The sequence below is a fragment of the Nostoc sp. genome (genome assembly GCF_036917675.1).
GTDB lineage: Bacteria > Cyanobacteriota > Cyanobacteriia > Cyanobacteriales > Nostocaceae > Nostoc.
In genome coordinates this window covers 1-57,671 of record NZ_JBALCT010000017.1, presented here as the reverse complement: position 1 = coordinate 57,671, position 57,671 = coordinate 1, and the positions used below count along the sequence as shown (strand labels likewise).

Genomic DNA, 57,671 nt, shown 5'->3' with positions numbered 1-57,671 from the left:
GATCGGATCATTATTCTCGACTTCCTCTGCACCCAAGTGGCGATTTGTCTAGAAAATGCCCGACTTTACAATCAAGCCCAGCAGACCCTCATCGACCTGCAAAATGCTCAATTACAAATAGTTCAAAGTGAAAAAATGTCGGCGCTAGGTAACTTAGTCGCCGGAGTTGCCCACGAAATCAACAATCCCGTTGGCTGTATTATTGGCAACGTTGGCGCTGTCCAAGATTCCATCAATGACCTATTTGGGCTGATTGACCTCTACAAGGAGCAATTCCCCCAACCTGGGACGGAAATTGAAGAAGAATTAGAGACAATCGACCTAGAATATTTACGGGATGATTTACCCAAGTTAATCAGAGCCATGAAAGATGGTGGCGATCGTATCACGTCTATCAGTAAGAGTCTCCGTACTTTCTCCCGTGCCGATAGCGACCAAAAACAAGCCTTCAATCTCCACGAAGGCATTGATAGCACCATCTTGATTTTACGCCATCGCCTCAAAGCTTCGGAGACTCGTCCAGCCATTGAAGTTGTCACCAACTACGGTAATATCCCGGCGATTAATTGCTTTCCCGGTCAATTAAATCAGGTATTTATGAATCTGATTGCTAATGCTATTGATGCATTAGATGAATCTAATCATGGCCGTAGCTTTGAAAAAATAAAAGCCAATCCTAACTGGATTACAATTACAACTTCAGTCGAAAATAATCTAGTTAAAATTGCTATTCTGGATAATGGTAAGGGAATGAACGAAGAAGTGAAACACAAGATTTTTGACCATTTATTTACTACGAAAGCTGTTGGGAAAGGGACGGGGTTGGGACTTGCGATCGCCCGTCAAATTATTGTGGAAAAACATGGCGGAGCGATCGAGGTTAACTCTCAACTTGGCGAAGGAACTGAATTTGTGATTCAGCTACCGTTGTCGGCATAAACGAGAAAATGGCAGTTGTTGTAGGATAAAAATAAATTCTCGCTGCCCTAATTATGCCTCATTCCTCGCTTTGGCGTTTGACAGTTCCCCCGTTGGAAAACGGCGATCGCCTCACCCGCTTTGAATTTGAGCGGCGCTACAATGCCATGCCCAAATTAAAAAAAGCCGAATTGATTGAAGGAACTGTCTACATGGCTTCCCCGTTGCGTTTTGAACCACACGCTGAACCTCATGCTAGAGTCATAACCTGGCTAGGAGTGTATTGGCGAAGGAACTGAATTTCTGATTCAGCTACCGTTGTCGGCATAAGCGAGAAAATCGCAGTTGTTGTCAGATAAAAATAATTTGTCGCTAGCCCGATCAATGGAAGTTACCCACTTTGCAAGCAGCGCTTTGAAATTGCAGCAGGGGTGAAATTGCTAGGCTCTGTACTTGCTGATCAATACCATCTCCCTGAATAATCACCTGGGAACGTGACTGAATTAATTCCCGTATCTGCGGACAACCTAGAACAGGAGTCAGTTCTGTTAAAGAAAAGACAAGTTCTGTGTTTAATTTATCTAACGATGGTCGCAATGTCTGGTTTAAGTCTGGCACGTTAGGAAAAGATTTAATGCCTTGTTTTTGCCAGTTTTGAAAATCAACTGTTTGGATGAGTTTTCCTGCTTCTATTTGCGCTTTAAAAAATCCTGCAACTCTATCGGGTTCTAAACTATGGGTTGTTGCTTGTTGCCTAACCTTTAATAGTAACTCTTGTTCGCGCTTTAGATCCTCAATAGGACGTTTGTGATTCCATTTCCACCGGGCTACATCATGTGCAATTATTAATCGCTGCTGGATCAATTTTAGTAATTTATCTACAGGTAGTTGTTGATCTGCGATCGTAATAGCTTGAGGATTTGCTGATTGTACTGACCCAGAGTTCTGAGCAGCAAAATATAATTTTAAGTTGGCAGCAACTACTGTACTACTAAAAAAAAGTCCAAAGAAAATTATTATGACAAACAACAGTGGATGCTTTCTGAAAAAACTTAAATTCATGTCAAAAAGTTTATACACTCTGCTACTTAGCAGTATTTTCCATTAATTCCACAGGAATACAGTATTTTCAATCCCAGACAAAATATCTCATAGTTACTGACAAAAAGCAAGTTCAGCAGCTATCCGCTCACAATTTATTCGGTTATTCCCAGTCAGAGACTGGGAATAAGTCGAACTGCTGTACAGATGCGATTAATCGCGTCTCCTAACTTTTTACGCCTTTGGCACCATCACTGAGTTTTTAATCAAAAGTTCCACTGCTGCTTGATATTGCAGATCCACTTCGCTGCCAATCTGTTCGCGGTCAATGGCTGCTTGGGAAATCACTGTATCCGGCTTAATACCTAGTTTATTAATATCGCGGTGCTGAGGAGTTTCATACTTAGCAATTGTGACTGCCAAGCCCGAACCATCTGATAATTCAAATAATGATTGAATTAAACCCTTTCCAAAGGTGGTTTCGCCTACCAACTGGGCACGACGATTATCTTGGAGTGCGCCAGCGAGAATCTCACTCGCACTAGCAGTTCCTTGATTCACCAAAATCACCAGAGGATCGTTCGTCAAGGCTGGCCCTTGGGCTTCAAAACTACCCTGAATGCCTTGTCGGTTAACAGTGTAGACTATGATGCCGGAGTCTAGCCACAGACGGGCGATTTCAATTCCTGATTGCAATAGCCCCCCAGGATTATTTCGCAAATCCAGAATGTAGGCAGCAGCGCCTTTTTTTTCTAGACTAGAAATAGCGTGTGCCAATTCCGTTGAGGCGTTGGCATTGAATTGAGTCAGGCGAAGGTAGCCAATGGGTGTACCCTCAGTGGAAACACGTAATTCGGAAACCACAGGATTAAGAGCAATGCGATCGCGTGTCAATCTAATTTCTGTTTCTGTATCTCCGTCTCGTTCGATTAAAAGAGTCACAAGGCTACCACTGGGACCGCGCATTCTGGTCGCAGCTTCATCAAGGGTGAGATTTTCTGTAGAGATGCCTTCAATTTTGAGAATGCGATCGCGTGGTCTAATCCCCGCTTTCTCTGCCGGTGAACCGGCGATTGGAGCCACTACTTCCAACTTCCCAGTCTCAGGATTCAAGGCAATTTGCAATCCTACCCCAGTCAGTTCCCCAGAAGTATTGACCTGTAAGCTGCGGTACTGTTCTGGATCTAAAAAGCGGGTAAAAGGATCATCGAGGCTCTTGAGCATCTTCCCAATTGCCGTATAACTGGCATTGGAGTCTGTGAGGGGCTTTTCCAGAGCCTTTTGCCGGACAGTCGCCCAGTTTTGATGATTAAACGTCTCATCTAGATAAGTGCGATTAACAATTCGCCAAACTTCCGAAACCAGCTTTTGTTCCGATGTCAAAGCCACCGCCGGCTGAGTGAGCGTACCAAACGCCAACCAAAACGCCATTAACAATGAAAATCCAACCCGAAAAACTTGTTTATTCATGAACCCCATTATCAATTCCACCTCAACCCAAATTGCCTAGATAATGCCTACTTGCCCTGTTGTTGATGAAATCTATCTCTCGATTATGTTACTTTTTTTATAGAAGTGGTGCATTTTTCTCATCAAGTTGTTCAGTCAACTGATGCATCGTATCCACTCACCAAAGGATAAAATCTACTTTGTGTCCACCATTTTCTGTGTAGGGGCGTAAAGAGATCGCAATATATTCCGTCTTTACGGGGCTTGATGCGTAAAGCTCCCGGCTAGAAACCGGGGGGATATAAGCTCCCGAATTTAGCGTCCCTTGCGCGTGCCGTCAGGCAAGCTGATTCGGGAGAGTATCTCAAAAAGTGTAAAGTTTCTGAAGTCTTTTATCACACTGAAAGCTGACAAGCAAAAAACTCCCCTTTACTAAAATCCCAAAATTGCTAATTGGGAGAGAAGTCTGAGCCAAGGCTTGTGCCGATTCAGAACTTCGGGATTTATCAACCGCAACCGACTTTTAGGAACTTGAGATTGTATGGCTAACGTTTACGACTGGTTTGAGGAACGCCTAGAAATTGAGGCGCTCGCTGAAGATGTCACTAGCAAGTACGTCCCTCCCCACGTCAATATATTTTACTGCTTGGGTGGAATTACCCTGGTTTGCTTTCTTATCCAGTTTGCCACTGGATTTGCCATGACGTTCTACTACAGACCAACAGTAGCTGAAGCTTTCTCCTCAGTGCAGTACATCATGACTGAAGTAAGCTTCGGTTGGCTAATTCGCTCCATCCATCGCTGGTCTGCCAGCATGATGGTATTGATGATGATTTTGCACACCTTCCGGGTTTACCTGACTGGTGGTTTCAAAAAGCCCCGCGAATTGACCTGGATAAGTGGTGTCATTCTAGCTGTGATTACCGTTTCCTTTGGAGTTACCGGCTATTCCCTACCTTGGGATCAAATTGGCTACTGGGCTGTAAAAATCGTTAGCGGCGTACCAGAAGCAATTCCCGTGGTTGGCGTTCTCATCTCCGACTTGCTGCGCGGCGGTTCGAGCGTTGGTCAAGCAACACTAACTCGTTACTACAGCGCCCACACCTTTGTGCTGCCTTGGTTGATTGCAGTCTTCATGCTGTTTCACTTCTTAATGATCCGCAAACAAGGCATTTCGGGTCCTTTGTAATCTTAGCTATTAGCGAAAGGCAACATTTATCAGTTTTCAGATGAAGTTGTTTGTTTTAAACTTATGAAACACAAGAAATTAATTGTACATAAGTTCCAAAAAACAAACACTTAATATAAGAAGCCGAAAGCTGTAAGTAAAGACGCTCCAGGCAGCTGATTGTAAATAGACAAACGCTATTTGCCGCTTTTGCTAGGGTTGCCTAGTAGCTGATAGCTTTCACAAATGCTTTAATTTAACTTAAGCAGGAGAACACATTTCAAAATGTCAACACAAAAAAAACCTGACCTGAGCGATCCTCAGTTAAGAGCCAAACTCGCTAAAGGCATGGGTCACAACTACTATGGTGAACCCGCTTGGCCTAATGATCTACTTTACGTATTTCCAATCGTAATCATGGGTTCCTTCGCTGCGATTGTGGCTCTAGCTGTGTTAGATCCCGCGATGAACGGTGAACCAGCAAATCCTTTCGCCACACCATTGGAAATTTTGCCGGAGTGGTACTTATATCCAGTCTTCCAGATTTTGCGATCGCTTCCTAACAAACTTTTAGGAGTGTTAGCAATGGGTTCAGTACCAGTCGGGCTGATTCTCATTCCCTTTATTGAGAACGTCAATAAATTCCAAAACCCTTTCCGCCGTCCAGTTGCAACCACAGTATTCCTCTTTGGTACCCTTGTCACCCTGTGGCTGGGTATTGGTGCTGCCTTGCCATTGGATAAATCTTTGACCTTGGGACTATTCTAAATTAGTCACCACAAAGTGCTTTGACGCCTGTGAGTTTCAAGAGCAGATGCAGATGTGCTTTTGAAAAAAATTAACAGGCGTCAATTTTAACAGGAAAGAATTCAGGAATCAGGAGCCAGAATTCCCCAATTAAATTCTGAACGAAAAAGCGGATAGCGCAGCAGTTGCGAGTCCGCGAGCATCTGAATAAACGGGTTTAAGTCCCCACTAGATATGCTTTCTTTAGTGGTTAACAAGACAGTGGTGGTAACAGAGCAGTTCGACAAGTTCACTGTGTCACTTTTTTGAAGTGTGGGTCTCTCTATACAAAGTTGCTCCTCTTGGGGAGACCCCAAGACCGCAGGCGCTGAATCCCCCATTGATTGCATTCTGAATTCTTCTTGAAGTTTTGGATTGAAAAGCTATTCCAAAATCTCAAATTACCAAAAGTCAACAAATACAAACATTTTTCACTTACTTAACTTAAGTTGCTAGTTACAACCCTCGAAATCCCAAAATGGTTCATGTTTTGTATTTTGGTACACAGAATATGTCAATTTAGATTTTTCTATGTCAGAGAGATTTTGCGAATAGTGCAAAATTTTATAACTAGTAACTTGGGTTTATTTATATTCAAGTCACAGTTAATTCTTAGCATAGTGCAGGAAGATCATCTGAGGGTTAAGAGCGAACTCAGTCTCCTAAATCAGGTGCAAGAATGGTTCGAGCAATTTTGTCTGCAACATTTGTCTCAACTTGGCTGGTCAAAAACCCAACTTGATCGCCTCAATTTAGCATTAGCAGAAGGCTTTACCAACGCTGTTCGTCATGCTCATCATGCTTTACCCCCGGAAACAATCATTGAGATTAACGTTTATCTCTGGATTGACCGACTAGAGATTAGAATTTGGGATTATGGAAAACCTTTCAATCCTGATGCGATCGCAGAACCAGCCCCAGGTACTCTACAAGTAGGCGGCTATGGATGGTTTCTCCTGCGGCGGTTGGCTGACCGTGTTGTATACGAACGTGGTGCGGATGGTAGAAATTGCCTGCTCATCGTCAAATACTCTGTAGAAACACAAAAATAAAATGGTCGCCGCTACGCGTAGCAAGATCCCCGTAGGGATACGGATATTTTTCCCAAAGTTGAGCTATTCACTTCAAAACAGAAGGACGAGCGTAAGGAGTCTCTGATTAAATATATAGTTATTTGATTGATAAGAGTATACTCTTTTTTCAATATTATTTTGATTGGAGTAATATGTTTTTTACGTAAAATTGCTTATTTATTATGATTTTTTTGTAAAGCACCAAAGAAGATTTTAAGAATATTTTTGTATAAAAAGAATTAATGAATATAGTAAAGATATAGCGGTTCTCGACAAGGGTGAGGTAAAATTTTGACCTCACTTCCATTCCTCTCTCCTAAAAGGAGAGAGGAATGGAATTTTTCCCCCTTCCCGCTTCGGGAAGGGGGTTAGGGGATTAGGTCTGTTTGCATACCTGTACCTCAGCGGATTGAAAATGGCTATAACATTCGAGTTATACTAGCTCCCTAGCCTTTGAGTTTGTCGGATTGGACGCAGTATGTAGTCCTAAATACCAGTCTATTGCGAGAAGATGAGCATTTTCAAGTAGTAGCTAACCCCCATAAAGCTAAAAGAAACCTCGGATGGGAACCCCAAGTGAGCTTTGAGGAACTTCTAGAAGAAATGGTAAAAGCAGATTTAGAACGGTTACAAAACGCTGCGTAGGCGTAGCCCGTTGTAGACATCGCGCCCTGACTGCGAGTGTAAATAATCTAATATGCACATCACTACAGTGACAGAAAACCTGAAGTTAGGTGATAAAGTTAACAAAAAAACGAATCATGTCTTCGTGTTTTTAGAAATTTTTGCCCACGAAGGTGGTATTCAATCATATATAAAAGATATTTTTCGCGCCTATCTGGGATTAAGCCAACCCTATAAGGCAGAAGTCTTTTTGCTGCGAGATAGTCCTGAAAGCTTAAATCCGTTTGAAGACGAAAACTTAAAATTTCATCACTTTAAAAATCAGTCTCCCTATTTGGGAAGACTGCAAATGGCAGCAGCTTTACTTAAGTGTTTGTTGCAAAGCCGTCCGCAGCAAGTTTTCTGTGGTCATATTAACTTAGCAGTATTAATCCAAACTCTTTGCCAGCCCTTGGGGATTCCTTACACTGTGCTAACTTACGGTAAAGAAGTCTGGGAACCGCTCAAAAATCAAGAACGTCGCGCCCTGACATCAGCAGCTGGAATTTGGGCAATTAGTCGCTACAGCCGCGATCGCGCTTGTGTTGCCAATGGTATAAACCCCAAAATGGTACAGATGATGCCTTGTGCAATTGATGGGGATAAATTTACTCCTGGTTGCAAGCAGCCAGAATTAGGAAAGAAGTATGGCTTAACTGGTGCTAAGGTGTTAATGACCGTAGCGCGGTTATGGTCAGGGGATATTTACAAGGGTGTAGATATCACGATTCGGGCATTATCACAAATCGCTCAGGTTTTCCCAGAAGTGAAATATTTGGTAATTGGTCGCGGTGATGACCAACCGCGATTAGCGCAGCTAGCTGCATATTTAGGTGTGAGCGATCGCGTCGTGTTTGCTGGTTTCGTTGCCACAGAAGAATTAATCGAACATTACCGCCTTGCTGATGCCTATATTATGCCTTCGCAAGAAGGCTTTGGCATTGTTTATCTGGAAGCAATGGCTTGTGGAGTGCCTGTATTATCCGGTGACGACGATGGCTCTGCTGATCCCTTGCAGGATGGTAAACTGGGATGGCGAGTCCCACATCGCAGTTCTGATGCTGTAGCAGCCGCTTGTATAGAAATGCTTCAAGGGGATGACCAGCGATGTGATGGAGAGTGGCTGCGAGAACAAGCGATCGCACTATTTGGCATAGATGCCTTCCAACAGCACTTACAAAAAATGCTTGTATCCTCAGTAATCAAGTCCAAATGACAAATGACCAATGACTAAAATCGCTATCCTAGAAGGAGAGCAGGACGACATTTAAAAAATGAGCTTTAAGTCATTTCAATTGAATCTTTTAAATCTCCGCCCTTGGCTCACCCTGCTGGCAGTTATTTGGTTACTGGCATCACTGGGCTTGGGTTGGTTAGTTAATTCGTTGCTAATTATTTTCGGGTTGTTGTTGCTGGCACCCATTGTGGCTTTTTTTGGCTTTCGTTGGTGGCTGCGACGCAACTTGGTTGCGGATCAGTGTCCCGTCTGTGAATATGAATTTACAGGTTTAAATAACAGTCAGTTGCAGTGTCCTAACTGTGGGGAGTCACTGTTAGTACAAAATAGTCATTTTCAGCGCTTCACACCAGAAGGCACAATTGATATCACTGCTATCGAAGTTCCAGCCCAATCACTGGAAGATTAGTCATTGGTCATTAGTCATTAGTAAATAACAAAGGACAAATGACTATTTATTTTTTTGCGAGATTGAGAGGGTGTAGCTATACTCTCGTTTGGATAGTTCGCCCACATATAGCGAGTATTTTCCTGCCTGCCAGTAACCAGACTGTTCCGACTTACCTCCAGAGTAACTATCTGCTAGTACACAAAAGCGACCCCCAGGCCCGTCGATCAATAGCGTTGACTTGCCTTGACTCTCTACTGTTAATCGCAAATAAGGTAGTGACTCTGTAACCTGAATAACTTGATTAGGTTCAGTGGTAATATTGCCACAATTACTTTTGACAGTTCCCCCAGACTTTCCGTTCAAAATCAATGGATCTGGTTGGAAATTCCGATTAATTTTGATCTCTGGTGTCTGTGCCAAATTAGCCTCAGTGAAAACCAAACTCATTGCCAAAGCTGTGGGAACAATTGCAAGTAGCCTAAGCGTCTTCATTTTAATTAATGCTCTAGATTTTTTAGAGCAATATTGTTATACAGTAGTGATTTAATTGACGACAGCAATCCATCTTGGTTCCAAAAGCTGTTGTATAAGCTAATACCATTGACTTAATGATTGTTTGTGAAGATTTCAGGTGTGTAGAAACCATCAATCGTCCAGATTAGCTATGTTTTGTGGCACTTTTGCACCAAAATATTTCACCGTATATTCCGCACTTCAATCCTGAACACGCTAGTAATCTAAAAATCATCATAATAAATTTTATCTGTCCAGAAAGTTATTGCACATACAGACATTAGCTAAAATCACTAAGACAACCACCAAAAATAGAATTTGGTTGGTCTGTTATTGAATAAGTGACTTAGCTGAGGTAGAAAAGATTGATGAATCCTCAACCAGAAGAAGACTTACAGCGTCGCCTCGATAAGTTAGAGGCAGAGATTAATTTCCCACCTGGGGTGGTTCCCCAATCACAGGAACAAAAACAAAAACAAACACCTCAGTCTGTTTTTGCCAACTTGAACTTGCAACTGGAGCGATTTCAGATTTGGTTCAACAGCTTATCTGGGGTAAAAAAGCTGGTAGTTTCGGGTGTGACGGTGCTAGTGGGCTTGGCGATGCTGCAAACAGTGTTTAAACTGGTTGCATCTGTAATCAGTCTGGCACTTTTGGCAGTGTTAGTGTATGTTGGATACAAATTTTTTGTGTCTAGTAGCTTTCAACGTAAGCAATAAGTTGATATGCCTTTAGTTTGCACTCTGCCCGGAGTTATGAGAGTCAGGAGCCACAAAACAAAAGGCTCCTGGCCTCTGTCTCCTAAATTCTATTTCAAGATGCTTTCTTTTTGCCGATTAGCTTAGTCTATTTTAATTGTGCCGATCGCGGCGTAGAAATAATATCAAAGGGAATTATGTTATGACGTCACCAATTGTCAGGAGAAGTACTAATCAATCTCATCAGTCAAAAGAACCGGAAAGAGCCAAGTCGCTGTTGCTAGCAAGTAGGCGTTTTGCAGCTTGGGCGGCTGAAATCACACTAGTGGTTACTAGTGGGTTGATTCCCTTCGGCATTGGTGTCTATGCCAATTCGAGAAGCGATCTGAACCGAGTACCGCTTAACCCCGTGCTGATAGTAACAGAAAGAGCGATCGCCAGACCCCTGGCTCTGCCTGTGAGCTATGGCATCCCTAACGTCGCATGGCCGACTAATATTTTATGGACAATTGCCCTGTTAGCGCCTGTAACTCTCTCGTGGTGGCAATTGTATTTACTGGCTAAGACGGGTAGTACAATTCCTAAACGTTGGTTAAAACTCCGGGTTGTCAACGAGCAAGGGACACCGCCCGGTTTGGGGGCAGTTGTGATGAGAGAAGGAGTTGGGCGTTGGACTGTACCCATTTCCATCGCTTATCTGCTGTGGCGCTACAGCTTTGCTTTTCCGAATTTAGGATTATTCACATTTTTGTCTTTGTTAATGATTGTGGGTGAAGGCATCGGCTTACCGTCGCGCCGAGGACGTCGCGCACTGCATGATCAACTTGCAGGCACTTATACAATAGATGGACTCTTAGCTAGCAACAGACAAGCTGAGTTTGCTGACGGTAATGATCAAGCAGAAGAATGGCAGGAGGGAAATGAAGAATTAGCAGTACCTCAAACCAACAACTCGCCTAATCTGTGGCGGCGGATACAGCAAAATCCTAATCTTATCTTGTTTGGGGTAGGGCTTACGAGTATGACTGCTGTGCTGGCAACTTTAATTGGCACTCAAGTTTATATCCAAATTCAACAATCCCAGCGAGCAACTAAGCAAATCAACAGCCAACAGTTTCTTGAACTCGTAAAACAAGCGACTTCCAACTCTGGGGCGACTAATAAGGAGCGTGAAACTGCAATTTTAGCTATGGGTGGTCTTGATGACCCACAGTCGATTAAATTTCTGGCGGATCTGTTGGTTAGCGAAACCAACCCTAGCCTCTTGGATACGATTCAACAAGCTTTGACAACTATCGGGCCGAAAGCCATCCCCGAATTAAAAAATAAGAATCAGTTTTTGGTGGGTGAACTGGAGACTGTGGGTAGCACTACAACCCAAGAGCGAGAATTGCAGCAAGGGCGGCTACAAAGAAACCAGAGGACGATCAACAAGATTCTCTCTGTTTACAGTGGTAAAATTGAGGGCGTTGATCTTAGTCGCACCCAATTAGGTCAAAGCGGTACTCCAGGAAATTCCTTCTTCAACTTGGTATTAGACAACGTTGATTTATCAGGAGTTAAGTTAAAATCTGCAAATCTTAACCAAGCCAGTTTGAAGGGTAGCCGCTTTCGGGGCGTGGGTGAAGATGGACGCTGGGATACCTACGACGATGCGATCGCTGATTTAAGTCAAGCTCAGTTACAGCAAGCCAATCTTACTGATGCTAATCTCAGTCGCGTCTTGATGAACCGTATCGATTTGAGCCGCGCCACTCTCAACAGAGCTAACTTATCAAACGCGCGTCTATTTGACGCTAAACTCAACAGCACTCAACTAGTAGGAGCCGATCTCCGAAACGCAGTCTTGGAAAGAGCCAGCTTGACTGGAGCCGATTTAGGCGATGCCAACTTGAACGAAGCTAATCTATACGCCGCGCGTTTAGGTCGCGTCAGTGCTATAGGAACGCAATTATCCTTTGCCAACTTAACTAATACTGATTGGCAAGGGGCAGATTTATCAGGAGCCTATTTGGATCGTGCTAATCTCAGCAATGCTAATCTTAGCGCTACTCGTCTAACTGGTGCTGTTTTGCGTTCTGCCCAGATGGAAAACGTTAATTTGCAAAATGCCGACCTGAGTCTTGCAGATTTACGAGGGGCAAATGTCGCCGGAGCCGATTTCAAGGGGGCAATTATCGCCCCTACTAAACAAGATCCAGCAGATCAATTTGTCCAAACCCCAGATTTAGGGTCAGTATCTGCCGTAGTCCAAGGGGTTGATTTTTCTCAAGCCAAAAATTTAGATTCCAAACAATTAGCATACATTTGTACTCAAGGAGGCATTCATCCGCGTTGTCCGTAGAATGAGAGGGTGAGCAGAGGGGCAGGAAATAACCAATGCCCCATGACAAATAACAAATGACTAATGACTAATGACTAATGACTAATGACTAATGACAAAATGGTGTGAGGAGTCGGTTATGAAGTATATTCCATATTTGGTTTCAGTTTTGGGGGCTGGTTTGGTCTTGAGTCTGGCGAGTACTAAACCAGTGCAAGCTCAAGTAGCCTATGGCAGTTATATCGGTATAGGCCCTGCTATTGGTATTACCGATGGTATCCAACTCGGAGGGGTTATAGCGGGACGCTACAAGCTTTTGGAAGCACCAATTTCACTCCGCGCCCAAGTGTTAATTGGTAATAATACGGCAGTTGTACCAACGGTTTCCTACGATTTCCCCCTCAACTGGCAAGCTGATGTCTACCTGGGTGCTGGGTTAGTGTTGGCTGGTGGTGGTGGATCTTCTCCTGTGGGTGACAAGATTAGTTTTGCTTTACAACCGGGCATTGATTATATGATCCCAAATAGCAATACTGTCCTTTTTGGCAACGCCATCATCGCTTTTGATGCCTACCGTGATAGCAGTGGTACAGCCGTCTCCGTACAAGGTGGTATTGGTTTGAGATTTTAATGGGCAGATGAAAACCTGACAGCGATCGCTATCCCGAAAAAGCGTTAAACTTCATTGCAAATTCAGAAGTTAGTCCAAACAACGTGATATTTTTTGGTCATGAAGAGAAACAGCACAGGATTAACACAGGAGAACACAGTGGCAATGGAATCAAATTTATTAACAGATGCGATCGCAGATGAAGTGAATCAAGATTTCAGTGAATATGTCGCCAATCTGCAACTTCACATGACTCTGCAAGCTCGCAATCTTGTTCCAACACTGAAACAAACACTGGTAGATAGTCGCCACCAATTACTCCATCAAACCCAAGCCCACTTTGAAAAGCTAGTTTCTCGACAAGGGCTATAAAAAATATATCCAAATTTTAATCAAAATTCCAATAAAATAGAGGCAGATGTTGTTGGGTCAATGCCAATAGTCTTCTCACAAGGTCTGCTTTTTCAAGAAGCAGCAATAAGTCCAAGTCGCGCACTCTAGATAATTATAGTTAACTACGATCAAGTTTCTAAGAGCAGCAAAAACTAGTTAAGATAATTGCAGCAGTCCCTTTGAAGAGCAGTTAGTTAAGGCTAAATGGCGGCTCGAATTAAAATGACTTCATTACTTCCCCGAAACCTCAGCGTTGTTATCCGACCAGTCCAATACCGGGATCTGGACGGTATTGAGCGCATAACTCAAGAGTCATTCGCAGCCCTCACTCCCAAGGGAGCAGGTTTTGCCATCAGCCAGATGCTCATGTTGCGTCGCTGGTATGGATTACTCAAATTTTTGAGTTGGTTTCCTAACCCGCTACAGTATCGCCTTTGTGCCTACGTTGCAGAGCAAGGGCGAATGCTTCTAGGAATGATTCAAGTGTCACCGTTTAACCGGACACGCAGTACTTGGCGGATTGATCAAGTGCTCTTGGAGCGTGGTGTCGATAAACAAGGAATTGGCTCGCAACTTTTGCGTCATTGCTTTGAATCGATTTTGGAAGCTCGCACTTGGCTACTGGAAGTTAACATCAACGACATTGAGGCGCTGGCACTATATCGACAAAATGGATTCCAGCGTCTGGCAGAAATGACATACTGGGAAATTGGCCCAGAATTACTGGTTGAATTGGCACAAGCAGAGCCAGATTTGCCCAACCTCTTGCCAGTGAGCAATGCTGATGCCCAGTTACTATATCAGCTAGATACAGCATCAATGCCACCTTTGGTACGCCAGGTTTTTGACCGCAACACCCGCGACTTTAAAACCAGTTTGTTCGGCGCTTTAACTGATGCAGTTACGCAATGGCTGACGAAAACAGAAGTGGTGAGTGGTTACGTATTTGAACCGCAACGCAAAGCTGCGATCGGCTATTTTCAGGTGCAACTTGACCGTAAGGGTGAAGTCCCCCACGCTGCAACGCTGACGGTTCATCCTGCTTACACCTGGCTGTATCCAGAATTACTATCTCAACTGGCTCGAATTGCTCAAGATTTTCCCCAGCAAGGGTTGCAACTAGCTTCCTCAGACTACCAGGCAGAGCGAGAAGAGTATTTGGAGCGAATTGGAGCAAAACGCATAGAACATACATTAGTTATGTCTCGCTCTGTGTGGCACAAGCTACGGGAGTCTAAATTCGTCTCCTTAGAAGGAATTCAGTGGACTGATATGCTGCAAGGTTTACAACCGGCACGTAAACCTATACCAGGTGGAATGTCATGGATACAACCACCAAAGTTGCCATCGTCAGATAAACCGTTGCAAAGCTTGTCAGAACCGATTAACTTTTCGGGAAAAAACCCGAGCATAGAACCATCGCCGATTCCGGAATCAGCAGATGCACAGCAGGAGAATTAGTGTGATATCCCCAGAGCAACCAAAACCGTTTATTTCAGCGTTGGGACTAGATTTTGGTGGCAAGCGTATTGGGATTGCAGGGTGCGATCGCACGGGGTTAATTGCCACGGGGATCACCACAATTGAGCGCACATATTTTGAGCGGGATGTCGAGCAAATCCGACAAATAGTTAATGAACGCGAGGTGCAAATTCTAGTTATGGGCTTACCTTATTCAATGGATGGCTCACTAGGATTTCAGGCGCGTCAAGTTCAAAAATTTACTATAAGACTTGCTAAAGCACTGAAACTGCCTGTGGAATATATGGACGAGCGATTAACTTCATTTCAAGCAGAGCAACTGCTGATAGCTGAGAACCGCTCCCCGTCACGCCATAAAGGTTTGATTGACCGCAAGGCAGCCGCTTTGATTTTGCAACAATGGCTGGATGTTAAGCGTGCCAGTTCCCGCAGTTCAGTGGCGGCTATTGAATATTGATACCTTTTAACATGATATTCTGAAAACGATTAGCCAGCAGTTGGATCTACGTGTAAAGCTATTTAATTAACATAATATGTGATTAAGTAGTTAAGCGATTTTGAAACTTGCTGGTATTTATTAAATTTCTACATTTCGGCTATGTTTCCCTCCCCATTTCCTGAAGAAAATGATAACGATCATGCGGGTTCCATCACTTTAACCGATGACAAAGGGCGATCGCTCGAATGTTACATAGAGCATTCCCTGGAGGTAGATGGGCAAGAATATGTTTTACTTCTTCCTGTAGACTCACCTGTAGAAATTTTTTCTTGGGAAGGTGAGGGTGAGGAAGAAGAGGCGGTTCTGGTAGAAGATGACAGCACTATTGAGCAAATTTTTGCCACTGCTCAAGCGGTACTATCTGAGCAGAACCTGATATTGAAGAACACAGCCTATGCTTTGACAGTCGCAGGTGATTTACCGCCAGTTGAAGAATCAGAACTCTTTACCTTAGAAATTGAAGATGAAGAGGCAGATTTAGAGCCAGAGCAATTACAGCTACTCGCTAGCTTCTATGATGAAGATCAGGAGTATGCAATTTATACACCCCTCGATCCCTTGTTGTTTTTTGCACGGATATCAAAAACAGGTGAACCGGAATTACTCTCTCCAGAGGAGTTTCGCAAAGTGCAACCTCTGTTAGAGGAACATCTTTTTAATGAAGTCGAATAAGATTAAAAATTCAAAATGTTAAATTTTCATTTTGAATTTTTTAATCGGGAATTTTCATTGTAATCAAAATCTACTTAAACCTTTTACCATGTCCCTTTAAATGTGGAAGCAATGAAACATTGACACTAAATTGGGATAATTTATGTTGTTTAAGATTATGAAAAAAGCATTTTTGCAAGGATTTTCAATCTAAAATCCAAGTTGCGCTCTTAGCGCACCAAAAGTGTAACCTAAAATCCAAAATTGGCATGAGGTGCTGAAAATGGCTTATAGTGACTTTACATTAAGTAAATTTAAAAAATCATTCAGCATCCGCATTGATGAAGAAACTGATTTATGTGCTGACATAGAACCTTTAGAGGCAAGTGAGAAACTCAAAAATTCTTTAGAAGAAACTACAGAACTAGCTTTAGCAATTAATACTGAAAAAGCTCGTTCAGAAATGATTATCACTCCGATATTGTTGGAGGTAAGACGCAGGGCTAATTATCCAATTAGTTTATTTTCGGGAACAGATTTTAATGTAGATGCAGAAAACGGTCTGAATGGATATTGTGACTTTATCATCAGTCGTTCTAAAGAGCAACTAATAATTAATGTGCCTGTGGTGGTTATTATTGAAGCAAAAAATGAAAATATTAAAGGTGGATTAGGTCAATGTGCGGCGGCAATGTTGGCAGCACAATTGTTTAATCAACAAGAAGGAAATGAAATTAGGATAATTTACGGCGCGGTAACAACGGGGGATATTTGGAAGTTTTTGAAGTTAGAAGAAAACGATATATTTATTGATTTAAGTAATTATTACATCAAAGAAATAGATAAGATTTTAGGAATTTTATCTCAAAGTGTTCAGGGAGATATCCCAGGATGGAGTTCGACTAACTAAACTATATTGGGTTATGCTCATTTGTCTGAGCTATCTATATTTGACTGTTGACTATGACCTGGAACAATCTTTTACAGCCTGACTTGATTTTAGAAGGTTCAGTGTTGAACCTAACACCAGATATTATCCAAAAATACGGGCTTAAAGGGCTGGTATTGGATGTAGATGAAACTTTGGTACCCTTTAGAGTCGGGGTGGCTTCCCCAGAACTACGAGAGTGGGTGGAGCAAATTCGCACCTGTACTGCATTGTGCTTGGTAAGTAACAACCTGAGTGAAGCGCGAATTGGTGGAATTGCGCGATCGCTCAATCTACCTTACTATTTGGGTGCAGCCAAGCCTTCCCGACGCAAAATTAGGGCTGCACTTAGGGGAATGGATCTACCAGTGCATCAAGTGGGGATGGTAGGCGATCGCTTATTTACTGATGTTTTAGCAGGTAATCGCCTGGGGATGTTTACCATTTTAGTCGAACCGATTGTTCATGCAGATGCGGCTCTGCGATCGCATCCCATCCGCAACTTTGAAGTTTGGATATCAGAAATCTTAGGAGCCTCTATTACCCCCAAGAAAACTAAGATTCACAAAAGTTGATAAATCGTCAGGAAAGTAAATCTAAAGAAATGATTAAGGAATCTTATTGTTAGCCAAAAATCGGGGATCATAAGTATTAATAACATGGGATCAGCCAAAAAAGACCCTAAGCCATACTAAGTAAATATACATCCGTAGAGCGTCAACCTTCACTATAGAGGGATTGGCGCTTTACAAATTGAGTTAGGAGTTAGAAGTTATGAGTTATGAATTAAATTCAATTCCTAACTCCTCACTCCTAACTCCTCACTATTTAAATGCCACTAACAATTGTTGTCAAAATCGGCACTTCTAGCCTAACCCAACCAGAAACGGGACAATTAGCACTTTCTACCATCGCTACTTTGGCGGAAACACTTTGCCATTTAAGACGCCAAGGACATCGGGTAATTTTGGTTTCTTCTGGTGCTGTGGGGGTAGGTTGTGCGCGGTTGGGCTTAACTGAACGTCCCAAAGCGATCGCACTGAAACAGGCTGTAGCAGCAGTTGGACAAGGTAGGTTAATCCGGGTGTACGATGATTTATTTAGTATACTGCAACAGCCAATTGCCCAAGTATTACTGACTCGTAGTGATTTGGTACAGCGTAGCCGCTATCTGAACGTCTACAACACTTTTCAGGAACTACTGAGACTAGCAGTGATTCCCATAGTAAATGAAAATGATACCGTAGCAATAGACGAACTAAAATTTGGTGATAATGACACCCTTTCGGCATTGGTTGCCAGCTTAGTAGAAGCAGATTGGTTATTTTTGCTCACCGATGTCGATCGGCTGTACTCAGCTGATCCGCGTTCCGTACCAGATGCGCGACCGATCGCTTTAGTTAGTAGCATTAAAGAATTAGCTCAATTACAAATACAAACAGGTTCCCAAGGTTCTCAGTGGGGTACTGGTGGTATGGTGACAAAAATTTCGGCTGCGAGGATTGCGATCGCGGCGGGAGTGCGTACCGTAATTACCCAAGGGCGATTTCCCCGGAATATCGAAAAAATTATCCAAGGTGAACTGATTGGGACGCATTTTGAACCGCAACCTGAACCAACTTCAGCGCGTAAACGTTGGATAGCTTACGGACTTGTACCTGCGGGTAAATTGTATTTAGATGAAGGTGCGATCGCGGCAATTTCTCTAGCAGGAAAATCGTTATTAGCAGCTGGAATTAAGCTAGTAGAAGGAGAATTTGACACACAGGATGCTGTGCAATTGTGTGACAGCAACGGTAACGAAATTGCTAGAGGACTTGTGAATTACAACAGTGATGAACTGCAAAAGATTCGGGGGTTACATTCACGCGAAATTCCCACAATTTTAGGTTATGCGGGTGTAGAAACAGTTATTCATCGGGATAATTTGGTTTTGACATAAGATGGAAATGAGATAAATTTCGTTACTACTAACTGGGAGAGTAAAAAATATTATGACTCAAACGTTAGAAAATGCTGTTAACTTACCAGAAGAACAACGCTTCTATCGACGCGGGTTAAGTTGGGAACAATTCAAAGCGATTCAAGCCAGCTTTAAAAATGTACCGGGGGTGCGGTTGTTTTATTGTGATGGAGTCTTAGAAATAGTGACTATTGGTAAACCTCATGAGGTGATTAAGTGTTTAATTGCTGGACTACTGATTACTTATTTTGAAGTCAAAGGTATTGAATTTTTCCCAAGTGGGAGTTTTAGCCAGATTATTCCCAATATAGTAGAATATCAAGCTGACTTATCTTATTGCTTTGGAACCGACAAACCTGTATCAGACCTCTGCATTGAAGTAGTCATAACTAGCGGCAGTCCTATAAAGTTACAGAAGTACCAATTAATGGGAGTCCCTGAAGTTTGGTTTTGGGAAGATGGCACAATTGAAGTTTACTGCTTACGAGAACAAGAATATGAGAAAGTTGTTAAAAGTGAGTTTTTACCAGAATTAGATTTATCACTGCTCAATAGTTGTCTATTGTTATCCTCTCCCTTGGAAGCGATTAAGGAGTTTCGCCAGGGCATTCAGCAGTAATAGTCAGGTGAAACCATTAGCAATTCTTAAATCTCATCACATTCTTAGCCAGTTTTTCATAGACGAGCTTGTTTCGTGAAGACTCCATAAACTATCCTTACCGTGCGGTAGTATAAGTATGTTTAGAATTTAACTTTGCTAATCAATACACATCCGCATCTGCTAACTATATGGATCTGAGTAATATACCGAAACCTATTTGGTACGCCCTTACTGGATTTCTCTTGTTGACTATAGGCTATGGCGCCGCAACTCACGTTCCAGGGCTGAATGGCTCAGATAAAGAAAGCGCTGAAAATAAACCTTCTACAGTACTAGACTCAAGCAGTGTAAAAGTTAGCGTTTTTGATGAAGCAACTCAAGTTCCTATAGTTGGAGCAAAAGTAATAATGGAATCTGAAGGTGGGTCTGATACAGATACAACTGATAATTTAGGTGCTTTCCGAGTTCAAATACCAACTACAGATTACGTTAAAGTTCGCATATATAAAAATTATTGTGAGCCTTATAAACAGGACTTAAATTTGAAAAGTAACCCTGATAGACCTAAATCTATTTTATTGAAATGCTCAGTACCTCAAAAGAAATCTACGCCTAATAGTTAACTTTTTCAGTATCCTTAAATGTTATCACTGCGCCAGCATTTTCAGCGGATTAAAGAAATAGTTGACTGGAGTTGGACACTAGCCATATTGTGTATGGTCGGTTATATAACTCTTGGACAACTCGCTCAATTATACTGGGCTATGGTGGTGTTTGGAGGATTAGCCGGTAGCTTCGGTCTATTTTATGAATTTTCTTGTGAAAAACTAGCAGATTTAAATGCTATTGAGGATACATACAAACTTCAAAAGATAATTGCGACCTCAGCTTTGGCTCAAGATTTACTTGGGAAATTCGCTCACAGAAACCCTGAGATTAAAAATCAGTTTCCTGCTTTTGATCAACTAAGATATCAAGTCAGCAACATCAGAGCTACTTCTGCCGCTAAATTCAAACAACGGGTTCATCAACAAACAAAGACATCTTCTCAAAGCTCAACTCAACCACCCTATCAAAAACCAGTACAACCAACTCCCCCATACGCGCCACCAATAAGGGAAGCACAACCTCCTCTAAAAAAGGCAACTCAGCCGCAGCCTCAAAAACCAGCAGAGTCAACTCCCCCATACACGCCGCCGAAAAGGGAAGCACAACCTCCTCTAAAAAAGACAACTCAGCCACAGTCTCAAAAACCAGCAGAGTCAACTCCCCCATACGCGCCACCAAAAAGGGAAGCACAACCTCCTCTAAAAAAGGCAACTCAGCCAAAGATTAGTCTAGAAGAGTATAAGAGAATTTTAAATAAAAGTGATTATGTACCTGTCAAGCCTCATTTGAGAAACGGTCATTGGGTGAGGGGACATTACAGGCGGAAACCAAAAAGGTAATCATTTCTCCAGAGCTTACTATGTATGTTATGGATAAGAGCTTCGCTTGATAGCTTTTAGTCAAAGAATCTAATAACTAACGCAAAAAAAAACTACAAAAAAGCGATCGCCTTCTTACCTTTCAAGCCATCTCCATTTCTGCTAAAGCCACACCACCCCACAATGGCGCATCATCACCCAGCACCGCCGGCACAATTTCAAAATCAACCTCCGGTAAAGCCGTCTCCCGCGCCACCCGTTGCAGCACCTGCCAAAAATCCGCCCCCGCCTTTGTCACACCACCTCCTAAAACAAAGCGCTGCGGATTCATCAAGTTCGCCACATTGCCAATACCCACACCCAGCGCCCAAGCAGCTTTATACAAAACTTCCTTAGCCAAATCATCACCAGCCGCCGCCGCTTCACTTACCAACTGCCCCGTCAGCAACATTAAATTATCCCCCACCAAACCTCTTAAAACCTCTCCATCTCTGAGTCCTCCGCGCCTCTGCGGTTCGTTTTCCAAAATTTCCCTAACATTTTGCGCCATATAAGGCCCCGACGCCAAACGTTCCACACATCCCCGCTTACCACACAAACACACTGGACCAGCAGGATCTACAACGATATGTCCGATTTCGCCAGCCATCCCACCAGCACCCCGCCAAGGCTGGCCGTTGAGTATCCAACCACCACCCACGCCAGTGCTAACAGTTATGTAAAACAGGCTATCGTATCCCTGTCCTGCACCAAAGCGGTGTTCTCCCAAAGCAGCAACGTTAGCATCATTATCTACACCAACACTCACACCAAACTCATCCTCCAACAACCCTTTGAGGGGAATATTTTCCCATCCAGCGACATGATGAGATAGTCGCACCATCCCCGTGGAAGCATCTACTGGGCCGCCAAAGCTGACACCGATCGCAGCAGGTTTTGTGTCTTTTAGCAGCGAGTTAATGAGCGATCGCATAATTTCCAAGTCGGTGCTAGCATCTGCACCTACTGGCGAGAGACGACGTTCATAACGCAACCACTTTCTAGAACCAATATTTACCAATGCAGCCGCCAGTTTAGTTCCGCCAAAATCGAGAGCTAGGATAAATGCCACAGTCTTTTATACTCCTTTTATACCATCACAAGACAAGGTTTCTCTCTGAGGAAAGATGTTTGCGATCAAGATACATTTAACACTAGAGAAAACTAGATGATTTAGCAACTTATGACTACCGAGCAACCAAAACCACTTATTGATTTATCTCACGCTAAAGAACCTCCTGAGTCTATTGATATCGATAAAGCTCAAGAGGCAGATCCCATTGAACCTGAAGAAGTTAGTGGACAGAGTAAGCAAAACCCCACTCCTGATGATTTGGATCGCCAAGATGAAGATCCCAGAATCGGGGGTACTCAAATAATTAGTGCCAATCTTTCAGGTAGTTAATAATTGGCATTACTAAGGAACGTAGATTAAATAAAATGGAAAACTTCATCCTGTCTCTAGCCTCCCTCTCCTTTATAAGAAGAGGGATTGAGGGTGAGGTAAGCCAGGGAGATAAATTGTATGTTATTTAATTCTTACTCCTAACTTACTCATCTCTTTGTGAGTTAAGTACTTCATCAATAAACTCTTGTAATCGTTCATAATGCGACCCTTTCCAATAAATGCGATCGCAGTCTTGACAACGCTGGAATTGAGCAATCTGCGCTCGCACATTTTCTGGTACTTGCTCAATAATGGATTGCTTATCTACAGATTCTAATAATCCATTACAGCGCAAACACCGTTTAAATGGTGCAATTAATTCAAATAAGTCGAAGCGTTGCAGTACTTCTATGATTTGTTGTTGAGGGTTAGTGCTTCTAACATAATACCCGTGCTTTACCAAACTACGCATCAATAGACCTTTATCACGAGTCAAGAGAATCCGCGCTTGGCTGGAGGATATTTGGGCTAATTTCTCATCCTCGTAGTCATTACGGTATAAAGTATCAAAACCTAAAAGTCGTAGAGATGTCGCAAGCTTCCCCAAATGAATATCTAAAACAAAGCGGATAATATTGAGCGGTTTTGGCAGAACAAAAACGCTTGGTATAATAACACTCCTAGCTGAAATTGGATAAACATTGATAGTATCTCCATCCGAAACAATGTAAGAAAAATTTACATATTCACCATTAACATTAATAAAATCAACTTCTGGATGAGGTATACCCAACGACTCAATCATGTCCTTAATTGAGGCTTTCTCGTCATAAAAATGAGAGATTCTTACCTGTTTGTGATGCCGTGGTAAAAAATGATTCAATTCTGCATGGAAGTAGAAATATGCGATCGCCATAGCTACAGATATTTGGATTAGTAAGTGCGCCCTTACTAGTAACAATTTGTCACAATTGCAAAAGTTTATCTATTATATTGAAAGTATCAATGCTTGTTCTAGTCAGCTATCTCTATTATAAAATGTCCGTTAACCTTGATTTAACCAACCTCATCGAGGCGACAAATTGTAAAGAAATTATAAAGATTATCAAATACTTGCATTTATTATTCACTTCAGCTACAGTCAAAGCAGATGCCTATCATCAAACCCTGACAAGAGCTTCAGGAAGTTAGATGAGATAAAGGGCTAAATACCAGGTTTGTTGATGTTAATGACGCTATTAATAATTAGTCACTAGTTTTGCTCATTAACTTATCGCGCATGGAGTAAGGGGTAGTAAAGCATTTACCCCTAATTTAATTATTTTTATTTTTCTCAGATAATTGAGAATATTTCGCAATATGTATAAATCTATAGATAAATTAAAAGCAGATAGTGTGGAAAAAGTCTTAAAACAGTATTGGCTTGCCAAAACAGCAACTTTTTATCAAGTAATATCTTTGATTTTGCCAAAAAAACCAACTTTAGAAAAGCCGAGTTTCAGCAAGTGAAAATTTATGAAATACCAGATAACTATAAAACTAGATACAAAATTAACGACGCTACTACGGAAAAATATCTCTTGAGACTGTTTATCTCTATTGTGGAGAATTTATTAACGGGGAAGAGGTTGATTAAAAATGATGTTATAAAATGGCTACCTAGTTTTAACTGGCAAATACATATTGTTCTTTTTTATCTCCTTAAGTTAAGGATATTGTAGCTAAGAACACAATTTTAGTTTCTAATACATTTTGTCCATAAAATACGCTAATGAGTATAGCTAGATGAATACTGTTTTTTGTTCTGAGAATTCACGGCAAGCAGGAGAAGATATTATTGGTAATGCCACCAATTACCAAACCTATATTTTAGTTGAGTGTCCTCTACCTTGGACATCAGAAGCCTTTAATTCTAAGTGGGTGCCCCAGAATTTGAGGATTTTGGTAGAAGAAGTGAAGCGTGCTAAACTACCAATTAGATTCCTCTTAATTGCTAATGATATATCACACAAAGTAAACTACACTACACTTTTGATTTATCAAAGAAAAGAGGGGCTGAGTAATGGTTTCTGTAAGCAAGAGTTTAAGCTAGCAAATATTGAGCAAGTAGCAGCAGTTGTCCAAAAATGCTTATGGGGTATCAATTCTAATTCTGAGCTAGAAACTAGTACAACTAGAGATATTTTAGTGTGTACCCACGGTAGCCATGATAAGTGCTGTGCCAGATATGGCGCTCCCTTTTACTTCAAGTTAACAGCGACTATTGCTGATTTGTGCTTGGATAATGTGCGAATTTGGAAATCATCGCACTTTGGTGGACATCGTTTTGCACCAACAGTTATAGACTTGCCAGAAGGAAGATATTACGGTGTTCTCGATCAAGATTCATTCAGATCGATTTTGACTCGAACTGGCGATATTCAATGCCTAAATAAAGTCTATCGAGGCTGGGGAATTCTGCCTGCTGCACTTCAGGTATTGGAAAAAGAGCTAATCCTCATTAACGGATGGGATTGGTTTAATTACAAAGTTGCAGCCAAAATTTTGGAGCAAAGTTTAGACAATAATACTATTCTGGGTGAACTAAGTTTTGAAAAGCCTTCTGGTTCTTTCTACACTTACCAGGCTAAACTTGTGAAAGATGAAACCAAGACTCAGCAACTGAAGAGTTCATGCAATGCTACACAAGAGTTGGTAGTTACTAAATATGCTGTAGATAGTCTCTGGCTTACCTCTAGTAAGGTCATGAGTTATAGTACATAAAAAGTGGAGATTTTTTAACGCCAAGGGACGCAAAGGGAAGCGCAAACTAACGCAGAGTATTGCTAAATTTAGTTCGCTACGAATTAATTAAATGCTGTATTTAGTATAACGCTGGACAAATTTGTAACAAAAGCTCTGCGTCCCTCTGCGGTTCCCTTTGCGTTTAAATTCAAAATTAAGATCAAGCCATATTTAAGACTTTCCGTAACAGTACTTGGTCTTCTAATTTGGCTTTTAAACGACCATTTTCGATATCTCGAATCCAGCTTTGACTTTTACCTGTAAGCTTTGCTAACTCCCTTTGGGAGAGATTCAAATTTTTTCGCGCTTGCAAAATCTGTTCACCCAGTAAATCATTTGTAGTTTTGGGCTTCCTTTTGGCTTTAGCAGTTCGTCGTTGCTTTTTTTCCGATTCTGAAATTTGCTGTTCCCATTCTGGTGGGAGTTCAAAAGCCAAAATTCGCGCATTCATTAGCAGATTCCATTTACCACGGGGGCCTGTGTCTGTGAGGCGAGTTTCAGCACCACCGTCATTAGTCCAAAATTCCAATGCTTCATCTGGATCTTCGGGAAGATCAACTAACTTTGCCCATAAAGGTTGAATTTCTGGTGGGTAGGTAACTGGATCGAAAAGTGGTTTCATTCCATAGTGATTGAGAATTTCCAAATCGCTTTCAAAAGTTCGCAGCAGACGTTTACGTTCTTCCCGTTGTCTGGATGCAAGGGCGACTTTTTCCTCACCGTAAGCAATACGCAACAAGGTAGGAATGGTAATGCGTTGTTCTTTGCCCATTTTGGTTTTAAAGAGCAACCACAGCATTAGTCGGACTGCGCCTTCATGTTGTTGCCAAATACTCATGACTGTGGTTAGCACTGTTTTCGGGAGACTGCCGTATTGATAGAATGCGGTTCGCTCTTTACATGCTTGTTTGTTTAAGAAATATTGTGCCCATAAGCCTGCTTTTACTTTAAAAGTTAGCCCAATAAGATATTTGCATCCGAGATTGTCTTCTTGAAAGTGGTGCTGAATGTCTACTAAGTGCCACAAACGGCTACCTGTAATAGAGAATCCGTTAATTCGACCTTGTTGAGGCCAGTCAATGGAGATAATCAGGGAGCAAGCTTGCTGAACGATATTTTTCATTAAAGCTAGCTTGGCAGCTTTGCTCAAATCTTTGCGTTTCTCCATCCCCAAATATTTCTCAATTTGTCGCTCATCGATCGCAAATTCTTGCTCCCAAGGTTGATCTAAAGCTGTGGCATAAGCTGCAAAAATCAGATGTATGCAAGCGGCTCTGATGTCAAGCCCCTCAATTGCTGCTATATCTGTGGCTTTGTCGTTGACTTTGAATGGATCTTGGATGTGAAATGCGATCGCACCCCTACCTTGATTGACTTGTCGGCTGTAACACAGATAACCGTCTTCATCATTTTCCCAATGTAGAGATGTGCGTTGCGCCAGCACATTACAAGCTTCCCAAATGGCGATCGCTGAAGCAAATGGGTTATTCTTGCCGTTAGAAAACAAGTCTAAGCTGGTAGCATCTCTCGGTTCAACTTTGCATCTCCCCTTTTTCGCCTGCCAAGGAATAGGAGAATTACTTGGACAAGCTATTACACATTGCGGCTCTGGATAATAGCCCTCACAATTATTACAAAGACCAGGATCAACCCAGTATTCATTGTTCTCTATTTTGATTGCACCCGTAGGACATTGGGGGCGGCAGTTGTCACATCCAACGCAACTGTTGTTAGGAATTGTATAAGGCATTTGGCTCTTTTCCCACTCTAATCGTTGAGATGTCTGGCTCAGGTCTCCCCTGGATGAGTCCTGTTTATTCATGACTCGCTACCACATTATCTTTCTGGCGAGAATCACCTTTTCTCACCACACTCAATCCCCACATCCATATTTTTACTTCGCATCAAATTGGAGCTATTTAAGGCTTTAAAAATGAGCCTAAGAAAACTTCTTATTAACTATACATTTCATGAAAAAAATGATTAATTTGTTCGTACTGAGCTTAGGAAAAAATCTTAACATTTATTTTTTTATGTACTTAATAAAGATTTTAGATTTGACTATAAAAGCTTACTTAAGGTGTTTCTAAGGAAGAATTAAGCCTATTGCAATTGAAGTCATCTGATTTATTAATAATTTTAGTATTTAATGTAGGGTAATATTCTGCCATCAAGTTTACAGTTTCTTCATAAATTGATTCTGTTTATTGAAGTTAAATCATAATATTTATTTTGTCAGCATTGATCTAAATAATTGAATCAAATCAATTGAAAATTGTTGCTTGATAAAATACATATTGCATATATCAAATTGTAACTAATGAACATCTAATTTTGTATATATCTATACTGTTCGTCTATATTTATTTGCCTAAACCTAAATATATTTGAAAAAAAATATCATCACTGTTATAGATATAGTTGCATTTGCTGGAAATAATAAAACTGCATCTACACGAGGCTTTACCCCAATTTTCCCTTCTCTCGTTCCTATGTAGAGTGTGGGAATGGCATGATTAGGGGCTGCTGTCAGAAATTGAGTCAGAGACTCAATGAATGCCTTCCCATGCTCTATATAGGAACAAGGAAAAGATATTATTGGTAATAATTTTCATCTATTATTTGAAATAAAAAATAATTTAGCATTGTGTTCAAAGTCATCGAATTTTGATGATATAAAAGTAAATTTTGAATATAAAAAAAAGAAAAGATTAGGATAATATGATGATTAATGCACAAACAGATTAACAGGCAAAATTGCCGAGGATTTATTCATGGCACAACTAACAGGTTTGACATTTGGCGGTAAGACTTGGACACCAAAATTTGCTCAAGAAATTGACAAGGACAAATGTATCGGCTGTGGCAGATGCGTTAAAGTATGCGGGTACAATGTGCTAGGTTTGAAAGCGCTGAATGAAGAAGGTGAATTTGTAGAAGATGAAGATGAAGAAGAAGTTGAACGGAAAGTAATGGCAGTTACTTCTCCAGATAACTGTATTGGTTGTGAAGCGTGTTCACGGATTTGTCCCAAGAACTGCTACACCCATGTTGCATTAAAGAATTAAGGTTTTTGGAGTTAGTCAAAATTGTTGTTCATTCAAGGGGAGCACTGTTTGTATAAAGCGCAAATGCGCTAGGCAAGGTAACTTGAGGGGAATACTAAATATTTACCAGAACTCAGAAATAGTTCACAGTAAACAAATCCGTAAATCACAAAATGTTAGCTATTAACAAATTTAAACTTGCTGCTAATATAGCCTAATCAATATTAGAGCTAACAGTGCCCTCTTGGAACAACTAGCTTTTCTGAAAGCAGGGGGCTAACTTTGTCATAGGAGTTGAAATATAATTCGTAATTTTATGGGGGAAAGATATGGAAAAAATCTGGAAGTTTCCCCCATTTTTTATGGCTGCACGTTAGAAAGTTAATAAGTGAAAAGGGAATGGGGAGTGGGGAATGGGGGAGTGAGAATTTTAGATTTTAGATTTTGGATTTTAGATTGAAATTTAATCCAAAAGACGCGACGCTCGAATACTCGCTAACGCTCCGCTATCGTAAATCCAAAATTGAATTGCCCAATGCCCAATTCCTAGAAAATCACACGTTTAAAGACGGTTTACAAAGCAGGTAGCATGTATGCAACAAGTTCCTGTTTCACTATGGACTCTGGTTGCTGGGATAGTAGTTACAGCAATCAGCATTTGGATTGGTCAAAACCACACGCTAATGCCGGTGCAAGCATCGTTACAAGCGCCTTTGGTAGATGGTTTTTTCAATGTCATGTTTACCATTGCGATCGCACTCTTCTTAGTGGTAGAAGGAACCATTGTAGTTTTTTTGATTCAGTTTCGTCGCCGTCCTGGTGACGATACCGATGGCGTGCCAATAGAAGGTAACTTGCCCTTAGAAGTCTTTTGGACAGCAATCCCAACAGTGATTGTCCTCCTCTTGGGCATCTACAGTGTAGATGTTTTTAACCGAATGGGAGGCTTTGATCCTGCGGGTCATCCTCATTCAGCAGATCATGTTGCTCAGATGCCGGGAACCGCTCTGGCAGCGACATTAAGCGATACCTCCCAAGCAACAACTGCCCCAAGAATTGCTCCAACAATTGGCATCGGCGCGTCTCCTCAAACCCTAGACAAACCAGCCGATTTAGTTGTTGATGTCAAAGGGATTCAGTACGCCTGGATATTTAATTACCCCGATAGTGGCATTACCTCTGGGGAATTGCACATACCCGTCGGCGCTGATGTGCAACTCAACCTTTCAGCACAAGATGTAATTCACTCATTCTGGGTGCCAAATTTCCGCCTGAAACAAGATGCACTTCCCGGTATCCCTACCGAACTACGATTTGTCGCCACCAAACCAGGTACATATCCCGTAGTTTGTGCTGAGTTATGCGGTGGTTATCACGGTTCAATGCGGACACAGGTAATTGTCCACACACCAGAAGAATATAATAGCTGGCGGACAGAAAACCAGATTGCTCAACAGCAAAACTTAAATCAAGTTGTTGCAATTAATCCAGCCGACTTATCAACATCAGAGTTTCTCGCGCCCCACACCCATGATATGGGAATTAGTGCAGCAACTCTAAATTCAGTAGTCATTGGTCATTAGTCATTGGTCATTGGTCATTGATAATATTATGTCGGCTAAATTAACCATTATTAAGAGGAACCCCTCCCCGCAAGCGAGGAGGGGAGCAAAAGCTGGGGTGCTTTTACTATGGGCGACATTATATAACTGACAAATGATAAAGGACAAATGATAAACGACAAATGAGAAATGACAAAGGACATAGACGCCCACAGGCAGCTTCCCGTAGGGTAGGACAAAAATATGACGCAGGTAGAATTTCCCCAGAATACTCCACCAGAAGGAAATAAACCGGAAACTCTGGTGCTTGGCCACACCTCGCATCCAAAGGCGTGGAAATGGCAAGACTATTTTACATTTAATGTTGACCACAAGGTTATTGGTATCCAATACCTAGTGACAGCGTTTATATTTTATCTGATCGGTGGACTGATGGCGATCGCTCTGCGTGTCGAATTAGCAACACCAGACGCAGACGTACTCGACCCCAATCTGTATAACGCTTTCATGACCAATCACGGGACGATCATGATCTTCCTGTGGATTGTCCCTAGCGCCATTGGGGGATTTGGTAACTATTTGGTGCCATTAATGGTCGGTGCTAGGGATATGGCTTTCCCGAAGCTGAATGCAGTCGCCTTTTGGTTAAATCCACCAGCAGGTGCGCTGATATTAGGTAGTTTCATTTTTGGCGGTTCGCAATCTGGTTGGACAGCTTATCCACCTTTGAGCTTGGTGACAGCACCAATCGCCCAAACTATGTGGATACTGGCGATCGTTTTGGTAGGAACTTCTTCAATTTTGGGTTCGCTGAACTTTGTGATCACCATTTTGATGATGAAGGTTCCTAGCATGAAATGGGATCAAGTGCCCTTGTTTTGCTGGGCAATCTTGGCAACCTCCCTGCTAGCACTTTTCTCCACACCTGTATTAGCAGCAGGTTTAATTCTGCTGTTGTTTGACCTCAACTTTGGCACCTCCTTCTTTAAACCAGATGCAGGCGGTAACGTTGTAATTTATCAACACTTATTCTGGTTTTATTCTCACCCGGCAGTATATTTAATGATTCTGCCCATCTTCGGCATCATGTCGGAGGTAATTCCAGTTCACTCCCGCAAGCCAATCTTTGGTTATAAAGCGATCGCTTATTCCAGTGTAGCAATCTGCGTTGTGGGTTTGTTCGTCTGGGTACACCACATGTTTACCAGTGGTACACCCGGTTGGATGCGGATGTTCTTCACTATCTCCACTCTCATCGTTGCAGTTCCCACTGGCGTGAAGATTTTTGCCTGGGTTGCTACCCTCTGGGGTGGTAAAATCCGCTTCACCACTGCGATGCTTTTTGCCATTGGCTTGTTGTCGATGTTTGTCATGGGCGGCTTAAGCGGTGTGACGATGGGAACAGCCCCCTTTGATGTTCACGTTCACGACACATATTATGTAGTAGGACATTTCCACTACGTTCTGTTTGGCGGTTCCGTGTTTGGCATCTACGCTGGTATTTATCACTGGTTCCCCAAAATGACCGGACGAATGTTGAATGAAACCTGGGGACGCATTCACTTTGCCCTCACTTTCATCGGCACGAATCTGACCTTTTTACCCATGCACGAGTTGGGTTTGAAAGGAATGCCCCGACGCGTGGCAATGTATGACCCCCAATTTATCGACCTCAATCAAATTTGTACCTTTGGTTCAATTGTTTTGGGGATATCGGTAATTCCTTTCGCCATCAACATGATCTACAGTTGGCTCAAAGGACCTTTGGCAGGTGATAATCCTTGGCAAGCTTTGACCTTAGAATGGACAACTAGCTCACCACCTACAATTGAAAACTGGGAAGTGTTGCCAGTTGTCACTCATGGACCTTATGACTACGGTCATGGTCATAGTACTGAATTACAGCCATCTGCAACGCCGGAAGCTACTGCTTAGTACGGCTTTGCATAAAAACGATGCATTCACAATGTAAGCCGATGCATTCACAATGCAGACCGATGCATTCACAATGCAGACCGATGCATTCACAATGCAAGCCGATGCATTCACAATGCAAGCCGATGCATTCACAATGCAAGCCGATGCATTCACAATGCAGACCGATGCATTCACATTGTCCGATATTGCCAAATTTAATTTGCTACGAATTAATGAAATCCTGCCTTAATTTAAGACAGATGTACTGAGTTAAGAAATAACTCTTGTGGCAATACGCTTGGGTTAAGGCTAAAAACTAAAACTGGCGTAGGTTGGGTTGAGGAACGAAACCCAACATTATCAAGGCTTTGTTGGGTAACGCTTACGCTCAACTCAACCTACTATTCTTCTTAACCCAAGCGTATTGACTCTTGTGGGGTTGGGCATCTTGCCTTAATTTAAAACAAGTGAAACACCCATCCCACAAGCAAATCAGGACTGTGAAGAATTGAATTGCCCGACGCTTCACCTTTGAGGGTAAACAATATGACTATAGCTACAACGACAAGCAAAGATCACAGTGCGGGACATGAAGAACATCCAGATTTAAGAGTTTGGGGACTGTTAACCTTCCTCGCTTCTGAATCCCTGATGTTTGGAGGATTTTTTGCCACTTATTTGTTTTTTAGAGGTACTACAGCAGTTTGGCCTCCAGAAGGGAGTGAAGTAGAACTACTTGTGCCAACAATTAACACCATTATTTTGGTGTCTAGTAGTTTCGTCATTCACTTTGGTGATACGGCGATTAAAAAGAATAACGTTAAGGGAATGCAACTGTGGTATGCAATTACTGCAATCATGGGGGCAATTTTCTTAGGTGGTCAGGTTTATGAGTACTCAACATTAGGATACGGACTGACTACCAACGTCTTCGCCAACTGCTTTTATATCATGACTGGGTTCCACGGTTTGCACGTTTTTATCGGACTGTTATTGATATTACGTGTATTGTGGCGATCGCGTCGTCCCGGTGAATATTCTGCAACAAATCATACTTTCATCGAAATGGCAGAAATTTACTGGCACTTCGTAGACATTATTTGGATTGTTCTCTTTACCTTGGTGTACGTTCTCACATTGTTTTAAATTGGGCATGGGGCAATTCAATTTTGGATTTTGGATTTTAAATTTTGGATTAAATTTCAATCTAAAATCCAAAATATAAAATTCTTGCTCCCCCCACTCCCTACTCCCCATTTAGGAGTTAATTATGCAACTTGATGCAAACAAATTCTCATGGTTCCAGGTTCCAGAGGACATCAAAAAGCTATTAATCTTAGCTGCACAAACCTGGGAAAATACATCAGAATCTGAAAAATATATTCAACAAGCTTTAGAGCGAACTTGTGAAAATACAGATGTCTTGGTAGCAGCATATAGATTTTTCTATTATAAAAATAATTATTCTCTTGCACTACAAACAACAGTCAAATTATTAGATAAAATTAAAGAACTAGAAAAACTTCCTGATGACTGGGAGCAACTTAAGCCTATATTAGTCAATCGCCAAGAAGACCCACAAATTCGATTGTACTTAAATGCTTATGCTGCTTCAGGATTAGTACTAGCAAAGTTAGGAGCAATCGAGCAAGCAAAAGAAATCAGCACCAGAGTCAAACAGATAAACGACAAGAATGATTTTGGTGCCGGGATTCTCCTGGATATTTTGACACGTCCAGCAGAAGAAGATGATTAATTAGTCAATCCACTTCTCTATAAGGTGATGTGCGAAAGAGTGGGGAGACAAGGGGACAAGGAGAATAACCAATGCCCAATGCCCAATGCCCAATGTCCAATGCCCTTTTGGTGAACAATCATGAACAATTGGTTATCTACTAGATCATATTCCCTATTGGGAGCGGCTACTGATAGTAACTCTATCTTCCCTGCTATTACCATACCTACTAAAGCTACTGTAGGCAATATTCCTAATGTCTCCCCGATCATTATCATCCAATCTTCTCCGCTATCAATTTAAAAGTTATGAAAGATCGGGATTGGCTGCTAACGGGGGATGGTCAGTATCAAGCCTGTAAATCTGTAAGAGCATGGGATTTATTGAGAGAGAATTACCGCTTTTATCGGTTTTTAACAGAGGTGGAAGATGTTCTCAATAGCGTTGACGATGAAGCCACTCGTCTACCAGAACTTCGGATGCTCGTAAGGCGCTTGATTGTAAATTCCTACTGGGTGCGAAGTCAATCTTTAGAGCCTTCGCCCAAAACGGGAACTTCTGTTTTACTTCTATATGACGAATTGGGTTTTCCGTTGACAGTGCAAACAGTAACATTTGCACCGGGAACCCGATCAAACATTCATAATCATGGGACGTGGGGAATAGTGGCGGTGTTAAAAGGTCAGGAAAAAAATACTTTTTGGCGACCCACTCATAGCCCAGATTTTCAGGACAAAATTGAAGCGACGGGAGAAGTAACTCTATTTCCAGGAGACATTATTAGCTTTACTCCCGATGCAATTCACAGTGTAGAAGCTGTGGGTGATGAACCAACTGTGACTTTTAACATTTACGGCGAAACTGATCCAAAAGAGAGATTTGAATTTGACTCAGTTACCCATCAGGCTAGGAATTTTTGATTAGGAATCGTCAGGATTAATTTCGTCGGCTCGTAGTTGGTGCTTCGCGCTTTAGCGCCAACTACAAACAATTGAGTAATTAGGAGATAGTTAAATGGCAAGAGTAATTTTCTATAGCAAACCAGGCTGTCAAGGTGGTACTAAGCAAAAAGTTTTGCTAACAGCTGCTGGTCATGAGGTGATAGCATACAACCTGCTAACAGAACCTTGGACAGTTGAGCGGTTGCGTTCATTTTTTGGCGATCGCCCCGTAGCCGAATGGTTTAATCCTTCCTCCCCCAAGGTAAAATCTGGTGAGGTGGTTCCTGAAAAAATTGATGCAGAAACCGCTTTGCAGTTGATGTTGAGAGAGCCACTGTTAATTCGCCGTCCTTTGTTAGAAATAGGCGACCGCCGCGAGGTAGGATTCGATGCAGAAAAGATTGATGCTTGGATTGGCTTAAAACCTGCTGACGAATCCTTGCGAGAAATGAGCGAAAATCTGATGAAGCAAGATTTACAAAACTGCTCCCACGGTCAAGATCGTAGTCATAATCAGCCTAATCAGCAAGGTGACTGTAATCACGGTAACAGTTCTCAACAACACAAAAAGCAAGGCAAGTGTAACCATTAGTACACGACTTGGGGACTTGCAAATAAAAAATACTCAACTACTTCTTGTGGGGTGGGCAAGATGCCCACCCCACAAGATTGGATAATTTATGTATTAAAATACAACCTCGTAGTGAATTAGTATTCGTAATATATCGTAAACTTATGTATACTTTTGTACTAGATATTATCTAGCTAACCTTGCATGGGCATATTAAGAATGCTTACATTGCAAGAAAAAACAATGACGACAGCCACTTTATCCGGTTATCAACTCCTCGAAACCCTTCACTCCGGTAGTAAAACCGTCATTTATCGTGGACGCCGGGAAACCGATAACGCCTCCGTCATTGTCAAAACTCTCCTGTGCGAACATCCACCCCTAGAAGACATTGCTCGACTACGACACGAATATCAAATCATTGAGCGGCTGCGAATTCCTGGCATTGTTAAAGCCTACGAGTTAAAGAATTATCAGCATGGTCTAGCTTTGGTTTTGGAAGATATTCCGGGTTGCTTGCTCAAAGAACTGATTGCAACTCAAACAACCACCTTGATTACTTTCCTCAAGGTGGGGATTAATTTGGCACATATTTTAGGAGAACTGCACGCCCAAAAAATTATACATAAAGATATCAAGCCGCACAATATTCTAATTAATCCCGAATCTTTTGAAGTCAAACTGATTGACTTCAGTATCTCCTCGCGCCTTGATCAAGAAAATCCTACCTTGAGCAATCCTAATTTGCTTGAAGGTACTCTTGCCTATATGTCGCCTGAGCAAACAGGCAGAATGAACCGGGTGTGCGACTACCGCACCGACTTTTATTCCTTGGGTGTCACCTTGTATGAAATGCTGACGGGTACGCTGCCGTTTGATGCTATTGACCCGATGGAGTTGATCCACTGTCACATCGCCAAAATGCCAGCCGCACCCTGTCAAGAAACCGTGTGTCGCGTTCTGGAAGATGTCCCAGAGGCGATTAGTGCAGTTATTTTGAAGTTATTGGCGAAAACAGCAGAGGATCGGTATCAAAGTGCTTGGGGACTGAAAGCGGATTTAGAGGAATGCCTGTTTCAACTTCAACTGACTGGCAAGATTGAAAACTTTGTACCAGGAAGACAGGACAAATCAGGGCATTTTTTGATTCCGCAAAAGCTGTACGGACGCGAAGTAGAAGTCGCAACATTGATGGCTGCATTTGAGCGTGTGGCAGATGGTAACAGCGAACTCATGCTGGTTTCTGGTTATTCAGGGATTGGTAAAACGAGTGTTGTTAATGAAGTTCATAAACCGATTGTAGGGGCAAGGGGTTATTTCATTGCAGGAAAGTTTGACCAGTTCAAACGCAATATTCCCTATGCGTCCTTGATTCAGGCGTTCCAATCTTTGGTTCAGCAATTACTCACCGAAAGCGTTGCCCAAATCCAAGGGTGGAAAGAGAAAGTGTTAACCGCGTTGGGGGAAAACGGGCAAATCATTATTGATGTGATTCCTGAAGTCGAGCTAATTATTGGTGTTCAGCCACCGGTGACACAATTGGGAGCGACAGAATCTCAAAATCGCTTCAATCGCGTGTTTGGCCAATTCATTGGAGTATTCACGAACCAAGACCATCCTTTAGTTGTGTTTCTCGATGATTTACAGTGGGCAGATTCGGCATCGCTGAACTTAATTGAGCTATTGATGACGGATAGCAATAGCTACGCTCGCCAAGGGCAACGCAAATATTTATTATTAATTGGGGCATACCGCGATAATGAAGTGTCGCCCACCCATCCACTGATGATGAGTTTGTCCAAGATTCAATCCTCTGGTGCGGTGGTGGATAACATCGTCTTGGCACCGTTACAGGTAATGGATGTGGAAGCGTTAATTGGCGATACGTTGAATCACATAGAACAAAGTCAGCCACTAACAGAATTACTATTTTCCAAAACCGGTGGGAATCCCTTCTTCTTAACGCAACTGCTGAAAACTCTACACCAAGAAGACTTGTTAACATATAACTTCGAGTCTGGGGTGTGGCAATGGAATATCCAACATATTCAAGCGATCGGCATTACTGACCTGAATGTTGTTGAACTGACAGCGAGAAATATTCGTAAACTGTCATTAGAAACGCAAAAAGTCCTGAAACTGGCTGCTTGTATTGGTAACACGTTCAATCTGGATGTATTGGCGATCGTTAATCAAGCATCTTCTCTAATAACTGCGGCGCAATTGTGGTCAGCGCTACAAGCTGGATTAATTTTGCCGTTAAATCAGGATTACAAGATTCCTTTAGTATTTAATCAGGAGGAATCTGGCGGAATTACTTTAACAGATATCAAGGTTGATTACAAGTTTTTACATGACCGAGTACAGCAAGCGGCCTATTCTCTGATTCCCCATGAACAGAAGAAAGCAACGCATCTAAAAATTGGTCAATTACTGCTGCAAAATACTACACCAGAAGAACGCAAAGAAAATGTATTTGCTTTAGTTAATCAACTCAATTACGGGACTGATTTATTAACATCTCAAATAGAAAAATCTGAACTTGCAGAACTCAATCTCATTGCGGGTCAGAGAGCTAAAACAGCCACAGCACACGATTCCGCGATCAAATATTTGCAAGTTGGTTTGGCACTGTTAGCATCTGATAGTTGGGACAATCAATATGAACTGACATTAGCACTGCACTCAGAAGCAGCAGAGACAGCTTTTTTGAGCGGTGATTTTGAAGGAATGCAGAGATTCGTTGAGATAGTCCAAAACTGCGCTAAAACGCTGCTGGACAAAATTAAAGTGTATGAAGTCCAGATGCAAGCTTACATCAGCCAGAATAGGCTGCTAGAAGCCGTTAATATGGGGCTAGAAGCTTTAAAGCTATTGGGGGTAGAGTTTCCCGAAGAGCCAAAATCGTCAGATATTGGGAAAGCATTAGGGGAAACTGCGGGCATTTTGAATGGCCTGCGAATTGAGGATTTAATTGATCTGCCTCAAATGAGCGATCGCTATAAACTAGCAGCCATCAGAATTTTATCAAGTCTGTTTGCTCCTGCATATATTGCAGCCCCAGAACTGTTGCTCTTGACGATATGCAAACAAGTAGATTTATCCGTCGAATATGGCAATGCTTCCATATCTCCCTTTGGTTATGCAAATTATGGTCTTCTTCTTTGTGGCATCGTCGGAGATATTGATTCGGGTTATGAGTTCGGTCAATTGGCTTTAACTCTATTGTCAAAGTTAAATAGTCAAGAAATCAAAGCTAAAACACTCCTCACAGTAAATATATTTATCCGACATTGGAAAGACCATCTCAGAGAAACCTTAGAACCTTTAGTGTCAGCTTACTCTATCGGCATGGACACAGGTGATTTAGAATTTGCTGCCTTTAATCTACTAATGTACTCTTATTTCGCTTATTTTACCGGCAAAGAACTGACTTTCCTTGAAAGAGAGATAGCAGCCTACAGAGATGTTATTAATAAAATGAAGCAAAAAACAGCGCTTTATTATATAGAAATCTATTGGCAAGCTATCTTAAATATGCTCGGAAAGAGTGAAAATCCCTGCCTTCTAAAGGGTGAAGCCTGCGATGAGCAGATCAGGTTGCCATTGCACCAGCAAGCGAACGACAAAACGGGACTTTACTATATATATTGGAACAAATTTTTACTTAATTACTGGTTTGAAAATTACTCAGAAGCGATTGAGAATATCGCTATGGCAGAGAAGTATTTGGACGCAGTGGTAGGATTGCCCCTTGTTCCTCTATTCGATTTTTACGATTCTTTAGTACGGCTAGCGGTGTATAGCGATCGCCCAGAGTCAGAGCAACAGGAAATTCGCGATCGCGTCCAAGCTAATCAAGAAAAAATGCAAAAATGGGCGGATCATGCCCCAATGAATTATTTACACAAATTCTATCTAGTAAAGGCAGAACGGCATCGAGTTTTCGGCGAAAAAATCGCAGCGATCGAGATGTACGATCAGGCGATCGCACTTGCTCAAGAAAACGAATACATCAATGAAGAAGCGATCGCTCATGAACTCGCAGCCAAATTTTATCTGTCATGGGGTAAAGAAACGATTGCTAAAACATACATGACAAATGCCTACTACGCCTATAGTCGTTGGGGGGCTGTTGCTAAAGTCAAGCATTTAGAAGCACGCTATCCGCAATTGATTGTGCAATCAAATACAGAAAAACTCGAAAATAACTACCTACAAACTATTCAAACAAGCTCTACGACTACTGGAGGCGCTCACATTCTCGATTTCATGACAGTGATGAAAGCTTCACAAGTACTGTCAGAAGAAATGGTGCTAACTCACCTGCTCCAAAAAATCATGAAGATTGTCATCGAAAATGCTGGCGCTCAACAAGGTTACTTTATTGCCAAACACGATAATCAGTGGCTGCTAGAAGCAGCCGGAATTGTTGACGGTCAGGATGTTAGTGTATCTACTGCTATTGTTAACTCGAAAGATGAAATTGATTCAGCTTTGCTCCCAGTTGCTTTACTCAATTATGTTGAAAGAACTAGAGAGAACTTAGTTTTAGACAATGCTGTTAAAGACTCCCGCTTTGCGTCTGATGTTTATATCACCACTTATCAATCCAAATCGATTTTGTGTCTACCACTGATTCACTCTGGCAAATTTACTGGGATTATTTGCCTGGAAAATAATCTCATTCCTGGTGCTTTTACCTCAGAACGGCTGAAGGTGCTGAGTCTATTGACAGCACAAATTTCAATTGCGATCGACAACGCCCGTCTCTACACCAATCTGCAAACCTACTCGCAACAAATAGAAGCTAAATCACAAGAACTCGAAGCTAAAAACCAAGCTTTCCAAGCATCCGAAACACGAGAGCGAGAAAAAGCTGAAGAACTTGCACAATCGCTGCACAAACTACAACAAACTCAGGCTCAACTTGTGCAGACCGAGAAAATGTCAAGCTTAGGGCAATTGGTGGCAGGCGTTGCCCACGAAATTAACAATCCGGTCAATTTTATCTTTGGCAACCTGACCCATGCCAACAACTACACCCAAGAGGTGCTGAGACTGCTGGAACTTTACCAGAAACATTACCCATCGCCCCATCCAGAGATTCAGGAAGAAGCTCTGGCAATTGATTTGGAATTCTTGCTAGAAGACTTACCGAAGCTACTTTCCTCCATGCGGGTTGGAGCAGATCGGATTCGTCAAATTGTTGCTTCCCTGCGAAACTTCTCACGCATGGACGAAGCCGAGATTAAAGCTGTTAATATTCATGATGGCATTGACAGCACCCTAATGATTCTGCAACATCGCTTCAAAGCAAAGTCAGATCGTATCGGTATTGAGCTTGTTAAATACTACGGCAACCTGCCCCAAGTAGAATGCTATGCAGGGCAGCTAAATCAAGTGTTTATGAATGTGTTGAGTAATGCGATCGATGCTTTGGAGGAGTCATTAATGAACAATCAAGAACAAATAACAACTCCAACCATTACTATTTACACTGAACAAATTGATGCTGATCAAATCGAAATTCGGATTGCAGACAATGGTCTAAGTATACCAGAGTCTATTCGGCAACGCTTATTCGATCCTTTCTTCACCACAAAACCTGTGGGCAAAGGAACAGGTATGGGCTTATCAATTAGCTACCAAATTGTCACTGAAAAACATAGTGGTTCACTTTCTTGTACCTCAGAACCCGGCGAGGGAGTGGAGTTTCAAATCCGCATTCCACTTCGCCAGGAAGTCCCTAAGAACCTTGCTGTTGGTGTCTAGAGGCTGAAATTCCACTCTTTACCGCACGCCAGCAGTTTCTAAGGACAAATCTTGAAACATTGGTGTGCTGAGGTAACGTTCACCAAAGGAAGGCTGAATCATTACGATTAAACGTCCGGCATTTTCTGGGCGTTTACCTACTTGAATTGCAGCACACAAAGCTGCACCAGAGGATATCCCAGATAATAAGCCTTCTTCTTTTGCTAAACGGCGTCCATAGGCGATCGCTTGTTCATCGCTGACTCTAATTACTTCATCAACCAATTCCAGACGCAGAACATCGGGGATAAATCCGGCGCCAATACCTTGAATTTTATGTGGCCCGGCTTCACCACCAGAGAGGACTGGGCTGTTGCTGGGTTCAACTGCGATCGCTTTAAAAGTCGGCTTGCGCTGTTTGAGTACTTCTGCAATCCCAGTAATCGTCCCACCAGTACCTACCCCAGCAATCACAATATCCACTTCCCCGTCTGTATCAGCCCAAATTTCTTCTGCGGTGGTTTCCTGATGAACTTTGGGATTAGCAGGGTTGCAGAACTGTTGCAGCATGAAAGCATTGGGAGTATTAGCTACAATTTCTTCAGCTTTGCGAATTGCTCCCCGCATTCCCTCAGGGCCTGGTGTCAACTCTAAAGACGCACCATAAGCTCTAAGCATAGCCCGTCGTTCTTGGCTCATTGTCTCTGGCATTGTCAAAATCAAACGGTAGCCACGGGCTGCTGCTACCATCGCTAGAGCAATTCCTGTATTACCGGAAGTAGGCTCAACTAAAATGGTCTTTCCAGGGGAAATTGAGCCAGCTGCTTCTGCTGAGAGTACCATACTTAAGCCAATACGGTCTTTCACCGAAGCCGCCGGGTTCATACCTTCTAATTTGACAACTATCCTTGCTACTACTCCCTCAGCTTGGGGAATCTTGTTCAGTTGAACTAAAGGAGTTCGTCCGATCAGTTCTGTTACATCTTGAGCAATCCGCATTATTTAACTCCTAAAATCCCAAATCTTAGTACAAAGTATTTACTTATAACAATAAGCTTTTGTGTATTTAATTTGTAGTTTAGTCTCAATGAGTGCATATACGATGTATTCTAACTAAACCACAAAATATGAAAGTTTAGGAAGAACTTTTATCAGATGTCCCCATTTATTCTCACTTCAGCAGAGGTCTAGCTTGCCATAGTTCTATTTTACCACTTGTAATTGCTAACTATTGCCTCTTGGGCTGAGATTGAATTTAGATAATTCTGTATATATGCATAATTTTTAATATTATTATCAATATCTTCTATTTGTTATGGAAATATAATTTAGTTTCAAAAAATTTAATTGCTTTTCCTAATTTATTAGTCTATCTTGATCAAGAGACATTGATATTTTCTTTTGAGTGCAAGTTTTGTCTGCCCAAAATTGCATCAAAAACAGTCTTTAATCATTGCCTAGATTGCTTTTAGGTTGAGTGCAGAAATACCAGAACCCCAGCTCGGAAATACTAGAACCCTGTCCTATAAACACTAGCACCCATACCCCAATGAATTTTTGTAAGACTTATCAGGTAGGAATTACAGGCTTTGAGTACTATTCTAATGAATTTAATAATCTTAACGGGGCTGAGCTAAACTGTTTTGTGGAGAGCGGCTGATATAAATCGTATAGGATTTACGCAGAGATTCCCCTCTACCCCCCAACATTCCTGAGCGAAAGCTTAGTGAACTAGGGGGGACTTCTTAATCTCTCTTTTGAGAGTAGGAATGAAACCAGATTCCTTGAATCTGAGTGCGTTATTTCTGACTGATTAATCCTAAATTTTGTGAAAAGTTTGGTAACTTTTCAGTCGTCAGTAATCAGTGGTAATTAGAAAAACAACTGACAACTAATGATTGTGCAAATTACCGTTTAGACATATTTTAATATCAAAACTGTTTGAGAGGTAGAAATATATAGCTACTTTAGATAAACAGCAAAAGATATTTTCTTACTGGGTGCATACTACCTAGCAAGGGAGAGCCAAGATGAAAACCAAACTTTTAAATGTTCTCACAGTTTGCGTAGTTACCTTAGTAGTGCTTTCTCCAGGACTAGTAATATTTGGCATAGTTTGGGAGCGACATCTGGAGTTAGTAAAATCCCAGAATTTAGGCTACGAAGTCAACAAAACTAATATAGATGCTCCCGCCTTGGCTCCCCAGAAAGAGGGTACACATTCCTCTCAGACTAGCATCCAATCCTCTGACCGTAATGTGGTTCATCAAATGCTGACTGTTGCTGAACAATATAAATTTGCTACTATCTTGCAATGGTTCTTCTTGTTAACCCCTATTTGTGTTGGGTTGGGGATTCTCTTTTATGACAGATATCTTGTTCATCGTGCGGCTGTTTTAAGAGAACAAGTTGAAATGTTGGAAAGACTGTGGCAGCAAAGTATCGAACAGTAATCAACTCACAATTAACTCACTCAAATCAACAAGAATATCATGACAGAACAACGCGAACAGCTGTATTTTAATCTGATTGATGAGTTACTTAAATGCCCTAATGGTCAAGAACCAGAAATTTTGGAATCTCAGCCAGAATTGATTGATTCTGGTCTAGTACAAACAATGTTACAAGTAGCAACTATGTTTGCCCATGAAGGCAATCAAGATGGTGCCCAATTTTTATTTTTTGTGGCGCGTGAGCTAGCTAAAGAATTAGGTTTATACCCGGAAGTTCCCAATACTGAAGTTGCAAATCCTGAAGCTGCAAATAAGGAGTAAAAATGCTGTTGACTTCAACGGATGCGGGACAAATAGCTTTAGAACTGCTGATGGCAGATTGGAATATTTCAGAAGAGAACAGAGGGTGGTTTACAATTTTTAACTCTCGTCTGATTGGCGAGACTTGGTACACTGTGGAACTAGGTGTAGATGGATTTCCAGATAGGTGGTTTATTCAAGTATATGACAATGGAGTGTGTGACCCAAATTATACATTTGTTTCACCAATCGGTGGTTATGAAGGATTTACGGACTTTATAAATGTGCCGGATATCGTAGCAGAGGTCTTAGTTTGTGAACGCAATGCTCGATAATAACAATTAAAAATTCAAAAGTTAGAATTCAATGTTGAGGTGTGCTAGTTAAATGCATTCTATTTGAATTCATAATTTTTAATATCATAGTATTTGGGAGCATCTCAATGAGTGCAAATATACCTGACGATTAGAAATTGCGGCTACACAAACTCTCGTTCGCCGGCGCGGACCCTAGAAATTTGAAGTTTTGTCTGTATAGCTACGTTCGCGTCAGCGTGCCGGAGGCTCTATTCTATTCGCTAAGGCTAGGAGTATTCAAAACAATACTTTGATATTTCATTCAAAATAAAGATGCTTTACGCAAATCTGAGGTGATACCAAATAAGGCACACCTCTTTTTTTGTGGAATATTTAATATTTTATTTAAGTCTATTAGGCTATTCTGTCATATTTAACTGACAAATTTATGTTATATTAAATAGCGTGATGGACGCTACAGAAATATCAGTTCCAATGATTGCTGAAGATATCTTAGCCAAAGAATTCACAAGAGTCGTCAACCATTACTACCCGCAAGTTGGGGAATTGCTGGATGGGTGTTATGTGAAAGTCATCACCTGTTTTTGGGGACGACCTGCCAGACGTTTGCAATATATAGGAATTTATTGCTCTGACGAAATGATTTCCTGTGTGCAAGCTCAAAAAGAAATACTCAGAGAAGTAGCAGGCAACATGGGTCTAATCCAGGTAGTCTGCATGAATGCCAAGCGATTGTTGCGCGATCCGATGTCGAACATCAAACAGAACAACCCACACCTATGGTTGGAGTTGCAGTGGGTTGCCACTTAAAGGCAAGCAGGGGGAGAAAGAGATTTTTCTTGTTGCTATTAACGCAGTAAAATTGCCTTGGCAGACCACTAGAATAGCCAGCACCTACGGTGAGTACAAAGTATCAACGCAAGTAATGAAAACTGGAATTTTCTGCAATTACGATAATTATCACCAAGATGCTCGTCGTGCCATTTTTGAGCAAGTCGCGCTCGTAAAACAGGCAGAAAGCTTAGGTTTTGAGTCAGCCTGGGTGAGTGAGCATCATTTTAGTGAATCCAATCTCAGCCCGTCCATGTTGGTGTTAATGGCACACTTGGCGGGACTGACTTCAACTATCCAATTAGGCACTGCGGCGGTGCTACTGCCATTTCATAACCCGATTCGGGTAGCGGAAGATATTGCCACTTTGGATAACCTGTGCAATGGACGATTATTATTTGGAGTTGCCAAAGGCGGCCCCTTTCCCCAACAAAACAAGCATTTTGCGACATTACCAAGTGAATCTCGTCCCAAGATGCTAGAGGCGATCGCATTGATTCAAAAGCTTTTATATGAAACTGATGTATCATTTAATGGGCGATATTATCAATGCGATCGTCTGACAATTTATCCAAAACCATTGCAGAGTCAAATACCAGTGTATGTTGCCACTGGCGGGGATGACGGTATCGAGTTGGCTGCTAAACATTCCTTCAGTTTGATGGGTGGCCCGCCATTTTCCCTAGAGAGATTGAAGAATACTATTGCCAAATATCGAGCCTTAAATTCTAGTGGTGCGGAAAAGTTTGTGCTGGCACGCTTTTTTTATGTTGGCAAAACATCTGATGAGGCAGTGAGTGAAGCATTACCTTTCATTCGCCAATTTAGCCAAAAAATGAAAGCTAATTCGGCTCAACTATTGCAGAATAGTGCCAATCCCAACCAAAAACCATTTGACCGCACAAATATTTGTTTCGACGAAGATTATTTGATTGAGAACTCAATTATCGGTGATGTGGAGACTTGTCGAGACAAAATCAAGAAATTTCAGGACGAATTAGATTTAGGTACGCTAGCACTCAAACCCTCGTCTGCGGATCTGCAAAAAAACCTGGAGAGTTTGACGCGCTACAACCAAGAGGTGCGAAATTATGTCTTCTAAACTATACCTGCTTCCTCCCGATGATTTACCTCCCACTGAGGTAACAAAACAGGATGGAATGCTGCAAATGGAGCTAGAACAGTCTACTGGTAGATGCTTTTATCAAGCTTGCGATCGCATTACGCGAGTACTGTTATCTAATTGTCAGTGGTATCTCACAACAAATGCTAGCATCCTAACATTAATTATTGACTGCCCTGACATATTATCTTACTGGCATATAGTCAGCAATATTCCCCAGTTAGGTAATAGGTTAGAGCGGTTTGCTAAGAATGGCAAAATCCGCGTTTATCCGCCATTTGGCAAAGGGATGCCGTTTGAAATCAGCGTAAATGAAATATCAGCTTATCGAGATTGGCTTTGAGGTAAATAGAAACTGGGAATCACACAAAATATAGCTTATTCATCCTTATCGCTGTCTCCCACCCTGTACTTATAAAGTGCAGGGTGTTGCAATTTTAGAAAAGTTAAAATATTGTCTGTATTTTCTTGTTCTTTCAGATAACTCAAAGTGTATGCGCTGACAACCTATAGATAATTTAACGCAAGATTGGCAAAAATTGGCTAGCTCTGAGCTACCACCATTAGTTACTGTCTGGCCGCAATATTAGTGATATTCAACCATTAACAGAATCACCATTCCAATTTTCTTATGCAGATGAAGAAGATAACTTGGTGAAGCGCTTCAATGAGTGGCTAGAAGAAGCTACTATTACAGGGCTTGAATACTAGAATAGTAGCCTCTAATGCAATACGGTTCAGTTAAGCATTTTTTTCTTCCCTCTGCGTCCTCTGCGGTTCGTTAAAAAAATTTAGCTATTCTTAGAGCGCTAAGGCAGTAGTATTGACAAGCTTGTTAGCTTTGCAATTAGCCACGCATACCAACTTTCTAACCCAGTACTAGTAGTTACGGAAACCTGAAAAATCTGAATTTGGGGATTTACTTGTGTAGCATATTCTATGCACTTTTGAACATCAAAATCTACATAAGGCAGCAAATCAATTTTAGTGAGAATCATGATGTCACTAGCACGGAACATATGCGGGTATTTTATCGGCTTATCTTCTCCTTCTGTAACGGAGAGAATCACGACTTTTGCATTTTCTCCCAAATCAAATAAGGCTGGACAAACCAAATTTCCGACATTTTCAATCATCACAACTGACTTGAGCGGCGGATTCAATTGTTGTAAACCCCTGTCTATCATTGAGGCATCTAAATGACAGCCTGTTCCAGTATTGATTTGGATGACTTTAGAGCCTGTTTCTTTAATTTTTTTGGCATCATTAGCAGTTTCTTGGTCGCCTTCAATGACACTAATAGATAATTGATGCTTTAAATCATTAATAGTGCGAGTTAAAAGAGTTGTTTTCCCTGCACCTGGAGAACTCATTAAATTTAAGGCGAGAATATTTCGACCTTTAAACCATCCCCGATTTTGGGCAGCTAACAGGTTATTTTTTAGCAAAATATCCTGTTCTAAGGATATCGTTGTATTGTGTATTTTGGCATGAATTTGAGACGCTTTTATATGAGTGCCGTTACTGTGGGAATGAGTGATGACAGTACCATCTGGTAAAGTGTGAGTATGATGATGTTCAGCTTCATCTGTTTCCAGATTTGTAATTTTAATTTCGCCATCATCAGAACAACCGCAGGTTACACACATAATTCCTCTATTTCTATTTCTTTAATTTTCAGTTCTTCACCAGTAATTAAATCTAATTGCACGCTACCGCAGTTACAGATTCCAAATGGTTTATCTAAAGAAATTTCTGCACCGCATTGGCGACATTTTGCTAAACCTGGAATTTCTAAAATTTCTAATGTCGCTTCTTCTAAAACTGTACCTTGAGTGCAAATATCAAAACAAAATCGGATAGCGTCGGGCATAATGGCTGAAAGTTTGCCAATTTCTAATAAAACTCGCTGCACTTTTGCGCCTTTGGCGTGTTCAGCGACAATTGCCACAATATTTTTGGTAATTCCAAGTTCGTGCATACTATAAAATCTATTAACAAATTCGTGGTAATTGGTCGCCTACCAACATATCAACAATCCTTTCAGCACCAAAAACTGTTTTTAACAACACTATACCTGGGGGTGAGGTAATAACTTCGCCAATAATACAAGCATCTTTGCCTGCTGGGTGTAATTTCATAGCGGATAAAATATTGTCAGCATTCTCTTTTGGAACCACCACCACTAACTTACCTTCATTAGCTAAATACAATGGGTCGAAACCGAGAATTTCACAAACTCCGTTGACTTCTTCACGCACTGGAATAGATTCTTCATAGAGGCGAATTCCCACATTAGAACTGAGAGCAAATTCATTTAATACTGTGGCTAAACCTCCGCGTGTGGCATCTCGCATAGCATGAACTTGGGGACATACATGGAGAATAGTTTCTACTAAAGTATGTAATGCTTGACAGTCGCTTTCAATATTACTTTCTAAGGCTAATTCGCCACGAGCAATTAAAATTGCTGTCCCATGATTACCTATTTCACCATTAATTATTACTGCATCTCCAGGTTTAATATTGTGGGCGGAAATGTTAACTCCTCGCGGGATGATACCAATACCAGCAGTATTAATAAAGAGTTTATCGGCAGCACCACGATGTACAACTTTTGTGTCACCAGTGACAATTTGAACACCAGCTTTTTTGGCGGCTGCTTTCATGCTGGCTGCGACACGCCGTAAGGTTTCTACGGGTAATCCTTCTTCTAAAATTACGCTGCAAGTCAAATATAAGGGTTTGGCACCGCTTACAGCTAAATCATTAACTGTACCGTTGATAGCTAATTCTCCTATATCACTACCGGGAAAAAATAACGGGTCTACAACATAGGAATCTGTAGTAAATGCGAGTCTGTCTCCTTGTTGGAGGAGAGGGGCTAAGTTGAAGGTGGCTTGGTCTTCTAGTTGTGAGAGAATTGGGTTATCAAAATTGCTGACAAATATATCATCTATTAAATCACGCATGGCTTTACCGCCGCTACCATGTGCGAGAGTTATATGAGTATCTCGTACTTTAGCTTGGCGGCGGCGGATTTTTTCTATGTTTTCAAATAGGGGATTTTGTATTGAGTTTGGGGGGGGGATATTCATCTTAAATTTTTTTTAAACGCAAAGGAACGCAGAGGGAAGCGCGGAGGTACGCAGAGTATTTGTGAGATGTATTAGTCTGAGGAGAAGCCGCAGGCGGGGAGAGGTTCTTGAGTTATAGTTAGCTTTGGTTTTGGGGCGATTGTTCTTTTGGCAATGGTGGAGAGTCGCCCATATTTGTAATAGGCTGCACAAGCACCTTCGGAAGATACCATGCAAGTACCTATTGGTGTTTCTGGTGTGCAAGCTGTACCGAATACTTTACACTCCCAAGGCTTTAAGACTCCTTTGAGAATTTCTCCACATTTACAAGCTTTATGGTCGGCTACTTTGAGATTAGGAATGGTAAATTTAAGTTCGGCATCAAATTGGGCATATTCAGGTTGAATTTTTAATCCTGAATAGGGAATATCACCTAAGCCTCGCCAATCAAAACTATCTCGCACGGCGAAAACTTTATTTATGGCTTGTAGTGCTACTGTGTTCCCGCTTTTTTGGACAATTCGGTTATATTGGTTTTCAACTTCACAACGATTTTCTACTAGTTGCTGTAACATCATCCAAATTGATTGGAGAATATCTAAGGGTTCAAATCCTGAGACAACAATTGGTTTATTATATTGTTGGGAAATAAATTGATATGGGTCAGTGCCAATTACCATACTGACATGTCCAGGGCCAACAAATCCATCCAGTTGCAAGTCGGGATTATCTAATAGTGCTTTGAGGGCGGGAATCACAAGGACGTGATTACAAAACATACTAAAGTTAGGAATTTTTTCGGCTGCTGCTTGCAGAATGGTGAAGGCGGTGCTGGGGGCTGTGGTTTCAAAGCCCAAGGCGAAGAAGACTACTTGTTTGTGGGGGTTATCTCTGGCAATTTGCAGGCTGTCTAGGGGAGAGTACACCATACGGATGTCTGCACCTTGTGCCCGGGCTTGCAGTAAAGTGGTATTGGAACCAGGAACTCGCATCGCGTCGCCAAAGGTGGCAAAAATGACGTTATGATTTTGGGAGATTGCGATCGCATCATCTAATCTCCCTTTTGGCATTACGCATACTGGACAACCAGGCCCATGAATTAGTTCAATGGCTTCGGGTAATATTTCTTCGATACCATATTTAAAAATTGAGTGGGTATGTCCGCCGCATACTTCCATGATTTTGATAGGTTTTTCTAGCTTGTGGCATAATTTGGCTATTTCGCGGCGTATGGCTTCGGCTTTTTCTGGTTCGCGGAATTCATCAACATATTTCATAGTGAGGAGTTGTGAGTTTTATGTATCAGGTAATTTCGCTTTTGTGCTAAGGAGTTTTTTTTAACGAACGGCAAAGGAAGAAAGTAAGAAAGAATCTCAGTTTTACAAATATACCAGATGAGAAACAAGATTCTTGCTCCCTCTCCAAAGCATCAAAGAGGGTTGGGGTGAGGTTTTACAAGGCTTTTTACACGCATTGAGATGCTCCCGAAAGGCAGAGTTCTAAACTATTTCTCTGTGCCTCTGGGTGAGACAAAAAAAGTCTATTATTCAAGTACTAATCCCTGTTTGTGCTGCTGCTAATTCTTGGAATAGTTGTAATGTTTCTGCCGCTTCTTGTTCGTTAATTCGATTCATGGCAAAGCCAACATGCACTAGCACCCAATCCCCAATACAAGCTTCGGGAGGATGTTGTTCATCTACGATACAAGCAATATTTACTTCGCGCTTAACACCACCAATGTCAACTATGGCTAATTTATAGTTAACGTTGGTAATTTCTATAATTTGTCCGGGGATTCCTAAACACATGTTTTTTATTTTTTAAGATAAACTAACCGCAGAGGCGCGGAGAACACAGAGAGAATTATTTGTGAAAAAAAGGTTGCCAAATATCAATACTCATGTATTAATTGTGCGGCTGCAATCACTGCTTGTCCTAAAGATAACCCGCCGTCATTGGCTGGAACTAAGCTGTGAATGAGTACTTTTATTCCGAATGTTTGTAATCGTTTGCTAACTTGCTCTAACAATATACAATTTTGAAATACTCCTCCTGTTAAGACAACCTGATTAATCAGATTTTCTTGACAAAGATACTTAACCATTTCTACAATGGCATTAGCTAAACCTTGGTGAAATTTGGCAGCCATAACTGATTGGGGAATCTGCTGCTGTAAGTCATTGAGCAAGGTTTGCCACATTGGACGCGGGTCTATACAATAAATACTATCTGAAAATATAAAATCAAAAGGATATATTAGCGTTTCTTTATCATTATTTAAGCTGCTAACATCTATTATAGCTTCCATTGCGATCGCAGCTTGTCCTTCATAGCTACATTCATCACGGCAAATACCGATAGCCGCCGCCACTGCATCGAACAACCGCCCCACTGAGGAAGCTGGAGGAGAGTTAATTCCTTTCTCGATAAGTTGATTGAGTAGTTTTAGTGGTTTTTTATTCAGAAATTTTACGAGTTCTAAATCAGCATATTGTTGTTGGCAATTATCCCAAAGTTTAGCCGCTATTAATTGAGCATAGGTATTACGCCAAGGCTGATAAATTGCTTGTTCACCACCAATCATCGCTACTGGTTTAAATGTTGCTAGGCGCTGAAATTTACGGTAATCTGCTAGAAGGAATTCTCCCCCCCAGAGTCTACCATCATCACCGTAACCTAAACCATCTAAAGCAATGCCTAATACCGGAGGCGAATCTAGAGGAATACCATTTTCTGCCATGCAAGCGGCGATATGCGCGTGATGATGTTGGATTTGATGAATTTTGATTTTATTTCTATCTGCGAGTTCTTTACCAAGTTTGCTTGAGAGATATTCGGGGTGTTTATCAATGGCAATTACTTCTAGTTTATATTCAAATAAATTTAAGTATAAATTCAAAGTGTCTTGGTAAGCATTGAAAGCCGCAGCATTTTCTAAATCTCCCATGTGTTGAGAAAGAATTGCTTCTCCTTCACTCAACAGGCAAAAGGTATTTTTTAACTCACTGCCCATTGCTAAAATTTGCGGCAGATTGTGAAATCCTGGTGGTAAACTAATAGGTGCTGGTGCATATCCTCTGGCACGGCGAATTGTTTGGACTTTATCGCTGACAACCCGCACAACTGAGTCATCTACGCGATTAATAATCTCTCGATTGTGAAAGAGAAAATAATCAGCGATTGCCCCTAATTTTTCTCTTGCTTCGTCATTATCAATACATTGTGGTTCATCGGCAAGATTGCCACTTGTTAAAACAATTGGGCGATTCATTCGCCGCAGAATTAAATGATGTAAGGGCGTATAAGGTAGCATGAAACCGAGGGTATTTTGCCCTGGTGCAACTGACGATGCTACTACTTTTTTACCTAACGTCTGTAGTAAAATAATTGGTGCAGCAGGACTTGTCAATAGTTCTTTTTCTTTAATATTCACAGTGCAATATTGTTCAATTACTTCAATATCTCGCGCCATTAAAGCAAAGGGTTTATGATAGCGCTTTTTGCGCTGACGCAGTTTTTGGACAGCAGTTTCTTGTGTAGCATCGCAAGCTAGATAAATACCACCTAACCCCTTAATTGCCACAATCTCACCCTTTTGCAACAGGGTACAAACGGCATCAACATCATCTAGCATGGAGAACATGGAAGCAGTAACCGATTTCCCATCGGTGCGTTCTAACCAAGCTCTGGGTCCACAAACATGACAAGCCACAGGTTGGGCGTGAAAACGGCGGTTTTCGACATCGTGGTATTCCTTTGCACATTCTGAACACATGGGAAACGCAGACATACTGGTATTGCATCTGTCGTAAGGAATAGCACGAATAATACTCAGGCGGGGACCGCAATGAGTACAGTTGGTAAAGGGATAACGAAAAAAGCGGCTAAAGGGGTCGAATATTTCTTGTTGACATTGCGGACAAGTGGCTGCATCAGGGGTAATTTCTGTTTTAATGGTATTACTGATACTAGTAGAAATCACGAAATTATTAAAGTGAAATTTACCTTTGTAAGGAGTTCTAGTTAGTTCGTGAATTTTTGCTAATGGTGGACATTCTACTTGTAATCTGGCAACAAATTGAGTTATTGCTTCCTCACTACCTGATACCCTAATTAAAACACCTTGTCCATCATTACAAACATCTCCACGCAAACCGCAGGCTTTAGCCAAACGATATACAGTAGGGCGAAATCCTACTCCTTGAACAGTACCGCGAACTCTAATTTCTTCAGTCGCCATACAAATCTAACTTTCAAAAATTACGAATTACGAATTACTAAACTGCCACAGCAATATTCGGTTATTTCCCGAATCAGCTATTACTGCTGTTTTGCCACAAATTTTTATCCCGTAACACCAATTTAAGCTATCTCGTTTCGGTAATCCGAAATTACGATTTTCACCTTTACTTTGAAAATTTATTTGTGCTGCCAAACCATCTGCTACTACACCTTGCAGCGATAAAATTGATTCTGGCTTTCTCCATCCTAACAAACGGGAATTAGCAGTATCTGCAACTACTAACCAATCGCCAGCCATTCCCACACCATAAGGCATACTTAAACTACTAGCAGTAGGATAATAAACTCCTTGATTCATTTCCACACAATCAAAGCTTTTTTGTCCTAAAACTACTGTACAAGGAGTATTATTTTCTGTTGGTATTCCCTGCCAAATCATTACTCGGTGATTACCTGCATCACTGACAACCAAATTCTCTCCCCAAAAGGTGATATCGTGACACCAACGCATACTCGCTGCGGTAGGAGAAGCACCGCCGTTTTCATTGCGAGATATCATATCTGGTTGTCCCAAAACTAAATCAGCCGGTTGACCATTTTCTGTTGGTAATTGATGCCAAATTAATACCCTTCGATTACCAGTGTCAGCAATAAATAGCCGTCCTTGATGATAGGAAATACCATAGGGCCAGTGCATTGTACTAGCAGATGCTGTTTGATTTCCTCGATTTGGTTCATTATCGATAAAATTAACTTGCCCTAATACCAAATCTGCTGGAACATTGTTATCTTCTGGTAAGTTTTTCCAAATCAAAACCCGATGATTCCAAGCATCTGCTACAGCTAACCCTTCGCCACAAGCACAAATCCCAGTTGGTACACTTAAGGTTGCCCTTCCCGGTGTAGTTTTAGCATTTTGTCCCTCATGATAAAAGTCAGGTTGTCCAATTACCCAATCAGCAGGTTGACTATCTCTTGCGGGTAAATTCTGCCATCCCAATAATCGATGATGTCCTGTATCTGATACCCATAAAGGTCCTGTTTCTGATAACAAACAAGCAGCACGAGGCCCGAACATTGTTGTGGGAGTGGGTGCTACAGGTATTACTAATTGTTGTGGTTCAATAATGTTACCTAAAATTACCTCTGCACCTTGAGATGATAGAGGTAAATATTGAGAAGTTTCTGTTGCTTCTGGCGGTAATTGTGATATGGGATTAATTATGATTGGGATATCCATGAAGCACAGATAGACGCTGATAATTATTTAAAAACATTAATCTCTATGACCATGTAACAACAGTAACAATTTAGCATTATGTTTTTTCCAAATTCAGTTAAAATTTTTAAAAAAGTTCTGCATTCATCAATCTTAAAAAATTTCTGCAAACCTACAGTAGCTTTTGCTACACAGCGATATTTGTCATGAGTGCGCGATGTACTGAAATCAGAAAGTCAAAAGGCATTTTGAGTAAGTCAAATGCCGTTTTGTTTGCGTAAAACACCAAAATGAGTAAGTAAGCTGGGGTTTGAGTAAGTCAAAAGACCTTTTGAGAAAGCAATATGTCATTTTACTTTCTCAAAACACTAAAATGAATAACTGATTTATACAAATGAAAAAGTATTTAGGCATTTTGCTTGCACAAAACACTAAAATGAATGTGCGAACTACTGAAATGAAAAGGCAAAGTAGCTGTGATTTACTTATTGCTAAGTCTATTTGCTAAGATGTTACCTTCGCATCCTCATTTTTCCAGTTTCACAAAAACCTTATCGTCTTTAATTTTTACTGGATACGATTGAAGCGAAACATCAGGTACAGTTAAGCATTCACCTGTCTCTAATTTGTATTCAAATCCGTGGGAAGGACAGGTAATAATACCATTTTCAACTTTACCCTGTTCTAGAGGAGATCCTAGATGAGTGCAAGCATTATGGTAACATGTTACTGTAACACCTTGACGATGTAAAATCAGGGAATTACCAGCAAGTTGTACTGCCAATACACTAAATTCAGGAACTTGATCAATAGTCGCCACTTTGATCCAAGTAGAAGTTATCTGTGAAGAAAATGGACTGATTAAACCGGAATTCGCGTTCTTAATAGTAGGGTTGTTATTGACTGCAATCACTTTGGTAATTTCGGGACAATGGTTTTTGATTGCCTGTTCTACTCCCTGAGATAAAGTCAAAGTAGAAGCCGGACAACTGCTGCAAGTTCCGATTAATCTGACTTCTACTGTATCTGGTGGCTTAATTGCCACTAGTTCTACATCCCCATTATGGCTTTTTAAACCTGGGCGAACTTCTTCAAGGGCTATTTGAATGCGTTGTGCTAATGGTGGTTTGGGTGGTTTAACTAATTCGTGGTACAGTAGCACTGCATACACTACTTCATCCGCAACAGCATGACGCAAAGCTGGCATTGATTCTTGTTTTAGGCTTTTAATCAAACTAGTCAATGCTGCTTTATGCAAAGCTTCAATTGCTCTTTTTAAACCTACTGCTACACACCGTTGGCTTTCATCCCACTCGGATATAATTGCCTCAAAGCGGTTAATTTCCTGAACTAATTCTTCAAGGTTGGACATGGGGGAGAAGAATTTTAGATTTTAGGTTTTGGATTTTGTATTGAACAATTTAAAATCCAAAATTGAGGGATATGGGGCATTAGTTATTCACAAATGACCAATGACTAATGACTAATGACTAATGAAAATTCACTTCATTTTGAAATCTTTGAGGAGAAATGGCATAATCATGCCCGTCACTAAGCTAGATAATGTTATTGGTAAGTAGAAGGGAATTGGAGCTTGTGCGAGTAACACTAGCAGTAAGAAACCTACAGCAATACCAATAGTAGTTTGCTTGACAAAATACATGGGGTCGCGTAGTAGCTTTCCTTTAAAAAATAACTTGACAGAAAACCACCCTATCTCTAACATTTTTTCTCCTAATAATTTGTCAAGAAATTTAAGGCAGCAAGCCCTAAGAGTATGGCGGGAATTACACCCGCAGGGGCAAATAATGCACCAAGCATTGCTGAAAAACTATAGCCTATATCTTTGCCAGCTAAAAGCATTCCACCAATTGCACCGCCGACCATAGATAAGGCTGTTGCTATGATTACCCACACGAATTCTGTTGCTAAGTTTAAGTCGCCATCTGCTAAAGTTTTGAGAAAATTTATCACATTTTGGTAGGAAAAAATATCTCTCATGCTGTTTTATCCTCTTTGTGAAAGTGATAGGAATCAAATTAGATTCATAACTCTTAACCCTTCATTTCTGCTTCGACATCTTGTAGCGCTTGAACTACTACTTCTGCTTGTCCAATTTGTTGGTATTTCGTAAATATTTCTAAAGCATCTTGATAGTAGATACGCGCTTGCAAAAGATTTTTAGGATTACCAGCTTCTGGTTTTTCCTGGTTGTCTGGTAAGTTGAATAGGGCGTTGGCTTTGTTTGAAATTGTGTTAGCGTACTCTAGAGGTGTATCTTTGACATTACGCACTTTTAGTGCTTCATCGTAAGCTGCGATCGCACGCAAGTTATTCTCCACAGGATGGGAACTCACTAAATATTGCAAGGCGTTACCTAAATTGTTTTGCAACATCGCATATTCTCTGGGATGATCAATCAGATTAATATGCTTTAGTGCTACCTCAAATGATTGCACTGCTAACCCTTGACGCAAGTATTCCCGTTCCGATGCTAGAGGCATGGAAAGGTAAGCGATCGCAATATTGTTATACAAAATCGCGTATTCTTGGGGGTAATCTTCCCAAGTAAACACCCGCAACGCCTCATGATAAGCCTGGATACTGTCGGTTATTCGCGCCAAATTGAACGGTACAAGCGACTGCAACACCAGCCCAAAATTCATCTGCGTCTCTGCCACTTCCTCAGGCGTTGCTAATTGTTCTAAAATCGGTAACGCCTCTTCATAACCGACTTTCGCTTGCAGCAGCAGTTGGTACTCAGCATCCGGTATTGCCTGTAACGTTCCCGCCATCCCCACTTGGGCCCTGGCTTTCAGTAGGGGATACTCCTCTCCACACATCTCGTAAGCCCGGTAATATAAGCCAACTGCATTCCGCAAGTCTTGGGCAGCTTTGGGCTTTTTTTGAAAACCCTGTGCTATCTCAATCAGCATTTGGATTTTTTCTTCTGCTGAGGCTGACTCTGAAGCAACAGCTGCTAACGCAGCCTTCACCACTGAATCTGTAATGCTGGGGGTCATAACTCTGCCGTACTCTAGCCAATTGGGAATTGAGTCTGTCAACACCCATGAATGATCAAGACACGCGATCGCATCTCATCACGGGCCATACTGATTTACGCAGGCTTCGAGTCCTTTAGGCGGAATTTCCCCTTTGTTGTCTGAGACTAGGGCTAAAGATTAGGGACTAGGGAAGAAACTTCATCCCCAATGCCCAATGCTCCATGCTCAATAAAATACTATAAAACACCCTATTTCTAAAATTCTAGGGGGTAATTGCTAATATTAATGTCAGCTTTAAACACCTAATATTTTTTAAATCCTTTTTGTATCATCATCTTATACAATTTAAATAATTATTTATTGAATTCTTGACATACATATATTTAGGTACTCAAAATAGTCCGCACGGGATCATCGAAGTGTAAAATATGTTCATCAACTGTAGAACAAGCTCCCTTGAATCCCCAGAAGTATATTTGGTGCTTTCGCCAGTAACGCTACTATGATTAAGGCGTTCTTACGAATGGGCAATAATGGCTAACCTTACCATCCA

Annotated in this window: 56 protein-coding genes and 2 pseudogenes (1 of these 58 running past the window's edge); 39 read left to right on the top strand and 19 right to left on the bottom strand. The window is 41.4% G+C overall.

Features of this window, described 5'->3' with window-relative positions; translation table 11 throughout:
• A pseudogene (locus tag V7K31_RS07510) lies at positions 1–939 on the top strand (trifunctional serine/threonine-protein kinase/ATP-binding protein/sensor histidine kinase) (it extends 4,454 nt beyond the left edge of the window).
• Between the two features lie 53 nt (positions 940–992).
• Positions 993–1,202, top strand: a pseudogene (locus V7K31_RS07505) (hypothetical protein); the annotation flags it as partial.
• Positions 1,203–1,299: 97 nt separating this feature from the next.
• On the opposite strand, the gene aroQ reads toward V7K31_RS07505, so the two are convergent.
• A complete protein-coding gene (aroQ, locus tag V7K31_RS07500; RefSeq protein ID WP_335093521.1) occupies positions 1,300–1,980 on the bottom strand; it encodes a gamma subclass chorismate mutase AroQ in 681 nt (226 codons plus the stop codon).
• A gap of 213 nt (positions 1,981–2,193) precedes the next feature.
• Entirely contained in the window at positions 2,194–3,438 is a 1,245-nt protein-coding gene (gene ctpA / locus V7K31_RS07495) for a carboxyl-terminal processing protease CtpA (RefSeq protein ID WP_335093519.1), read from the bottom strand.
• Between the two features lie 511 nt (positions 3,439–3,949).
• Here ctpA and petB point away from each other — a divergent pair.
• The 6 genes from petB to V7K31_RS07465 all read left to right on the top strand — a co-directional run bounded on the left by petB (position 3,950) and on the right by V7K31_RS07465 (position 8,744).
• Positions 3,950–4,597, top strand: coding sequence for a cytochrome b6 (gene petB / locus V7K31_RS07490; protein ID WP_334828689.1), 648 nt, complete (start codon positions 3,950–3,952; stop codon positions 4,595–4,597).
• A 264-nt stretch (positions 4,598–4,861) separates the two neighbouring features.
• Positions 4,862–5,344 carry a cytochrome b6-f complex subunit IV gene (petD, locus tag V7K31_RS07485; RefSeq protein ID WP_292771259.1) on the top strand — a complete coding sequence of 161 codons (483 nt, stop codon included), beginning with the start codon at positions 4,862–4,864 and terminating at the stop codon, positions 5,342–5,344.
• A 626-nt stretch (positions 5,345–5,970) separates the two neighbouring features.
• Positions 5,971–6,414: an ATP-binding protein gene (locus V7K31_RS07480; protein ID WP_335093579.1), complete on the top strand. Its 444-nt coding sequence runs from the start codon at positions 5,971–5,973 to the stop codon at positions 6,412–6,414.
• Positions 6,415–6,888: 474 nt separating this feature from the next.
• The gene (locus V7K31_RS07475) at positions 6,889–7,080 is read left to right on the top strand and encodes a GDP-mannose 4,6-dehydratase (protein ID WP_335093517.1); all 192 of its coding nucleotides are present in this window, start codon (positions 6,889–6,891) and stop codon (positions 7,078–7,080) included.
• 52 nt (positions 7,081–7,132) lie between these two features.
• The gene (locus tag V7K31_RS07470) at positions 7,133–8,314 is read left to right on the top strand and encodes a glycosyltransferase (RefSeq protein WP_335093516.1); all 1,182 of its coding nucleotides are present in this window, start codon (positions 7,133–7,135) and stop codon (positions 8,312–8,314) included.
• A gap of 58 nt (positions 8,315–8,372) precedes the next feature.
• Positions 8,373–8,744 (top strand): hypothetical protein, encoded by a 372-nt coding sequence (locus V7K31_RS07465; protein ID WP_335093513.1) that lies wholly within the window; start codon positions 8,373–8,375, stop codon positions 8,742–8,744.
• Positions 8,745–8,786: 42 nt separating this feature from the next.
• On the opposite strand, the gene V7K31_RS07460 is transcribed toward V7K31_RS07465, so the two are convergent.
• Entirely contained in the window at positions 8,787–9,218 is a 432-nt protein-coding gene (locus V7K31_RS07460; protein ID WP_335093512.1) for a hypothetical protein, read from the bottom strand.
• 389 nt (positions 9,219–9,607) lie between these two features.
• Here V7K31_RS07460 and V7K31_RS07455 point away from each other — a divergent pair, with 389 nt between their 5' ends.
• The 13 genes from V7K31_RS07455 (at position 9,608) to V7K31_RS07395 (ending at position 20,835) form a co-directional block, all read left to right on the top strand.
• Positions 9,608–9,958: a hypothetical protein gene (locus V7K31_RS07455; RefSeq protein ID WP_335093578.1), complete on the top strand. Its 351-nt coding sequence runs from the start codon at positions 9,608–9,610 to the stop codon at positions 9,956–9,958.
• A gap of 181 nt (positions 9,959–10,139) precedes the next feature.
• Complete coding sequence (locus V7K31_RS07450; RefSeq protein WP_335093510.1) at positions 10,140–12,281, top strand: pentapeptide repeat-containing protein; 2,142 nt, start codon at positions 10,140–10,142, stop codon at positions 12,279–12,281.
• Between the two features lie 118 nt (positions 12,282–12,399).
• On the top strand, positions 12,400–12,891 hold the full coding sequence (locus V7K31_RS07445; RefSeq protein ID WP_335093508.1) for a hypothetical protein: 492 nt from the start codon (positions 12,400–12,402) through the stop codon (positions 12,889–12,891).
• A gap of 144 nt (positions 12,892–13,035) precedes the next feature.
• A complete protein-coding gene (locus V7K31_RS07440; RefSeq protein ID WP_335093577.1) occupies positions 13,036–13,242 on the top strand; it encodes a hypothetical protein in 207 nt (68 codons plus the stop codon).
• 225 nt (positions 13,243–13,467) lie between these two features.
• Positions 13,468–14,724, top strand: a complete 1,257-nt coding sequence (locus V7K31_RS07435; protein ID WP_335093507.1) for a GNAT family N-acetyltransferase — start codon at positions 13,468–13,470, stop codon at positions 14,722–14,724.
• Between the two features lies 1 nt (position 14,725).
• The gene (gene ruvX / locus V7K31_RS07430; protein ID WP_335093506.1) at positions 14,726–15,202 is read left to right on the top strand and encodes a Holliday junction resolvase RuvX; all 477 of its coding nucleotides are present in this window, start codon (positions 14,726–14,728) and stop codon (positions 15,200–15,202) included.
• Positions 15,203–15,343: 141 nt separating this feature from the next.
• Positions 15,344–15,916: a DUF3727 domain-containing protein gene (locus tag V7K31_RS07425; RefSeq protein WP_335093505.1), complete on the top strand. Its 573-nt coding sequence runs from the start codon at positions 15,344–15,346 to the stop codon at positions 15,914–15,916.
• A 262-nt stretch (positions 15,917–16,178) separates the two neighbouring features.
• Positions 16,179–16,805, top strand: coding sequence for a hypothetical protein (locus V7K31_RS07420; RefSeq protein ID WP_335093504.1), 627 nt, complete (start codon positions 16,179–16,181; stop codon positions 16,803–16,805).
• A gap of 53 nt (positions 16,806–16,858) precedes the next feature.
• Positions 16,859–17,398: a YqeG family HAD IIIA-type phosphatase gene (locus V7K31_RS07415; RefSeq protein WP_335093503.1), complete on the top strand. Its 540-nt coding sequence runs from the start codon at positions 16,859–16,861 to the stop codon at positions 17,396–17,398.
• 257 nt (positions 17,399–17,655) lie between these two features.
• Positions 17,656–18,765, top strand: a complete 1,110-nt coding sequence (gene proB / locus V7K31_RS07410) for a glutamate 5-kinase (protein WP_335093502.1) — start codon at positions 17,656–17,658, stop codon at positions 18,763–18,765.
• Between the two features lie 52 nt (positions 18,766–18,817).
• Positions 18,818–19,405, top strand: coding sequence for a Uma2 family endonuclease (locus V7K31_RS07405; protein ID WP_335093501.1), 588 nt, complete (start codon positions 18,818–18,820; stop codon positions 19,403–19,405).
• Positions 19,406–19,575: 170 nt separating this feature from the next.
• Positions 19,576–20,010 carry a hypothetical protein gene (locus V7K31_RS07400; protein ID WP_335093500.1) on the top strand — a complete coding sequence of 145 codons (435 nt, stop codon included), beginning with the start codon at positions 19,576–19,578 and terminating at the stop codon, positions 20,008–20,010.
• A gap of 18 nt (positions 20,011–20,028) precedes the next feature.
• On the top strand, positions 20,029–20,835 hold the full coding sequence (locus tag V7K31_RS07395; RefSeq protein WP_335093499.1) for a hypothetical protein: 807 nt from the start codon (positions 20,029–20,031) through the stop codon (positions 20,833–20,835).
• 121 nt (positions 20,836–20,956) lie between these two features.
• On the opposite strand, the gene V7K31_RS07390 is transcribed toward V7K31_RS07395, so the two are convergent.
• Positions 20,957–21,925, bottom strand: coding sequence for an ROK family protein (locus tag V7K31_RS07390; RefSeq protein ID WP_335093498.1), 969 nt, complete (start codon positions 21,923–21,925; stop codon positions 20,957–20,959).
• Between the two features lie 111 nt (positions 21,926–22,036).
• Between V7K31_RS07390 and V7K31_RS07385 the strand changes: the two genes are divergently transcribed.
• Positions 22,037–22,258, top strand: coding sequence for a hypothetical protein (locus V7K31_RS07385; RefSeq protein ID WP_335093497.1), 222 nt, complete (start codon positions 22,037–22,039; stop codon positions 22,256–22,258).
• Positions 22,259–22,403: 145 nt separating this feature from the next.
• On the opposite strand, the gene V7K31_RS07380 is transcribed toward V7K31_RS07385, so the two are convergent.
• Positions 22,404–23,156: a Mut7-C RNAse domain-containing protein gene (locus V7K31_RS07380; protein ID WP_335093496.1), complete on the bottom strand. Its 753-nt coding sequence runs from the start codon at positions 23,154–23,156 to the stop codon at positions 22,404–22,406.
• Between the two features lie 443 nt (positions 23,157–23,599).
• Between V7K31_RS07380 and V7K31_RS07375 the strand changes: the two genes are divergently transcribed.
• Together V7K31_RS07375 and V7K31_RS07370 are read left to right on the top strand one after the other, a co-directional pair.
• Entirely contained in the window at positions 23,600–23,749 is a 150-nt protein-coding gene (locus tag V7K31_RS07375; protein WP_335093495.1) for a hypothetical protein, read from the top strand.
• Positions 23,750–24,025: 276 nt separating this feature from the next.
• Positions 24,026–25,003: a sucrase ferredoxin gene (locus tag V7K31_RS07370; RefSeq protein WP_335093494.1), complete on the top strand. Its 978-nt coding sequence runs from the start codon at positions 24,026–24,028 to the stop codon at positions 25,001–25,003.
• A 181-nt stretch (positions 25,004–25,184) separates the two neighbouring features.
• Here the strand turns inward: V7K31_RS07370 and V7K31_RS07365 are convergent, their stop codons facing one another.
• Positions 25,185–26,774: a helix-turn-helix domain-containing protein gene (locus V7K31_RS07365; protein ID WP_335093576.1), complete on the bottom strand. Its 1,590-nt coding sequence runs from the start codon at positions 26,772–26,774 to the stop codon at positions 25,185–25,187.
• A gap of 1,024 nt (positions 26,775–27,798) precedes the next feature.
• On the opposite strand from V7K31_RS07365, the gene fdxB reads away from it, so the two are divergent.
• The 6 genes from fdxB to V7K31_RS07335 all read left to right on the top strand — a co-directional run bounded on the left by fdxB (position 27,799) and on the right by V7K31_RS07335 (position 33,306).
• The gene (gene fdxB / locus V7K31_RS07360) at positions 27,799–28,092 is read left to right on the top strand and encodes a ferredoxin III, nif-specific (protein ID WP_335093493.1); all 294 of its coding nucleotides are present in this window, start codon (positions 27,799–27,801) and stop codon (positions 28,090–28,092) included.
• A 572-nt stretch (positions 28,093–28,664) separates the two neighbouring features.
• Entirely contained in the window at positions 28,665–29,654 is a 990-nt protein-coding gene (locus V7K31_RS07355; RefSeq protein ID WP_335093492.1) for a cytochrome c oxidase subunit II, read from the top strand.
• 222 nt (positions 29,655–29,876) lie between these two features.
• Positions 29,877–31,568 (top strand): cytochrome c oxidase subunit I, encoded by a 1,692-nt coding sequence (gene ctaD / locus V7K31_RS07350; protein ID WP_335093491.1) that lies wholly within the window; start codon positions 29,877–29,879, stop codon positions 31,566–31,568.
• Positions 31,569–31,620: 52 nt separating this feature from the next.
• The gene (locus V7K31_RS07345) at positions 31,621–31,800 is read left to right on the top strand and encodes a hypothetical protein (RefSeq protein WP_335093490.1); all 180 of its coding nucleotides are present in this window, start codon (positions 31,621–31,623) and stop codon (positions 31,798–31,800) included.
• 296 nt (positions 31,801–32,096) lie between these two features.
• Positions 32,097–32,696 (top strand): cytochrome c oxidase subunit 3, encoded by a 600-nt coding sequence (locus V7K31_RS07340; RefSeq protein WP_335093489.1) that lies wholly within the window; start codon positions 32,097–32,099, stop codon positions 32,694–32,696.
• 124 nt (positions 32,697–32,820) lie between these two features.
• Positions 32,821–33,306 (top strand): hypothetical protein, encoded by a 486-nt coding sequence (locus V7K31_RS07335; RefSeq protein WP_335093488.1) that lies wholly within the window; start codon positions 32,821–32,823, stop codon positions 33,304–33,306.
• A gap of 17 nt (positions 33,307–33,323) precedes the next feature.
• On the opposite strand, the gene V7K31_RS07330 is transcribed toward V7K31_RS07335, so the two are convergent.
• Positions 33,324–33,563 carry a hypothetical protein gene (locus V7K31_RS07330; protein ID WP_335093487.1) on the bottom strand — a complete coding sequence of 80 codons (240 nt, stop codon included), beginning with the start codon at positions 33,561–33,563 and terminating at the stop codon, positions 33,324–33,326.
• 30 nt (positions 33,564–33,593) lie between these two features.
• On the opposite strand from V7K31_RS07330, the gene V7K31_RS07325 reads away from it, so the two are divergent.
• The 3 genes from V7K31_RS07325 to V7K31_RS07315 all read left to right on the top strand — a co-directional run bounded on the left by V7K31_RS07325 (position 33,594) and on the right by V7K31_RS07315 (position 40,572).
• Positions 33,594–34,205 (top strand): cupin, encoded by a 612-nt coding sequence (locus V7K31_RS07325; RefSeq protein WP_335093486.1) that lies wholly within the window; start codon positions 33,594–33,596, stop codon positions 34,203–34,205.
• 94 nt (positions 34,206–34,299) lie between these two features.
• Entirely contained in the window at positions 34,300–34,818 is a 519-nt protein-coding gene (locus V7K31_RS07320) for an ArsC/Spx/MgsR family protein (RefSeq protein WP_335093485.1), read from the top strand.
• A gap of 222 nt (positions 34,819–35,040) precedes the next feature.
• Positions 35,041–40,572 carry a trifunctional serine/threonine-protein kinase/ATP-binding protein/sensor histidine kinase gene (locus tag V7K31_RS07315; protein ID WP_335093484.1) on the top strand — a complete coding sequence of 1,844 codons (5,532 nt, stop codon included), beginning with the start codon at positions 35,041–35,043 and terminating at the stop codon, positions 40,570–40,572.
• 18 nt (positions 40,573–40,590) lie between these two features.
• On the opposite strand, the gene cysK is transcribed toward V7K31_RS07315, so the two are convergent.
• Positions 40,591–41,550 carry a cysteine synthase A gene (gene cysK / locus V7K31_RS07310; protein ID WP_335093483.1) on the bottom strand — a complete coding sequence of 320 codons (960 nt, stop codon included), beginning with the start codon at positions 41,548–41,550 and terminating at the stop codon, positions 40,591–40,593.
• Positions 41,551–42,581: 1,031 nt separating this feature from the next.
• Here cysK and V7K31_RS07305 point away from each other — a divergent pair.
• The 6 genes from V7K31_RS07305 (at position 42,582) to V7K31_RS07280 (ending at position 45,918) form a co-directional block, all read left to right on the top strand.
• On the top strand, positions 42,582–43,004 hold the full coding sequence (locus V7K31_RS07305; RefSeq protein WP_335093482.1) for a hypothetical protein: 423 nt from the start codon (positions 42,582–42,584) through the stop codon (positions 43,002–43,004).
• 39 nt (positions 43,005–43,043) lie between these two features.
• Positions 43,044–43,325, top strand: a complete 282-nt coding sequence (locus V7K31_RS07300; RefSeq protein ID WP_334997181.1) for a hypothetical protein — start codon at positions 43,044–43,046, stop codon at positions 43,323–43,325.
• Positions 43,326–43,327: 2 nt separating this feature from the next.
• Complete coding sequence (locus V7K31_RS07295) at positions 43,328–43,639, top strand: hypothetical protein (RefSeq protein ID WP_335093480.1); 312 nt, start codon at positions 43,328–43,330, stop codon at positions 43,637–43,639.
• A 429-nt stretch (positions 43,640–44,068) separates the two neighbouring features.
• Positions 44,069–44,431 (top strand): hypothetical protein, encoded by a 363-nt coding sequence (locus V7K31_RS07290; RefSeq protein ID WP_335093479.1) that lies wholly within the window; start codon positions 44,069–44,071, stop codon positions 44,429–44,431.
• A gap of 115 nt (positions 44,432–44,546) precedes the next feature.
• A complete protein-coding gene (locus V7K31_RS07285; protein WP_335093478.1) occupies positions 44,547–45,554 on the top strand; it encodes an LLM class flavin-dependent oxidoreductase in 1,008 nt (335 codons plus the stop codon).
• Positions 45,544–45,918, top strand: coding sequence for a hypothetical protein (locus tag V7K31_RS07280; protein WP_334692025.1), 375 nt, complete (start codon positions 45,544–45,546; stop codon positions 45,916–45,918). The genes V7K31_RS07285 and V7K31_RS07280 overlap by 11 nt, the downstream gene beginning before the upstream one ends.
• A 466-nt stretch (positions 45,919–46,384) precedes the next feature.
• Here V7K31_RS07280 and hypB read toward each other — a convergent pair whose 3' ends face one another.
• From hypB to V7K31_RS07225, 11 genes are all read right to left on the bottom strand, one after another.
• Positions 46,385–47,224, bottom strand: coding sequence for a hydrogenase nickel incorporation protein HypB (gene hypB, locus V7K31_RS07275; protein ID WP_335093477.1), 840 nt, complete (start codon positions 47,222–47,224; stop codon positions 46,385–46,387).
• Positions 47,215–47,556: a hydrogenase maturation nickel metallochaperone HypA gene (gene hypA, locus V7K31_RS07270; RefSeq protein WP_335093476.1), complete on the bottom strand. Its 342-nt coding sequence runs from the start codon at positions 47,554–47,556 to the stop codon at positions 47,215–47,217. Before hypA ends, hypB begins: the two co-directional genes overlap by 10 nt.
• A gap of 13 nt (positions 47,557–47,569) precedes the next feature.
• Positions 47,570–48,673 (bottom strand): hydrogenase expression/formation protein HypE, encoded by a 1,104-nt coding sequence (gene hypE / locus V7K31_RS07265; protein ID WP_335093475.1) that lies wholly within the window; start codon positions 48,671–48,673, stop codon positions 47,570–47,572.
• 71 nt (positions 48,674–48,744) lie between these two features.
• Positions 48,745–49,929, bottom strand: a complete 1,185-nt coding sequence (gene hypD, locus V7K31_RS07260; protein ID WP_335093473.1) for a hydrogenase formation protein HypD — start codon at positions 49,927–49,929, stop codon at positions 48,745–48,747.
• 270 nt (positions 49,930–50,199) lie between these two features.
• Complete coding sequence (locus tag V7K31_RS07255; RefSeq protein WP_335093472.1) at positions 50,200–50,460, bottom strand: HypC/HybG/HupF family hydrogenase formation chaperone; 261 nt, start codon at positions 50,458–50,460, stop codon at positions 50,200–50,202.
• 83 nt (positions 50,461–50,543) lie between these two features.
• Positions 50,544–52,892 (bottom strand): carbamoyltransferase HypF, encoded by a 2,349-nt coding sequence (hypF, locus tag V7K31_RS07250; protein ID WP_335093471.1) that lies wholly within the window; start codon positions 52,890–52,892, stop codon positions 50,544–50,546.
• Between the two features lie 27 nt (positions 52,893–52,919).
• Positions 52,920–54,134: a hypothetical protein gene (locus V7K31_RS07245; RefSeq protein WP_335093470.1), complete on the bottom strand. Its 1,215-nt coding sequence runs from the start codon at positions 54,132–54,134 to the stop codon at positions 52,920–52,922.
• 505 nt (positions 54,135–54,639) lie between these two features.
• Entirely contained in the window at positions 54,640–55,485 is an 846-nt protein-coding gene (locus tag V7K31_RS07240) for a NifU family protein (protein WP_335093469.1), read from the bottom strand.
• Between the two features lie 129 nt (positions 55,486–55,614).
• Positions 55,615–55,839 carry a hypothetical protein gene (locus V7K31_RS07235; RefSeq protein ID WP_292802016.1) on the bottom strand — a complete coding sequence of 75 codons (225 nt, stop codon included), beginning with the start codon at positions 55,837–55,839 and terminating at the stop codon, positions 55,615–55,617.
• Between the two features lie 8 nt (positions 55,840–55,847).
• Entirely contained in the window at positions 55,848–56,114 is a 267-nt protein-coding gene (locus V7K31_RS07230) for a hypothetical protein (RefSeq protein WP_335093468.1), read from the bottom strand.
• A 53-nt stretch (positions 56,115–56,167) separates the two neighbouring features.
• A complete protein-coding gene (locus V7K31_RS07225) occupies positions 56,168–57,136 on the bottom strand; it encodes a hypothetical protein (RefSeq protein WP_335093575.1) in 969 nt (322 codons plus the stop codon).
• Between the last annotated feature and the right edge of the window lie 535 nt (positions 57,137–57,671).

Coding starts and splice junctions, on each gene's coding strand:
- aroQ (WP_335093521.1), bottom strand. CDS start 1,980: ATGAATTTAAGTTTTTTCAGAAAGCATCCACTGTTGTTTGTCATAATA.
- ctpA (WP_335093519.1), bottom strand. CDS start 3,438: ATGGGGTTCATGAATAAACAAGTTTTTCGGGTTGGATTTTCATTGTTA.
- petB (WP_334828689.1), top strand. CDS start 3,950: ATGGCTAACGTTTACGACTGGTTTGAGGAACGCCTAGAAATTGAGGCG.
- petD (WP_292771259.1), top strand. CDS start 4,862: ATGTCAACACAAAAAAAACCTGACCTGAGCGATCCTCAGTTAAGAGCC.
- V7K31_RS07470 (WP_335093516.1), top strand. CDS start 7,133: ATGCACATCACTACAGTGACAGAAAACCTGAAGTTAGGTGATAAAGTT.
- V7K31_RS07465 (WP_335093513.1), top strand. CDS start 8,373: ATGAGCTTTAAGTCATTTCAATTGAATCTTTTAAATCTCCGCCCTTGG.
- V7K31_RS07460 (WP_335093512.1), bottom strand. CDS start 9,218: ATGAAGACGCTTAGGCTACTTGCAATTGTTCCCACAGCTTTGGCAATG.
- V7K31_RS07455 (WP_335093578.1), top strand. CDS start 9,608: ATGAATCCTCAACCAGAAGAAGACTTACAGCGTCGCCTCGATAAGTTA.
- V7K31_RS07450 (WP_335093510.1), top strand. CDS start 10,140: ATGACGTCACCAATTGTCAGGAGAAGTACTAATCAATCTCATCAGTCA.
- V7K31_RS07445 (WP_335093508.1), top strand. CDS start 12,400: ATGAAGTATATTCCATATTTGGTTTCAGTTTTGGGGGCTGGTTTGGTC.
- V7K31_RS07440 (WP_335093577.1), top strand. CDS start 13,036: ATGGAATCAAATTTATTAACAGATGCGATCGCAGATGAAGTGAATCAA.
- V7K31_RS07435 (WP_335093507.1), top strand. CDS start 13,468: ATGGCGGCTCGAATTAAAATGACTTCATTACTTCCCCGAAACCTCAGC.
- V7K31_RS07425 (WP_335093505.1), top strand. CDS start 15,344: ATGTTTCCCTCCCCATTTCCTGAAGAAAATGATAACGATCATGCGGGT.
- V7K31_RS07420 (WP_335093504.1), top strand. CDS start 16,179: ATGGCTTATAGTGACTTTACATTAAGTAAATTTAAAAAATCATTCAGC.
- V7K31_RS07415 (WP_335093503.1), top strand. CDS start 16,859: ATGACCTGGAACAATCTTTTACAGCCTGACTTGATTTTAGAAGGTTCA.
- proB (WP_335093502.1), top strand. CDS start 17,656: ATGCCACTAACAATTGTTGTCAAAATCGGCACTTCTAGCCTAACCCAA.
- V7K31_RS07405 (WP_335093501.1), top strand. CDS start 18,818: ATGACTCAAACGTTAGAAAATGCTGTTAACTTACCAGAAGAACAACGC.
- V7K31_RS07400 (WP_335093500.1), top strand. CDS start 19,576: ATGGATCTGAGTAATATACCGAAACCTATTTGGTACGCCCTTACTGGA.
- V7K31_RS07395 (WP_335093499.1), top strand. CDS start 20,029: ATGTTATCACTGCGCCAGCATTTTCAGCGGATTAAAGAAATAGTTGAC.
- V7K31_RS07385 (WP_335093497.1), top strand. CDS start 22,037: ATGACTACCGAGCAACCAAAACCACTTATTGATTTATCTCACGCTAAA.
- V7K31_RS07380 (WP_335093496.1), bottom strand. CDS start 23,156: ATGGCGATCGCATATTTCTACTTCCATGCAGAATTGAATCATTTTTTA.
- V7K31_RS07375 (WP_335093495.1), top strand. CDS start 23,600: ATGTATAAATCTATAGATAAATTAAAAGCAGATAGTGTGGAAAAAGTC.
- V7K31_RS07370 (WP_335093494.1), top strand. CDS start 24,026: ATGAATACTGTTTTTTGTTCTGAGAATTCACGGCAAGCAGGAGAAGAT.
- V7K31_RS07365 (WP_335093576.1), bottom strand. CDS start 26,774: ATGCCTTATACAATTCCTAACAACAGTTGCGTTGGATGTGACAACTGC.
- fdxB (WP_335093493.1), top strand. CDS start 27,799: ATGGCACAACTAACAGGTTTGACATTTGGCGGTAAGACTTGGACACCA.
- V7K31_RS07355 (WP_335093492.1), top strand. CDS start 28,665: ATGCAACAAGTTCCTGTTTCACTATGGACTCTGGTTGCTGGGATAGTA.
- ctaD (WP_335093491.1), top strand. CDS start 29,877: ATGACGCAGGTAGAATTTCCCCAGAATACTCCACCAGAAGGAAATAAA.
- V7K31_RS07345 (WP_335093490.1), top strand. CDS start 31,621: ATGCAGACCGATGCATTCACAATGCAGACCGATGCATTCACAATGCAA.
- V7K31_RS07340 (WP_335093489.1), top strand. CDS start 32,097: ATGACTATAGCTACAACGACAAGCAAAGATCACAGTGCGGGACATGAA.
- V7K31_RS07335 (WP_335093488.1), top strand. CDS start 32,821: ATGCAACTTGATGCAAACAAATTCTCATGGTTCCAGGTTCCAGAGGAC.
- V7K31_RS07330 (WP_335093487.1), bottom strand. CDS start 33,563: ATGATAATGATCGGGGAGACATTAGGAATATTGCCTACAGTAGCTTTA.
- V7K31_RS07325 (WP_335093486.1), top strand. CDS start 33,594: ATGAAAGATCGGGATTGGCTGCTAACGGGGGATGGTCAGTATCAAGCC.
- V7K31_RS07320 (WP_335093485.1), top strand. CDS start 34,300: ATGGCAAGAGTAATTTTCTATAGCAAACCAGGCTGTCAAGGTGGTACT.
- V7K31_RS07315 (WP_335093484.1), top strand. CDS start 35,041: ATGACGACAGCCACTTTATCCGGTTATCAACTCCTCGAAACCCTTCAC.
- cysK (WP_335093483.1), bottom strand. CDS start 41,550: ATGCGGATTGCTCAAGATGTAACAGAACTGATCGGACGAACTCCTTTA.
- V7K31_RS07305 (WP_335093482.1), top strand. CDS start 42,582: ATGAAAACCAAACTTTTAAATGTTCTCACAGTTTGCGTAGTTACCTTA.
- V7K31_RS07300 (WP_334997181.1), top strand. CDS start 43,044: ATGACAGAACAACGCGAACAGCTGTATTTTAATCTGATTGATGAGTTA.
- V7K31_RS07295 (WP_335093480.1), top strand. CDS start 43,328: ATGCTGTTGACTTCAACGGATGCGGGACAAATAGCTTTAGAACTGCTG.
- V7K31_RS07290 (WP_335093479.1), top strand. CDS start 44,069: ATGGACGCTACAGAAATATCAGTTCCAATGATTGCTGAAGATATCTTA.
- V7K31_RS07285 (WP_335093478.1), top strand. CDS start 44,547: ATGAAAACTGGAATTTTCTGCAATTACGATAATTATCACCAAGATGCT.
- V7K31_RS07280 (WP_334692025.1), top strand. CDS start 45,544: ATGTCTTCTAAACTATACCTGCTTCCTCCCGATGATTTACCTCCCACT.
- hypB (WP_335093477.1), bottom strand. CDS start 47,224: ATGTGTGTAACCTGCGGTTGTTCTGATGATGGCGAAATTAAAATTACA.
- hypA (WP_335093476.1), bottom strand. CDS start 47,556: ATGCACGAACTTGGAATTACCAAAAATATTGTGGCAATTGTCGCTGAA.
- hypE (WP_335093475.1), bottom strand. CDS start 48,673: ATGAATATCCCCCCCCCAAACTCAATACAAAATCCCCTATTTGAAAAC.
- hypD (WP_335093473.1), bottom strand. CDS start 49,929: ATGAAATATGTTGATGAATTCCGCGAACCAGAAAAAGCCGAAGCCATA.
- V7K31_RS07255 (WP_335093472.1), bottom strand. CDS start 50,460: ATGTGTTTAGGAATCCCCGGACAAATTATAGAAATTACCAACGTTAAC.
- hypF (WP_335093471.1), bottom strand. CDS start 52,892: ATGGCGACTGAAGAAATTAGAGTTCGCGGTACTGTTCAAGGAGTAGGA.
- V7K31_RS07245 (WP_335093470.1), bottom strand. CDS start 54,134: ATGGATATCCCAATCATAATTAATCCCATATCACAATTACCGCCAGAA.
- V7K31_RS07240 (WP_335093469.1), bottom strand. CDS start 55,485: ATGTCCAACCTTGAAGAATTAGTTCAGGAAATTAACCGCTTTGAGGCA.
- V7K31_RS07235 (WP_292802016.1), bottom strand. CDS start 55,839: ATGTTAGAGATAGGGTGGTTTTCTGTCAAGTTATTTTTTAAAGGAAAG.
- V7K31_RS07230 (WP_335093468.1), bottom strand. CDS start 56,114: ATGAGAGATATTTTTTCCTACCAAAATGTGATAAATTTTCTCAAAACT.
- V7K31_RS07225 (WP_335093575.1), bottom strand. CDS start 57,136: ATGACCCCCAGCATTACAGATTCAGTGGTGAAGGCTGCGTTAGCAGCT.